54 protein-coding genes, 3 rRNA genes and 1 pseudogene (2 of these 58 only partly in view) are annotated in these 57,671 nt (G+C 61.9%); 21 read left to right on the top strand and 37 right to left on the bottom strand.

Going from position 1 to position 57,671, the window contains the following annotated elements:
• The 8 genes in view from ACP8ML_RS03130 to ACP8ML_RS03095 are tightly spaced (at most 5 nt apart) and all read right to left on the bottom strand, a layout consistent with a single transcriptional unit that may run on beyond the window.
• On the bottom strand, positions 1-704 hold the beginning of the coding sequence (locus ACP8ML_RS03130) for a beta-ketoacyl [acyl carrier protein] synthase domain-containing protein (protein ID WP_117188441.1). 2,173 nt of this gene lie to the left of the window's left edge; the window shows 704 of its 2,877 coding nt (coding positions 1-704); its start codon is at positions 702-704; the stop codon falls past the left edge of the window.
• On the bottom strand, positions 701-1,558 hold the full coding sequence (locus ACP8ML_RS03125) for an ABC transporter permease (RefSeq protein ID WP_117188443.1): 858 nt from the start codon (positions 1,556-1,558) through the stop codon (positions 701-703). Before ACP8ML_RS03125 ends, ACP8ML_RS03130 begins: the two co-directional genes overlap by 4 nt.
• Positions 1,555-2,460 carry an ABC transporter ATP-binding protein gene (locus ACP8ML_RS03120; RefSeq protein ID WP_171048526.1) on the bottom strand — a complete coding sequence of 302 codons (906 nt, stop codon included), beginning with the start codon at positions 2,458-2,460 and terminating at the stop codon, positions 1,555-1,557. Before ACP8ML_RS03120 ends, ACP8ML_RS03125 begins: the two co-directional genes overlap by 4 nt.
• Positions 2,453-3,223, bottom strand: a complete 771-nt coding sequence (locus tag ACP8ML_RS03115) for an enoyl-CoA hydratase/isomerase (protein WP_117188447.1) — start codon at positions 3,221-3,223, stop codon at positions 2,453-2,455. Before ACP8ML_RS03115 ends, ACP8ML_RS03120 begins: the two co-directional genes overlap by 8 nt.
• Before the next feature lies 1 nt (position 3,224).
• Complete coding sequence (gene fabD, locus ACP8ML_RS03110) at positions 3,225-5,432, bottom strand: ACP S-malonyltransferase (protein ID WP_117188449.1); 2,208 nt, start codon at positions 5,430-5,432, stop codon at positions 3,225-3,227.
• 3 nt (positions 5,433-5,435) lie between these two features.
• The gene (locus ACP8ML_RS03105) at positions 5,436-6,656 is read right to left on the bottom strand and encodes a beta-ketoacyl synthase N-terminal-like domain-containing protein (RefSeq protein WP_117188451.1); all 1,221 of its coding nucleotides are present in this window, start codon (positions 6,654-6,656) and stop codon (positions 5,436-5,438) included.
• On the bottom strand, positions 6,649-7,587 hold the full coding sequence (locus ACP8ML_RS03100; RefSeq protein ID WP_117188453.1) for an acyltransferase domain-containing protein: 939 nt from the start codon (positions 7,585-7,587) through the stop codon (positions 6,649-6,651). The genes ACP8ML_RS03105 and ACP8ML_RS03100 overlap by 8 nt, the downstream gene beginning before the upstream one ends.
• 5 nt (positions 7,588-7,592) lie before the next feature.
• The gene (locus ACP8ML_RS03095) at positions 7,593-8,288 is read right to left on the bottom strand and encodes an MBL fold metallo-hydrolase (protein WP_270237509.1); all 696 of its coding nucleotides are present in this window, start codon (positions 8,286-8,288) and stop codon (positions 7,593-7,595) included.
• Positions 8,289-8,938: 650 nt separating this feature from the next.
• On the opposite strand from ACP8ML_RS03095, the pseudogene ACP8ML_RS03090 reads away from it, so the two are divergent.
• The 3 genes and pseudogenes from ACP8ML_RS03090 (at position 8,939) to ACP8ML_RS03080 (ending at position 11,958) form a co-directional block, all read left to right on the top strand.
• A pseudogene (locus ACP8ML_RS03090) lies at positions 8,939-10,168 on the top strand (transposase).
• 44 nt (positions 10,169-10,212) lie between these two features.
• Positions 10,213-10,617, top strand: coding sequence for a DoxX family protein (locus tag ACP8ML_RS03085; protein WP_117188457.1), 405 nt, complete (start codon positions 10,213-10,215; stop codon positions 10,615-10,617).
• 321 nt (positions 10,618-10,938) lie between these two features.
• Positions 10,939-11,958 (top strand): Fic family protein, encoded by a 1,020-nt coding sequence (locus tag ACP8ML_RS03080; protein WP_249361169.1) that lies wholly within the window; start codon positions 10,939-10,941, stop codon positions 11,956-11,958.
• Positions 11,959-12,099: 141 nt separating this feature from the next.
• Here ACP8ML_RS03080 and ACP8ML_RS03075 read toward each other — a convergent pair whose 3' ends face one another.
• Positions 12,100-12,594: an HNH endonuclease gene (locus tag ACP8ML_RS03075; RefSeq protein ID WP_138774597.1), complete on the bottom strand. Its 495-nt coding sequence runs from the start codon at positions 12,592-12,594 to the stop codon at positions 12,100-12,102.
• Positions 12,595-13,110: 516 nt separating this feature from the next.
• On the bottom strand, positions 13,111-13,680 hold the full coding sequence (locus ACP8ML_RS03070) for a methyltransferase domain-containing protein (RefSeq protein ID WP_249361171.1): 570 nt from the start codon (positions 13,678-13,680) through the stop codon (positions 13,111-13,113).
• Positions 13,681-13,909: 229 nt separating this feature from the next.
• Between ACP8ML_RS03070 and ACP8ML_RS03065 the strand changes: the two genes are divergently transcribed.
• Both ACP8ML_RS03065 and ACP8ML_RS03060 read left to right on the top strand, forming a co-directional pair.
• On the top strand, positions 13,910-14,116 hold the full coding sequence (locus ACP8ML_RS03065) for a cold-shock protein (RefSeq protein WP_004811983.1): 207 nt from the start codon (positions 13,910-13,912) through the stop codon (positions 14,114-14,116).
• A gap of 296 nt (positions 14,117-14,412) precedes the next feature.
• Positions 14,413-14,739 carry a hypothetical protein gene (locus ACP8ML_RS03060; protein ID WP_253255524.1) on the top strand — a complete coding sequence of 109 codons (327 nt, stop codon included), beginning with the start codon at positions 14,413-14,415 and terminating at the stop codon, positions 14,737-14,739.
• Here the strand turns inward: ACP8ML_RS03060 and ACP8ML_RS03055 are convergent.
• From ACP8ML_RS03055 to ACP8ML_RS03005, 11 genes are all read right to left on the bottom strand, one after another.
• Positions 14,731-15,111: a type II toxin-antitoxin system death-on-curing family toxin gene (locus ACP8ML_RS03055; RefSeq protein WP_036975799.1), complete on the bottom strand. Its 381-nt coding sequence runs from the start codon at positions 15,109-15,111 to the stop codon at positions 14,731-14,733. The genes ACP8ML_RS03060 and ACP8ML_RS03055 overlap by 9 nt on opposite strands.
• On the bottom strand, positions 15,108-15,305 hold the full coding sequence (locus ACP8ML_RS03050; protein ID WP_249361190.1) for a CopG family transcriptional regulator: 198 nt from the start codon (positions 15,303-15,305) through the stop codon (positions 15,108-15,110). The genes ACP8ML_RS03055 and ACP8ML_RS03050 overlap by 4 nt, the downstream gene beginning before the upstream one ends.
• Before the next feature lie 251 nt (positions 15,306-15,556).
• Complete coding sequence (locus tag ACP8ML_RS03045) at positions 15,557-15,685, bottom strand: hypothetical protein (protein ID WP_256998436.1); 129 nt, start codon at positions 15,683-15,685, stop codon at positions 15,557-15,559.
• Between the two features lie 438 nt (positions 15,686-16,123).
• Entirely contained in the window at positions 16,124-16,603 is a 480-nt protein-coding gene (locus ACP8ML_RS03040) for a GNAT family N-acetyltransferase (RefSeq protein ID WP_023035070.1), read from the bottom strand.
• Positions 16,604-16,824: 221 nt separating this feature from the next.
• A complete protein-coding gene (locus ACP8ML_RS03035) occupies positions 16,825-17,001 on the bottom strand; it encodes a HigA family addiction module antitoxin (protein ID WP_249361172.1) in 177 nt (58 codons plus the stop codon).
• Between the two features lie 50 nt (positions 17,002-17,051).
• Complete coding sequence (locus ACP8ML_RS03030; protein WP_249361191.1) at positions 17,052-17,147, bottom strand: type II toxin-antitoxin system RelE/ParE family toxin; 96 nt, start codon at positions 17,145-17,147, stop codon at positions 17,052-17,054.
• A gap of 301 nt (positions 17,148-17,448) precedes the next feature.
• Entirely contained in the window at positions 17,449-18,789 is a 1,341-nt protein-coding gene (locus tag ACP8ML_RS03025) for an ISL3 family transposase (protein WP_117188463.1), read from the bottom strand.
• Between the two features lie 1,005 nt (positions 18,790-19,794).
• Positions 19,795-20,586, bottom strand: coding sequence for a hypothetical protein (locus tag ACP8ML_RS03020; RefSeq protein WP_065673709.1), 792 nt, complete (start codon positions 20,584-20,586; stop codon positions 19,795-19,797).
• Between the two features lie 22 nt (positions 20,587-20,608).
• The gene (locus ACP8ML_RS03015) at positions 20,609-20,905 is read right to left on the bottom strand and encodes a DUF4143 domain-containing protein (protein WP_375792553.1); all 297 of its coding nucleotides are present in this window, start codon (positions 20,903-20,905) and stop codon (positions 20,609-20,611) included.
• 44 nt (positions 20,906-20,949) lie between these two features.
• Positions 20,950-22,023, bottom strand: a complete 1,074-nt coding sequence (gene ychF / locus ACP8ML_RS03010; RefSeq protein ID WP_117188465.1) for a redox-regulated ATPase YchF — start codon at positions 22,021-22,023, stop codon at positions 20,950-20,952.
• A gap of 54 nt (positions 22,024-22,077) precedes the next feature.
• Positions 22,078-23,358 carry a M18 family aminopeptidase gene (locus tag ACP8ML_RS03005; RefSeq protein ID WP_117188467.1) on the bottom strand — a complete coding sequence of 427 codons (1,281 nt, stop codon included), beginning with the start codon at positions 23,356-23,358 and terminating at the stop codon, positions 22,078-22,080.
• A 78-nt stretch (positions 23,359-23,436) separates the two neighbouring features.
• Between ACP8ML_RS03005 and ACP8ML_RS03000 the strand changes: the two genes are divergently transcribed.
• On the top strand, positions 23,437-24,723 hold the full coding sequence (locus ACP8ML_RS03000) for a DNA recombination protein RmuC (protein WP_117188469.1): 1,287 nt from the start codon (positions 23,437-23,439) through the stop codon (positions 24,721-24,723).
• Here ACP8ML_RS03000 and ACP8ML_RS02995 read toward each other — a convergent pair.
• Positions 24,667-25,638, bottom strand: coding sequence for a 4-hydroxy-3-methylbut-2-enyl diphosphate reductase (locus ACP8ML_RS02995; RefSeq protein WP_117188470.1), 972 nt, complete (start codon positions 25,636-25,638; stop codon positions 24,667-24,669). The two genes, ACP8ML_RS03000 and ACP8ML_RS02995, sit on opposite strands and share 57 nt — an antisense overlap.
• A gap of 148 nt (positions 25,639-25,786) precedes the next feature.
• Here ACP8ML_RS02995 and ACP8ML_RS02990 point away from each other — a divergent pair, with 148 nt between their 5' ends.
• From ACP8ML_RS02990 to ACP8ML_RS02980, 3 genes are all read left to right on the top strand, one after another.
• The gene (locus ACP8ML_RS02990) at positions 25,787-28,591 is read left to right on the top strand and encodes a bifunctional YncE/alkaline phosphatase family protein (RefSeq protein WP_117188471.1); all 2,805 of its coding nucleotides are present in this window, start codon (positions 25,787-25,789) and stop codon (positions 28,589-28,591) included.
• A 236-nt stretch (positions 28,592-28,827) separates the two neighbouring features.
• The gene (gene xseA, locus ACP8ML_RS02985; protein WP_117188472.1) at positions 28,828-30,075 is read left to right on the top strand and encodes an exodeoxyribonuclease VII large subunit; all 1,248 of its coding nucleotides are present in this window, start codon (positions 28,828-28,830) and stop codon (positions 30,073-30,075) included.
• Positions 30,072-30,323, top strand: coding sequence for an exodeoxyribonuclease VII small subunit (locus ACP8ML_RS02980; RefSeq protein ID WP_117188473.1), 252 nt, complete (start codon positions 30,072-30,074; stop codon positions 30,321-30,323). Before xseA ends, ACP8ML_RS02980 begins: the two co-directional genes overlap by 4 nt.
• 6 nt (positions 30,324-30,329) lie before the next feature.
• On the opposite strand, the gene ACP8ML_RS02975 is transcribed toward ACP8ML_RS02980, so the two are convergent.
• The 3 genes from ACP8ML_RS02975 to trhA all read right to left on the bottom strand — a co-directional run bounded on the left by ACP8ML_RS02975 (position 30,330) and on the right by trhA (position 33,088).
• Positions 30,330-30,845, bottom strand: a complete 516-nt coding sequence (locus tag ACP8ML_RS02975; protein ID WP_065673712.1) for a DUF4245 domain-containing protein — start codon at positions 30,843-30,845, stop codon at positions 30,330-30,332.
• Between the two features lie 78 nt (positions 30,846-30,923).
• A complete protein-coding gene (gene phoH2 / locus ACP8ML_RS02970; RefSeq protein WP_021108787.1) occupies positions 30,924-32,303 on the bottom strand; it encodes an RNA 5'-3' helicase PhoH2 in 1,380 nt (459 codons plus the stop codon).
• A 116-nt stretch (positions 32,304-32,419) separates the two neighbouring features.
• Complete coding sequence (gene trhA / locus ACP8ML_RS02965; RefSeq protein ID WP_063279717.1) at positions 32,420-33,088, bottom strand: PAQR family membrane homeostasis protein TrhA; 669 nt, start codon at positions 33,086-33,088, stop codon at positions 32,420-32,422.
• Between the two features lie 149 nt (positions 33,089-33,237).
• On the opposite strand from trhA, the gene uppS reads away from it, so the two are divergent.
• Positions 33,238-34,059 carry a polyprenyl diphosphate synthase gene (gene uppS / locus ACP8ML_RS02960; RefSeq protein ID WP_016667142.1) on the top strand — a complete coding sequence of 274 codons (822 nt, stop codon included), beginning with the start codon at positions 33,238-33,240 and terminating at the stop codon, positions 34,057-34,059.
• Between the two features lie 18 nt (positions 34,060-34,077).
• Here the strand turns inward: uppS and ACP8ML_RS02955 are convergent, their stop codons facing one another.
• Together ACP8ML_RS02955 and ACP8ML_RS02950 are read right to left on the bottom strand one after the other, a co-directional pair.
• A complete protein-coding gene (locus ACP8ML_RS02955) occupies positions 34,078-36,093 on the bottom strand; it encodes a thioredoxin domain-containing protein (RefSeq protein ID WP_065673702.1) in 2,016 nt (671 codons plus the stop codon).
• Between the two features lie 57 nt (positions 36,094-36,150).
• The gene (locus tag ACP8ML_RS02950; protein WP_016667140.1) at positions 36,151-36,360 is read right to left on the bottom strand and encodes a hypothetical protein; all 210 of its coding nucleotides are present in this window, start codon (positions 36,358-36,360) and stop codon (positions 36,151-36,153) included.
• Between the two features lie 26 nt (positions 36,361-36,386).
• Between ACP8ML_RS02950 and ACP8ML_RS02945 the strand changes: the two genes are divergently transcribed.
• Both ACP8ML_RS02945 and greA read left to right on the top strand, forming a co-directional pair.
• The gene (locus ACP8ML_RS02945; protein ID WP_065673701.1) at positions 36,387-36,824 is read left to right on the top strand and encodes a DUF4307 domain-containing protein; all 438 of its coding nucleotides are present in this window, start codon (positions 36,387-36,389) and stop codon (positions 36,822-36,824) included.
• A 20-nt stretch (positions 36,825-36,844) separates the two neighbouring features.
• Entirely contained in the window at positions 36,845-37,351 is a 507-nt protein-coding gene (gene greA, locus ACP8ML_RS02940; RefSeq protein ID WP_004812019.1) for a transcription elongation factor GreA, read from the top strand.
• Positions 37,352-37,420: 69 nt separating this feature from the next.
• Here the strand turns inward: greA and ACP8ML_RS02935 are convergent, their stop codons facing one another.
• Positions 37,421-38,407, bottom strand: coding sequence for a hypothetical protein (locus tag ACP8ML_RS02935; RefSeq protein WP_065673700.1), 987 nt, complete (start codon positions 38,405-38,407; stop codon positions 37,421-37,423).
• 27 nt (positions 38,408-38,434) lie between these two features.
• The gene (locus tag ACP8ML_RS02930) at positions 38,435-39,667 is read right to left on the bottom strand and encodes an AI-2E family transporter (protein WP_171048528.1); all 1,233 of its coding nucleotides are present in this window, start codon (positions 39,665-39,667) and stop codon (positions 38,435-38,437) included.
• 101 nt (positions 39,668-39,768) lie between these two features.
• Here ACP8ML_RS02930 and ACP8ML_RS02925 point away from each other — a divergent pair, with 101 nt between their 5' ends.
• Entirely contained in the window at positions 39,769-40,452 is a 684-nt protein-coding gene (locus tag ACP8ML_RS02925; protein ID WP_069101750.1) for a uracil-DNA glycosylase, read from the top strand.
• Between the two features lie 29 nt (positions 40,453-40,481).
• Here ACP8ML_RS02925 and ACP8ML_RS02920 read toward each other — a convergent pair whose 3' ends face one another.
• Together ACP8ML_RS02920 and ACP8ML_RS02915 are read right to left on the bottom strand one after the other, a co-directional pair.
• Positions 40,482-40,586, bottom strand: a complete 105-nt coding sequence (locus ACP8ML_RS02920; RefSeq protein ID WP_081302696.1) for a methionine/alanine import family NSS transporter small subunit — start codon at positions 40,584-40,586, stop codon at positions 40,482-40,484.
• Positions 40,583-42,202, bottom strand: a complete 1,620-nt coding sequence (locus ACP8ML_RS02915; protein ID WP_016667129.1) for a sodium-dependent transporter — start codon at positions 42,200-42,202, stop codon at positions 40,583-40,585. Before ACP8ML_RS02915 ends, ACP8ML_RS02920 begins: the two co-directional genes overlap by 4 nt.
• Positions 42,203-42,349: 147 nt before the next feature.
• Between ACP8ML_RS02915 and msrA the strand changes: the two genes are divergently transcribed.
• From msrA to rarD, 4 genes are read left to right on the top strand one after another with little or no spacing between them, the layout of a single operon-like run.
• Positions 42,350-42,982, top strand: coding sequence for a peptide-methionine (S)-S-oxide reductase MsrA (msrA, locus tag ACP8ML_RS02910; RefSeq protein ID WP_016667128.1), 633 nt, complete (start codon positions 42,350-42,352; stop codon positions 42,980-42,982).
• Positions 42,983-43,016: 34 nt separating this feature from the next.
• On the top strand, positions 43,017-43,880 hold the full coding sequence (locus ACP8ML_RS02905) for an aldo/keto reductase (RefSeq protein ID WP_117188474.1): 864 nt from the start codon (positions 43,017-43,019) through the stop codon (positions 43,878-43,880).
• A gap of 56 nt (positions 43,881-43,936) precedes the next feature.
• Positions 43,937-44,119, top strand: a complete 183-nt coding sequence (locus ACP8ML_RS02900) for a hypothetical protein (protein ID WP_249361176.1) — start codon at positions 43,937-43,939, stop codon at positions 44,117-44,119.
• 36 nt (positions 44,120-44,155) lie between these two features.
• A complete protein-coding gene (rarD, locus tag ACP8ML_RS02895) occupies positions 44,156-44,827 on the top strand; it encodes an EamA family transporter RarD (RefSeq protein ID WP_283240437.1) in 672 nt (223 codons plus the stop codon).
• A 63-nt stretch (positions 44,828-44,890) separates the two neighbouring features.
• On the opposite strand, the gene ACP8ML_RS02890 is transcribed toward rarD, so the two are convergent.
• On the bottom strand, positions 44,891-46,819 hold the full coding sequence (locus tag ACP8ML_RS02890; protein ID WP_171048545.1) for an OPT family oligopeptide transporter: 1,929 nt from the start codon (positions 46,817-46,819) through the stop codon (positions 44,891-44,893).
• Between the two features lie 184 nt (positions 46,820-47,003).
• On the opposite strand from ACP8ML_RS02890, the gene ACP8ML_RS02885 reads away from it, so the two are divergent.
• Positions 47,004-48,077: an IS630 family transposase gene (locus tag ACP8ML_RS02885; RefSeq protein ID WP_081314554.1), complete on the top strand. Its 1,074-nt coding sequence runs from the start codon at positions 47,004-47,006 to the stop codon at positions 48,075-48,077.
• Here ACP8ML_RS02885 and ACP8ML_RS02880 read toward each other — a convergent pair whose 3' ends face one another.
• Complete coding sequence (locus ACP8ML_RS02880) at positions 48,078-48,509, bottom strand: GtrA family protein (protein WP_065673904.1); 432 nt, start codon at positions 48,507-48,509, stop codon at positions 48,078-48,080.
• 135 nt (positions 48,510-48,644) lie between these two features.
• Here ACP8ML_RS02880 and ACP8ML_RS02875 point away from each other — a divergent pair, with 135 nt between their 5' ends.
• Positions 48,645-49,148, top strand: a complete 504-nt coding sequence (locus tag ACP8ML_RS02875) for a GNAT family N-acetyltransferase (protein WP_065673905.1) — start codon at positions 48,645-48,647, stop codon at positions 49,146-49,148.
• Between the two features lie 123 nt (positions 49,149-49,271).
• On the opposite strand, the gene rrf is transcribed toward ACP8ML_RS02875, so the two are convergent.
• The 3 genes from rrf to ACP8ML_RS02860 form a co-directional block, all read right to left on the bottom strand.
• Positions 49,272-49,388, bottom strand: a 5S ribosomal RNA gene (gene rrf / locus ACP8ML_RS02870).
• A gap of 103 nt (positions 49,389-49,491) precedes the next feature.
• Positions 49,492-52,574 (bottom strand): 23S ribosomal RNA (locus tag ACP8ML_RS02865).
• A gap of 275 nt (positions 52,575-52,849) precedes the next feature.
• Positions 52,850-54,371 (bottom strand): 16S ribosomal RNA (locus ACP8ML_RS02860).
• The 16S, 23S and 5S rRNA genes sit together here, the layout of an rRNA operon.
• 843 nt (positions 54,372-55,214) lie before the next feature.
• Between ACP8ML_RS02860 and ACP8ML_RS02855 the strand changes: the two genes are divergently transcribed.
• Complete coding sequence (locus ACP8ML_RS02855) at positions 55,215-56,024, top strand: hypothetical protein (protein ID WP_065673646.1); 810 nt, start codon at positions 55,215-55,217, stop codon at positions 56,022-56,024.
• Positions 56,025-56,168: 144 nt separating this feature from the next.
• Complete coding sequence (locus ACP8ML_RS02850; protein ID WP_171023518.1) at positions 56,169-56,798, top strand: NUDIX hydrolase; 630 nt, start codon at positions 56,169-56,171, stop codon at positions 56,796-56,798.
• A gap of 51 nt (positions 56,799-56,849) precedes the next feature.
• Here the strand turns inward: ACP8ML_RS02850 and ACP8ML_RS02845 are convergent, their stop codons facing one another.
• Positions 56,850-57,671 carry the 3' portion of a Bax inhibitor-1/YccA family protein gene (locus ACP8ML_RS02845; protein WP_065673629.1) on the bottom strand. The gene runs 15 nt beyond the window's last position, so only the last 822 of its 837 coding nucleotides appear in the window; the start codon falls outside the window, past its right edge; it ends in the stop codon at positions 56,850-56,852.

The raw sequence follows: 57,671 nt of genomic DNA, 5'->3' as shown, positions 1-57,671 counted from the left end.
TCGGTAATACGCGAGATATCTCGATAATCGATGATCTGAGCTCCCACATAGACGCCAGTACGCGTAGCGCGCAGTGACGAGGGCCGCTCACCGGCGTCTTCAAGCGCGTGCCACGTCACCTCGAGGAGGCGACGCTGCTGCGGGTCCATCGATTGCGCCTCAAGTGGAGAGATATTGAAGAATGCAGCATCAAACTCGTCCATCCCCTCGACAATGCCGGCATACCGCGGCAGGGCCGACGTGTCATCATGATCGCGAAGGTGCTGCTCCACAAGCCATGGACGAGATTCCTCAAGGACAGAAATGCAGTCACGCTGGGTGACCAGCGCATCCCAGAACTGCTCAGGTGTCCGGATGTCGGGGGGAAGCTGGCAGGCCATCCCAACGATGGCGACATCCTCAATCAGCGGCGATGCAGACTCATTCTTGCCAGCGTCATCGTCCGCTTCGCCCACCTCACTCGACTCGATGCCAACGAGCGCAGCCAGGACCTCTTCCAGTTGCTCTGGTTGTGGGTTCATGAACAACTTACCCACGGGAACGTCCACATCTAGGAGATCGCTCAATCCGCGAGCCACTTGGATGTAATCCACGGAGCCAAGACCTAGTTCGGCGAGCGAGATATCAGAATCCCGCGAGATCCCCCAAGGCTCGAGCACCTCATTCAGGACAGCAATCACGTCGCCGCGCGTCAGCCCGGTCATCGGATGCCCTCTCCGAGGGCTGGGGTGTTTCCGTCCGGAACAGCCTTCTGCCGTCCCTCGTGGCGCCCGCCCCCGACGGCGCGTCGGGTGAGTCGGTTCAAAAAGATGGGCGTCAATACGAGTCCGACGAGCATCCACACGGACACATTGAGCGCAGCAATTTCGGGCTCAAACTTTCCGCCGATCTCCAACACTCCACCGGATGCTGGCAGCATCGCCTCACGGAAGAGCTGCCCAAGCCAGAATAGCGGCGAATACGAACCCACCGTTTGCATCCAAGCCGGGGTCATAATCATGGGCACTACCAGCCCCGAGAAGATAATCATCACAACAAAGGGGGTCATGGCGGCACTGATCGACGACGATCCGCTGCGCACAATTGATCCCAAAAGCAGACCCCACGTGGTGCATAATAGCAGGCCCGTAATCAAGGCAGCGATGAGAAGAAGAATGTTGACCTGGAAGCCTGAGGAAAAGAAAAACACCGGCAAGAGGAGCGCAGATCCCAGAAGCGTGCTCAATGTCTGATGGATGGTCTGCCCAACGGCATAGATCGCGAGTCCCTGGGGGAGCGTGCGCAACCGCTGCACGGTACCGTCGTAACGTTCTACTAACAGCGAGGTAAGGACACCGGAGAAACAGATCATCGTGACCTGCAAGGTGAGTAGTCCTGGAAGCACCGCGACGGGAACGGGGACGCCCATCAGTTGGCTATCGCGATACACCCATAACGCCACGCACATGATGGCTGGCGGCAGGATCATGGTGATGATGTCTTGGGGCCGGACGAGTACCAACCGCAGCGAGCTCAGGCCACGAGCGACGCCGACTCGGAGAATCAGACCCAGATTCATGAAACCCGCTCCTCTTGTTCTGCTGCCTGCGCTGCCATGATCCGCAAATAGCTGTCTTCAAGACTTCCGTGTCGGATCTCGAGATGATCGATGTCACGATTCTTCGGGTCCGCCAACAGTTGCCGTGCCAGTGCGAGATAGCCAGCACCGGCTTGCTCCACGTGCTTTTCGCCCGACTCGACCCACGTGACGGTTACCTCTCCCCCAGAGCGCCGCTTGATTTCTTCCAGCGTTCCTTGAGCCACGACCTGACCTCGAGAGATGGTCAAGAGTCGGTCCGCGATCTGCTCGACTTCATCGAGATCATGAGTGGTCACCAAAATGGCGATTCCACGCTCGCGCGCCAGGAATGAAACAAGTTCATGAAACTCGTGCCTGGCGCGGGGATCGAGGCCAGCGGTCGGTTCGTCCATAAAAATGATCTCAGGCGATCCCAACATCGCAAGCGCGACGTCGACGCGGCGTCGCTCACCACCGGACAGGCGACCCAACGGCCGATCGATAAACGCGTTGAGGCTGAGGAATTCCGTCACCTCAGCAACCAATCCATGATTGATCTGACCGCACCCATCCACCGGGTAATAGCGGGAGCAATGTTCCAAGATGCGTCGCGTCGTCCACCGTGGGTGGTCCTGCCACGACTGAAGAACGATGCCCATCTTGGAGCGCCAGCGCTCGTCGCCGTCCCAGGGTTCGATACCGAACACCTTGACGTCACCCGATGACGGAATGCGGAAGCCTTCCAGAATCTCCATGGTCGTGGTCTTGCCACTGCCATTGGGACCGAGAATGGCGACCACCTCGCCCTGGTGTACGTCAAAACTAATGCCGTTGACGGCAGTCTTGGACCCATAGCGCATTACCAAGTCGGTAACGGATACGACAACCCTCTTGTCACTCATCCCGGCCCCCCTCATCGTTCAATTCCCAGGGCATAAGATTGTCGTTGGCGTACGCGGCCATACGCTTCCTCACCAGCGGATCGGCAAAGCGACTCAAGTTCGCTTCAATCGCATGGGGACGGGCTGCTTTTGTGGAGCAGATGACGTCAGCCGAAAACCGCTTCAGGGGAGCGACACCATCGCGTGGAATCCGACACAGCCGGTTGAGCAGCCGCGCAAGCAGAACGTCGCTGCGCTCACCCATCTCGTCCACGAGCCCCCACGACAAGGCCGTGCTCGCGTCGATCGTGCGCGTTGAAATCGCCAATGTATGCGCACGTCGCGCGCCGATTCGATGAGCGAGGAAAGGAAGCACCATGGCGGGCATCAGACCAAAGAGCATCTCAGGAAGGGCAAACGTCGCCAATTGGTCCGACACGACAAAGTCGGACGCGGCGACAAAGCCCACACCGCCAGCCGCCGTCTTGCCGCGCACGTGCGTGACAACGATGACATCTCCCGAGATCATCCTGGTCCAGAGGTCGAACAGATAATCCGGCTGATGGGCGCCGGCGGCCTCGCTCGAGACTGCTACGAGATCCGCACCTGTACAGAACACATCCGGCAGCCCCGACATGATTAGAACCCCCGACCGTCGAGATGCCTCATCGAGGCCGCGCTCAACGGTCTCCAGCATCTCCCCGTCCAACGCATTGGCAGCGTCGGGACGGTGAAATCGAACGGTTGTCACACGTTCGGTGCTCTCCAGCGAGGCCGATGACATGTCAGGCCCCCTTCGCTAAGAGTTCCTGGGCAGCCTCGTACAAACTCCGGTTGATGATGCCCACGTGGCGCTGACGCCAATCAGCGAAGTCTGTCCCGGCTGCCCAAGAGTTGAACGCACCCATCGCGGGGCCAGTTGGAACGAGGTAGTCCACTTGATGCTCAGGATCGCCCGCCAGGGCAGCCTCCGCACAGTGATCGAGGTAGCTCCGAATCACACCCACAAAGACGGCTCGAGGATCGGCTTCGTCTGGGGGCAGAAGGTGCGCATGCACTGCACGCTGTCGTGCGGAGTCGAACGTCTCGCCCAGCACGCGACGCTCGATTTGGTCCTGGGTGAGCTCGTCGACCTCGTCCCAGGAGCTGAAGCGCTCAAAGACGTCTCGCAAGCGCTTGGCACGTGCGCTCACCAAGGTTCCTCGCCGCATCACCTGCATGGGCGTCAGGAGTTCAAAGGCAGCAGCTGCTGGCGCGGTCGTCGTATCTTGAATCTCGCAAGCGGCCAACAGATCCTTGACGTGATCGCTCGTCGCAGCCTCAGGAGTGCACTGATTGATGGACCCCGTCATGAGGAATTCGGCGCCCATCACGAGCGCAGCCGCGAAGGCCTCCGGTGAGCCGAGACCCCCTGCCAAGCCCACCGGAATGGGGTGCGAGAGCACGGTCGTCGCTTGATCCCGCAACCGCAGGAACGTGGGAAGAACGGCTGTGGCCGGAGCATGATCGGTGAGCCAACCGCCCTGCGAATCCGCACACAAGGAGCTAGCTGCGGCGATCGAGGACGCTACCTCGGCCTCGGCCGCAGTCACACGGGCTTCGCTGACTAGACGCTGCACGAGCGAAGCCGACAGCGGCGCGCAGAACTGACGGGCCACCTCCGGACGCGACGTCTTACACATCACCTGGTGAGGTGCGTACACCTGCTCATCTCGGCGGTAAGCACCCTTGAGCCGGAAACGGGCTAGTACCGGGGAAACACTGACATAGCCGGACGCCTCGAGACGCGTCACACCATGGCGTAAAGCGATGTCAATGAGAGCGGCCTCTCGGTCCGGCTCATACCAAGAAGGCGAGACCGCCAACGCCCAAGGCCGGGCGCCCAGCAGCGACGTGGTCTCACGGACCAGGCGCTCTACCTCGTCGAGGGGAAGTCCCTCCGTCCCCAGAGCTGCGACGAGACCGGACTCAGCCGCGGCAGCGACAAAGCGGGGACCGCTAATGCCACGGAACATAGCGCCGCACACCACGGGAAGCACATCGAGGTCTTCGACGCCGACCCTCTCGGGCTGGTCGTCTCCCCCTGCGGGTTCGGCGAGCGAGCTCGACACCTCGGCAGCAGCCTCGCTCTCGGGCACATAGATCGGTTTTGCCGAGCGCTTGATCTGCCTCGCGAGGCCAGACAAGACTGCACCAGGACCCACTTCCACAAAGTCAGTGACTCCGTACCCCATCAATACCTGGATGGACTCGCACCACCTGACCGGGCTTGAAATCTGCCGGACCAGCGTCTTGGCCACTGCATCCGCTTGATACGGGCGGGCTGTCACGTTCGCGATCACGGGAATCGTCGGGGCATTCAACGCCATGCCGTCGACGAAGGAGGCAAATTCGACGCTAGAGGGCTGCATATGCCGTGAGTGGAAAGCCCCGCTGACATTAAGCGTCACGTAGCGAGCACCACGCTTCTCGAAAGCTTCGCGGGCGGCCTCAATATCTGTGGCGGCACCAGCCACCACCACCTGCTTCGGCGAGTTGATGTTCGCGAGATCGAGGTGGTGGAGCGATTCTTCATTGATGACGTCAAGCACGCCCTGCTCATCCAGACCCACAACCGCTGCCATTCCCCCGCCACGCACCTGGGACATCAAAGCGCCACGCCGCTGCACAAGCCGTAGACCTTGTTCAAAGTCCACTACGCCCGCAGCAAAGAGTGCGTCGTACTCACCAAGACTGTGACCTGCGACAAAGTCAGGCTGTGCCTCTCCGTCATCAATGCGGGCCAAGTAGGAGAGCGCGTTCACGATAAACAACGCCGGCTGCGTGAACTGTGTCTGAGACAACTCCGAGCGGGGATCCTCCAAACACAGTGTCTTGATGGAGTAACCAAGGACCTCGTCGGCCTGCTCCACCAGCTGGGGGTAGCGCTTAAACAACTCGGCACCCATGCCGACGTGCTGAGAACCTTGGCCAGGAAATAGATGAACGATCATGTGCTACGTCTCCTCAAAGTGACGCGCGGTCAGTGGGCGGGACAAGATGAGCGAACTATTGACGCCTCCGAACCCAAAGGCGTTACTCATGACGTGGTGAACTGGACGCTGCTGGCCACGGAGATCCAGATCAGCCCTTACCGGGTGTGGCACCGGAGTGGGATGGATGAACTCCCCGGCAATCTGCAGGCAACATGCCACTGCCTCGACCAAGGAGGCAGCGCCCAGGGCATGGCCAACGAGCGCCTTGGTTGCCTGCAAGACAGGACCGTGTTCAAACACGCCGGACACCGCCTCCAATTCAACGGCGTCGCCAAGCGCTGTTCCGGTGGCGTGAAGATTGATGAGGTCGATTGCGTCAGATGCCAATCCAGCTTGCTCTAGGGCTAGACGGAAAGTGCTCTGTTCCCTTTCCAGGTTCGGCCGTGTACCGCGGCTTCCGCCGCCGCGAACTACTCCGCTGCTAAAGACAGCCATACTTTCGCCGCCCCGGGCCGCTGCATGGTTTTGTGATTCCAGGAGCACGGCCGCGCCAGCTTCTGTCAGAACCAGCCCGTGCTGCTCGGCATCCAGCGGGATGCCCGTAACCCCCGGAGCTCCTGCTGCACCGACATTGACGAATGCTTGGACGGTGGCAGGGTCAAGATGATCACTGCTGCTGACCACGAGTGCCGCATCACACGCACCCGATTGGATGGCTCGGGCAGCTGCGACAAGTCCACAGCTTCCCGCGGCCGACGCACCACCAACCACCATCGTTTCCCCTGTGGAGCCGACCAGTTCTGCAAGGCTGGCCGCCACGTCCGTTGCCCAGACTGACTGCACGTCGCTTGGGCGCACAGCGGCAGGTTGCCTGGCGAAGGTTTGGTGGAGTCCCCACTGGACGTCGCTGGTCTGTCCTTCTCCCGCAACGTAGACCGCCCAGCGGTCAGGGGCAACCGCACCTCGGCCCCCCGCTTTCTGGACTGCCTCTGATGCGGCGAGGAGAGCCAGTCCCAACTGCCGGGAACACCGGCGTGGAAGCACCGTGCCAGGCAGCAGTCCTTCAATCTCGGACATGGCCTGAAGCCTCTCAGCCGCAGTCTGCGGGGCGCGGATGACACAGCTACCGTCGGAAGGGTTTTCGCGCATGCGCCCCTCGCGTAGGAGGCGGCCGAAATCAGCAGCCCCCAGCGCTCGCGGCAGTTGGATCCCCACACCCGAGATGACCACTTTGTCAGCCATGGTGAACCTGCTCAGCTATCCTCTCAGCGGCCTCGCGTTCCTGATGAAACGGCGTCATCACAGAAAACACGTGCTTTCCTTCACGGGCTAGGCGAAGAATGGCCGCCTGTCCGCCTCCCGGTGCTAGGTCCACGATCACGCGGTGCTGGCCACCGATTAGACCACGAACACTCTCAAGAAGGTGCATTGGCCCGCGCAGGGTGCAGTAGGCGTCATCCAGAAGGTCGCCATTCACTGTTAATCCCGTGGAACACCTCACCACGTCAGTTCCCTGGAAGGGGGTGAGATCCAGCGTCGGCACCTCTGGAGCAAGCGGGGCAACGGCTGCAGTGTGGAAGGCAAAATTGACCGGCAGGCGGGACACTGTCAACCCGGATTCTCTGGCGATCCGGTCCGTCTCTGCCCACGCAGAGTTGACGCCTGCGACGACAGCATGACGGTCACCGTTGCGGGCGATAACCGTTGCATCCATCTCATCCAGCACCTGACCCAAGTCCGAATCACCAGAATCGATCAAGGCCACCATCCATCCTGCGGACATCCGATGCTCCGCTGCCGTGGTGAAACCTGCGATGTAAGCCACCGCGTCCTCTAGCGGAAGCCGAGCAGCGATCACTAACGCGATAAACTCGCCCAAGGAATTCCCAACCAGAGTGGACGGGCGCACGTCATAACTCGCGAGCACCTCGGCTAGCCCCACTTGCACGGCCACAAGGGCGATCGATGAGAGCGTGAGGTCATCGCAGGGATCAGCGAGCTGGCGTCTCTCGTCATAGAGATACGGCATGAAGCGCCGGCCGGTGCAGACGTGCAACGCGTCGTCCGCCCGATGCATGGTCGAGGCAAATTCAGGGGCAGATTCAAGCAACTTTCTGCCCATGCCGAAGTACTGGCCGCCTTGACCACCAACTAAGAATGTCACCTGTGCCACGCTGACTACTTAAAATTAAACAGGCCGACTTGACCAGCACGCATGCGAAAGCGTCTGAATTGATTAATATCTTGCAGGGAGAAGTAGATATTTTTCTCCACTACTTCTGCCATAGACAGGCCAAGTTCAGAACGGTAGCGATGCCCCGGCCACACACGGATATCCCCTGGCACCATGCGGTGCAGTTTTTGAATGCTTCTATACATGTCATCCACATCTCCACAGGGGTCGGCAATAATCCCACACCCTTCAATAAAGAGGGTGTCACCACTAAAGAGTGCATGCTCCTGTAAATAACACACGCTACCTGATGTATGACCTGGAGTAAGAAGAACCGTCAGCGAGACGGAATCGACGACGATCTCATGACCGTCCCATACCGGCCTTAGCCCCGGACAACGAAAATGAGAGACAGCGATTTCACCAGCTGACATATAGACTGGGCACTTGTGCCGCATAGCCAACTGTGGGGCAGCATTAACATGGTCATCATGACTATGAGTCAGGACCACCGCACCGAGTTCGGCACCGAGATTTGCCAGCGCCAATTCGATGGCCGCCGAATCCCAGGCGGGGTCCACGATGACGGCACGCTTGGTCACTTCATCCTGCAGAATGTAGCAGTAATTGATCGCAGCCCCAGACCTAACCCGAAGTGGATAGACGGCAACTGGCACCTTCCGCGACGAACATATCGCCATGTCTTGACCGAACATACCCACCCCCAGCATTCATGTCTCGAGACCCGACCACGCAACGGGCGATCAGTGGCGTGCACACCTCACGTTAGAGGCCTCAAATGAACTGCAGGTAATCGCAGGATGATGATTAGTAGTACTGTGATTGAGGACTTATCGGCTCTTCATGACAGATCTGCGCCTTCAACCTGGTCAACGAGGCATCCGTAGGCGCTGCGGCATTCAAGATCACCGAAGTCATTGTTTCGCGGCTTCTGACCAAACTGGGGTTGGTGCCCAACGTTCCCGGACCTTTCCACCCCGGCCAGCCCTACGATCAATCCCGACGAGATTGCCACCACAAGACAAACGCCCAGCCCACCCACCTCGGCCGATGCATCAAGATCACCGCTCGAGCCCCTCGGCTGCGGGGCTCCCCTGGAGGTCGCCACGTTTGCCCGAGCACCCTATCGGGGGCAGCCACCAACATTGACGCGGCAGCACCACACTCAGGAACTGCCAACATGGGAGAACTACACATGCTCATCTGTCACCGCTTTTACGGGCTTTTCACAGTCGATGGTGTGGTGGTGGGTTGATCTTGGTCTGTGGGTGAGGGCCGAGGCCTTTCGAAGATGGAAATTTTCACATTCACCAATCTGTACGACCTCGAGGTGTCCAGCGCTACTTTCGTTCGTTCTGATCTGGCCACGTTCACAGGCCTTGATGAACTCGGCTTGGAAGTCGTAGGCCAACACCTTGAGCCCGAGCGCGCGGTCCTGGCTTGCCGGGTCATCGACGATGACCGGTGGTGTCGACGGCTTGCGCACGAACCGTTCGGCTGGCGGCCGACGACCTTGCTGGTCCGGGTGCGTCGGTATCGTTGTGTCGAGTGCCGACACGTGTGGTGCCAGGACATGGGCAAGGCTGCCGAACCGCGAGCGAAACTGCCACGACCTGCGCTGGGTTAGGCGCTGGAAGACCTCGTCGTGGCCCACCTCACGGTGGCCCGGATCGCTGAGGGACTGGGCGTGTCGTGGAACAGCGCCAACAACGACGTCCTAGCCGAAGGCGAACGGGTCTTGATCGAGACCGAGGGGCTGCTTCGATGGGGCCACGACTATCGGGGTTGGCCAGCATGTCTAGCCTGGCACCAAGAAGGGTGACAAGTACGTGCCGATGGCCATCGGCCTCACCCTGTCTGTTCAGGAATGGCACCAACCCCGCCCGGCTGCCAGGCATGGCCGAAGGCCGCTCCAAGCAGGCGTTTAAGACATGGCTGGGCGACCGTGAGCAACACTGGCGCGACCGCATCGAGGTCATCGCGATGGACGGGTTCACCGGCTTCAAGACCGCCACGAATGAGGACCTGCCTGACGCCACTGCGGTGATCGATCCCCTCGGCGTGGTTCGTCTGGCTGGGGAGGCGCTCGACGGGTGCCGACGGCAAGTCCAACACGAACTCCACGACCGGCTCACTGCCGTGCTAATGATGACCACCTCGAAAGAGAGGCCACGTGGGGCATCGACCAACCCATGATCGCTGCCTACCAAGACCCCGACCACCAACATGGCCGCACGCTGGTGTCCACGCTCATCACCGCCCTGACCACACGCGTCCCCAAGCCGCTGACCGAGTTGATCACCCTGGGAGGCGCCCTGGACAAGCAAGCTGCCGACATGCTGGCCTACTTCGAGCGCCCCGCACCAGCAACGGCCCCACCGAAACGGTTAACAGCCCCCTCGAGCACCTCCGAGACAGCGCCCTCGGCTTGCGCAACCTCCCCCACGACACCGCCCGCCCACTACTCAAAGCAAGCGGATTCAAACCCCAACGACACCCACGATTGAGAAGCGCCGCATTGGCCAGTTCGTGTACAAGGACGCCAGCTGACGGATACTGACGCGGTAGATGGCGGCATCTTAAGCGTTGACGTAGCCTTGAAGAATGTTCTGCAAGTGCGCACACAAATCCTCTAACAAGGCCACACACGCTCATCGCACCGCTCGCCTCCTGACGGCGCTGTGTGCTGGAGCGGGAACCTTGCACTTCCTCAAGCCGGAACCCTTCGACAGCATCATTCCGCCTGAAATCCCGGGTGAGCCGCGCAACTGGACGTATGGGTCCGGCGCTGCCGAACTGACGACGGCGGCCCTGCTGGCATGTCCGCGGACCCGCCGCCTGGGCGGACGGGCTGCTGCAGCCCTGTTCGTCGCAGTGTTCCCCGGAAATCTGGAGATGGCGCGCCAATGGCGTGACCGCGAGCCCAAGTGGCAAGTGATCTCCTTGGGTCGGCTGCCGCTGCAGGCCTTGTTGGTCAAGCAGGCCCGGGAAGTGGCGAAGAACTGCTGAGTTCGCATTCTTGCCATTGATCTCGGGGTCCGGAACATCGATGTTCCGGACCCCGAGATCGTTCGGCAAGCCGCCTACTCACAAACCTGAACTCGCCCCACGTTCCGAGGCCGATTGGCATGATGCAGCAGCCTCGTGATGCCCCACCTGAGCGCAAAAGTGTCCATCTGATCGACACATCGATGGAACGTGTCGAAATTCTTCACTTTCTTCGACACGTTTATTGGATCTGGTTACGCTGTGACCATGTGGAACCACCCTGATCGCCCGTATCAGGATTTGCCTGCGCTCCCACCATCGGGCGTTGTAGAGACGCCGGCGGTGCTCAAGGCAACGATCACGGCCAGTCGCGCGCTGGCACGTCTCGACGGCGCCTACAAGCGTCTCCCTGACCCGACGATGCTGATCAACCTGATCCCGCTCATGGAGGCACAGGCGTCCAGTGAGATCGAGAACATCGTCACGACCAACGATGAACTGTTCAAGGCGGCCAATGGGGCGCTTCCCGACGTCACTCCTCAGGTCAAGGAGGCCCTCCGCTACCGAGAGGCACTCCGCGCAGGCCACGAATCCCTCGCCACTCGCCCCATCACCACCAAGACCGCAATCGAGGTCTGCTCCCACATCCACGCGCGAACGGCCATCATCCGCGACCAGCCCGGCACCTACATCGGCAATCCCACGACGGGGAACCGGATGTACACCCCGCCCGAGGGCAGGGACGTCATCCTCGACCACCTGTCAGCCTGGGAGCGCTTCCTGCACAGCAACCACGGACTGGACCCGCTCGTCGTGATGGCGCTGTCCCACTACCAGTTCGAGGCAATCCACCCCTTCTTCGACGGCAACGGACGCACCGGACGAGTGCTCAACTTGCTCATCCTCATCGAGACCGGCCTACTGCAGCTACCCATTCTGTACTTGTCCGGACACGTCATGCGCCACAAGGACACCTATTACGAACGACTGGACGCCGTGACCCGCGAGGATGCCTGGGAACCGTGGATCCTGTTCATGCTGGACGGCGTGGAGTCGACAGCACGCTGGACCCTGGACCTGGTCGAGACCACCGACACGATGCGCGGCACGATGGAGACCGAGATCCGTGCGCTGAATTCGAAGGTTCCGGCTGCCTCGCTCACCCGGCTCTTGTTCTCGCAGCCCTACCTCAGGATCAACAACGTCGTGGAGGCTGGCCTCGCCAAGCGCCAGACTGCTGCCCGGTGGCTCACCGAGATCTCTGACACGGGGCTGGTCGTCAAGGAGAAGGTCGGCCGAAACGTCGTGTTCATCAACACACGCCTGCTCCAGACGCTGTTCCAGACGCCCCTGCCCGACTGAAGCCCCACCGCACCACGGTGGGGCACCCCGAGTCCCTAGGCCCGGACCAGAGGGAGGCACACCGCCCCGTCCGATCATCACATCCAGCACAGTCAGACGTTGAGGCGGAACTCCGCCACCACGTTCCGCAGCCGATTGGCATCATCCGTGACTTGAAGGTCCGAGCCCGCCGAGATTTGGCTCTTCGCCCGCGCTGGCCCACTCGAACTCGTCCCCTGTCCATCGGTAGAGCCCTGCGTCGTAGGCCCGATGGTGGTTTGCACACAGGAGTCGACCGTTCTCCCGACTTGCCCTGCCCCCTCGCGCATGGGGCACAAGGTGAGCGGCCTCCAACAGTTCCGGCAGGTCCAGGCCACAGATGGCGCACTCCGCAGGACCGGATTCAAGAAGGCGTCGCCTGAAATCACTCTGGCTATTACGCTGGTAAGCGAGAACTACAGAATCACTGCGGGAGACATCCCAGTCATCGACTGAACAACCTGACCGCGGACTTGCCACGCAGGCATCGAGAAACGCCCACAGCCAAGAGTTGTGCCAGTCCAGTCGACGCAATCGCCGACGTCGGTCGCGAATTGCGGAGATCCGACGTGAAACAAGCTGCGCCACCTTGTCATCCGATAGGAGTTTGAGCGCCATCGCCCCAGGCAGCCTCAGAGCTATCCCGCCTCCATCCAGTCTGGACGACTGGATGGAGACACCAGCTAACTCCGCGGCCCAAGTGATGTCCTCGTTTGGCTCGCCCCACACGGACACCTGCGCGAGTCCACCATGAGACCGGTCCAACTCAACCACCAGCACCTCGACCCAGCCCACTGAAACTACCGAGGCCCGACACTTCCCTTTGGGAGCTCGCCCATTGCCAGGCAGACAGGACACCGCGAAGTCATCCCGTTCCCTCAGGCCAGATTGACTCGCGAACAGCTCAAGCACCGCGAGCACGTCAGGAGCTCCTGTCAGGGCAGCAAAGACCTCGAAAGCCTCACGACTTGCAGCCCGTGGCCGGCCAGTCCCACTAGAAGATGGCGGAAGCGAGTCGACGCTGTATCCCGCGGACAGAAGCGCTCCCGGTACACAGCGACGAGGCCATCAGCGTCAATGCCATGACCCGCCGAACGAACCGCCACAGGAAAATGTTAGCATCCCACCACGAGGCTACCGTGCACCGCTGCTGAGCATGTTGACGGCAGCGCCGTGGCCGCGCTCCAGCGACCTTCCGAGGGCCAAATCGGGACGAAAAGCAGAACTCCGCCACGACAAGGAATGACTTCTCCTGTCGCAGTAGGCCAAGATCCTCAGTAGAACATCGCGCACGGCGACCGGGATAAGGCGCATCGACTTACAGCCGGCGACGCCGGGGCTGCCTAAGAAGACCGTCATCATGTGCGCCGACAACTCGGTGAGACGCTCTCGAATCTCACCCGTGCGGTCGAGTTCGCGCATGCGCCCCATCGTCTGCAGCAGCGACACGACCATGTCCACCTGCTCGGGTACCGGATCGACGAAGACGACATCGAGACCGCGCGCCGCCAACCAACTGGCATGAACACCCGTGGCGCCGCCGATGTCCAAGACTCGGGCCTCGGGCGGAATGAAGCTCAGGTAGCGTCGCGTCGCCTCCAATTCCAGCAGCCCGGCGGTGTGGCGACCCCGCAGCCAGCCCGCCTCGGAGCAGTTCGCGTAGAAGGCGCGAGGTTTGGCGTCAAAGTCTTCTTCCTGAGCCATACAGCCATCTTCATAGACCTGAGAACCAAATACACAGCCAATTTCTTGGCCCCGTGGTCAGCGGGCGGCCCCAGAGCATGTAGACTGAAGCCATTGTTCGACAGTAGGGTTGGTTTGCATTACGCAAGACGGGTTCTCACGGATCCGAGCAGTTCCTTCTGGCAAGTGTGAAGAGCAACATCCGGAAGCGGCCGAAAAGCGGTCGCTCCACAAATCGAAGGATTGCAACATGGCAACCGGCACCGTTAAGTGGTTCAACGCCGACAAGGGCTACGGCTTCATCCAGCCCGACGACGGCTCCGCCGACGTCTTCGCTCACTTCTCCGCTATCAACTCCTCGGGCTACCGCTCGCTGGACGAGGGCGACCAGGTTGAGTACGACGTGGAGCAGGGCCCCAAGGGCCCACAGGCGTCCAACATCACCTTGAACCGCTAATATCACGTGATCTTAGGCGAGGCCGCTGCCCTTCGGGGGCAGCGGCCTCGTGCTTTTCCTTCGGCAAGCAGATCACCAACCGCCGGGACCTCGCGCCCGACCAGCGGCCGATGCACTCCCTGTGACCAGCGAGCTCGACGAGCGCGCCCGCACCCAGGACGACAAGCCAGGTCGACGCGGGGAGGCCACCGTGGTCATCATGGGCGGGTGACCCCCTCAGCCATCCACGAAGTCCTGGAGATCGTGGCCGGCGCTGGGTTCGCCCCGGCCCCGCGTACGACCTGGTGATCACCCGCATGACGATGCACCACGTCGCCGACCTCGAGCACCTCATGACCAGCGTGCGCACAATGCTCCGCTCGGGCGGCGCCTACCTCGCCATCGATCTGACGGACCGCAGCGCCGACTTCCACGACCACCCGACGCCTCCGGTCCCAATCTCATATTCACAGGGCAAGGGCGGACAGGTTCAGTTGGCGTCAGGATCAGCCACCACCGTTGACATACTCACTACAAGCAGGTCAGAGGTCCCAAGCCCAGCTCAGACCCCATCTAAACGTGAAACGAAACTCAATTACACGATGAAGCGGAATTCCACCGGCTTCCGGGCAGAACTAACGTGATTTGGGATCAACGCACCACGACCGAAGCGACGCAGCAGCCTCATCCAGATCAGCCCTACCACTCGCCACGGCGACGACGAGGTTGTATGCATCGTCGTCCGGAGCTTCCACCCACCAGCCATTGAGGTCCAAGAACACCACCGTCGCCAACCATCCCAACCGCTTGTTGCCGTCCACCAGCGCATGATTGTTCACCAGAGAGTCCAGGAGAGCCGCAGCCTTGGACCCCAGTGTTGGATAGGCATCACCGCCCCACAGCGAGGTGCGTGGACGCGCCGCCGCAGACTCAAGCAAACCAACATCACGTACCGGACCAACCCCCAAGTCTTCAACCAAGGCCATAAGGTCCTCAACCGTGAGAAAAACGGTCATCGACCCAGCCGATCAAGGACATCGGCATACCGAGCCCGCGCCCTCGCCGAGGCGTCAGCCACATCCTTCGTGTGCCCCCTGCGCGCCGCCACCTCATGGATCGCGCGAATCGTCGCCTCCTGGCGACTGATCCCGTCATCCTCGGCAAGACGCGTGAGAACCCGCTCGTCCTCTGCTGTCAACCGCAACGTCATGGCCACGAGACGATGATACCAGAGTGGTATCACCATCGGGCTGGAAGACCGCCGCACCAAAGCTCCGCCAAGTTACGAAACCAGCGAGAGTCGGCTCACCACGACCACGCAACCCTAGTCCCAACCGACGACCGAGATCATTGGTCGCGTTCGAGCAGGGAATCCCGACGCTGCGGCCGAGATCTGGCACCTCGTCCGCAGTCTCCGGATCAGTACGACGAAGTCAGTTCAGCACGTCCCGCAGGTGAGCTTTAGACGTCGGCAACATAGATGGCCTCCGGCTGAGCTAGCGCCGAGTCACGAAAGTACTGGTTGCGGATCGATCGCTTCACGACAAGGTCAACGTCACGATCGACAATCCCGCGCAGCTCGTCGCGCAAACCACAGAAATCCTCAAAAGGATCCGACTGGCTAGGAACGAAGCCGACCAAGAAATCGACGTCACTGTCAGCGTCGAGCCCTCCCTACACCACAGGACCAAACACGGCCAGTTCCGCGACGCTGTGCCGTTTCGCGGCGCGACTGATCGCGTCTCAGTCGATGCTCACGGCGATAGCCATATCCCCCAATGTCGCACCGGGTGAGTAGTTACCGGTCGATGTGCATGTCAGGTTCGACACCGGATCGCTTGCCAGGCACAAGAGGGGTGGCCGAGATCCTGGTCGCGACGGATGCTCATCGAGGCCCACGACCATGCAGCTGCCCCGCGAGCCCGCCTGCTGACGAGCCTCAACTGATATTCGCGATCACCGATCGAACCCAGCGTGCCAGCAAGCCCACATTCCGGACCCCACGCCCAGATTCAGTCACCATTCCGCTTATGCCACGCGGTATTCCATCTCGATGCCAGTAAAGGGTTTTCCATCAATAGTGGTCGTAGCGCCAACGCGAGTTTGGCAAAAGCCCAGAGACTCGTAGAGGTTGATGGCATTCGTATTGTGCTGGTATACGCCGAGTTCGACGACGCTTGCATCAACGGCTTTCGTTGCCGTTTCTATCAGTCCAACGACCGTCGCCCGTCCCAGACCTCGCCCACGACAGGCCGGGGCCACGATAATGCGCCCGATTCGAACCCGACCACTAGCCAAGAGCTTGTAGGAACCAGACGCCACCAGCATGTCGTTGACCTTCATCGCCAAGACCACCCAGCCATCGTCAGACGTAGCAAGCAGATCCCTCCCGGTCAACGGGAAAGGCAGACGCGCCCCTCCGAACAACATGACATCTGCGCGACTATGAAGCCACCCGGCGACACAATCTGCCATGCGCTCGTCAAGCACATCGATTCGCACGTTCATCCTTCCTCCCTCCGCCATGGCCATCGTCTCACAGCCCGATGTGCAAACGAATAACCGCTTGCGTTTGAGGCGCCGCTGGAGCCCACGCCAGCAACATACATCAGTCACGCCACGTGCAGCGGCATGATCTGCTCAGCTGCCGCGTCTTCCGCACGGTCGAGCTCGTAGTGGCTCTGCACATTGGTCCAGAATGTCGCCGAGGTTCCGAAGTACTTCGCAAGTCACAATGCGGTGTCCACTGAGATCCCTCGCTTGCCGTGCACGATCTCGTTGATCCGCCGCGGCGGCACACCTATCGACACAGCGAGATTGTGCTGCGTGACCCCGAACCCCTCGATGAAATCCTCCATGAGAACTTCTCCCGGGTGGATCGACTCGATCTCGTCAGTAGTAGTCAAACGATCTCCGCCTCCTCTGGTCCGGCGTCTGTCCATCTGAAACAGATCCGTCACTGGTCATTGATTCTGATGCTGTGCTGACCAGCTCGGTCGCCCTTGAGCGCCTCGAGTCGGTTACCGGGTGGAACGCGGAGGTCTTCGAGCATCTCCGCAGATCCCACCTGACGAAGCTTGCGCAATGCCACCCGGAGGATTCGGGGATCATGGCGGGCACACGCTGACGATGCCACACCCGCTCGGTGTCCGTGCTCCCGAACGATCTGATCACGCGCCCCGCATATAACGGGGTCCGTCATTACCGCTAGCCGTCAAGCCGGAACGCCGCAGACATCGGGCTCGTCGGCATCAGGCATGCCATTGCCTTCACTCTCCAGCTGAGCCCCTGACGGCTCGCGAGACCAGCGAGTTCACCATCGCGAGCGAAGGCCAGTCAGGGCGAAAAATGGCTCATCCGAATCCAGGGTGTAGTTGGGGTCTGAACCCGCCGGTCTCGAGCAGGGATCTGGCGATGTAGTTGGTCAGGTTGCGGAACCCCAGCGCCGAGCCGCACAGGTGCTCGAGCCTGCCGTTGATCGCCTCGGTGGGCCCGTTGGAGGTGCTGGGCCGGTCGAAGTAGGCCAGGACGTCGGCGGCGCGCTTCTTCAGCGTCCTGCCGAGCTTGGTGATCTCGACCAAGGCCTTGGGGACGCCGGTGCTGATCGAGTCGATGAGCCGGGCCATCAGCTCCCGGCCGTGGCGCCGGTTCTCGTGGCAGTAGGCGGCGATCATGCGCTGGTAGACGCTCCAGGTGACCTCGACCTCGACGTGGGCGTCGTCGGCGAACAGGGTGTCCAGTCGGTCCTTCTGCGTGTCGTTGAGCAGGTCAGCGCCGGTCGACAGGGTCCGGCGGGCGGCATAGAGCGGGTCGCCCTTGCGGCCGCGGTACCCACAGATGGCCTGCTGAACTCGCCGTCGGCACTCATCGAGCGCCTCGCCAGCCAGGCGCGTGACGTGGAAGGGATCTAGCACGGTCACCACGTCGGGCAGTTCCTCGACGGCGGCGGCCTTGAACCCGGTGAAGCCGTCCATCGCAACCACCTCCACGCCGTCGCGCCACTCCTGCGGGCAGTCGGCCAGCCAGGTCTTGAACGCCTGCTTGGAGCGTCCTTCGACCATGCCCAGCAGCCGTGCCGGGCCGGTGCCATCTCGCACTGGGGTGAGGTCGATGATCACGGTGACGTACCTGTCGCCGCGACGGGTGTGCCTCCACACGTGCTCATCGACCTCATCGACCCCGACGACCTTCACCCCCTCGAAGCGGTGCTCCTGGTCGATCAGCACCCGCTTGCCCTCGGCCAGAACGGCGTCGTTGGCGGTGTCCCAGGCCACCGCGAGCCCCTCGGCGACCCGAGCCACGCTCAGGTGCTGGACCACGATCCCTTCCAGCGCCCACCGCAGAGCGCGCCGAGACAACGTGGCCCGGGGCTCGGCCGCGGCGGTGGTGTCCTGGCGCCACACATACCCGCAACCGCTGCAGCGGTAACGGCGCACAACGACCTCCAGCGTCGTGGGCCGCCAGCCCAGTGGTTCGTGGGCAAGCCGTCGGACCACGGTGTCACGTGGTCTCCCCTCGCAGCCGCAGCGCCGGCACCACTGGTCGGGCTGGACCACCTGGCAGGCCAATACGGCACGATCCGGCTCGAGTCGCTGCCCGGTGACAACGAGGCCGAGTTCGTCGAGGCGGCAGAAGACAGTCAGGTCGGGGCTGGCCAACGCATCAGCGCGCCCGCCGACGGTAGCGTCGTGCACGTCGAGGTCTTTCGGGCTGAGTGTGTAGGAGCTCTCATCCTCAGGAGACCTCGACCTCTATCCGGCCACCGACGCGCCGGCCCGCCGCGCGACGTGCGCTACACCCTCATCTGGGAAGAGCCTGATTACCCACAAGAATCAATGACGACGTGCTACGCAGCAGACCCAATGTGGTGCAGATCGTTCCACTGACACGAACCACCAGACCGAGCGGGCAGAGATTTATATGGAGCCCGACCTCTGCAGCTACTTCATCGTGGGCCTCGGACTTGTTGAGCGCCCCGCGCCATACTTCGTGATCGAACATATCTTCGATGACAAAAGATGTAGCGCGTAGGATCATAGAAGTAGACCTTGGGTACCAGATCGGGAACCAAGGCCCCATGTGTCTGGAGAGATTCGACCTCATGGCGTGCCCGGTCGGGAGTCATAGGCCGCCCCTCGCCCGTCATCCGGACGTATGGCAGCGCTAGCTTGATGTAAAGACCCCACCCGTCTTCATATTTTAACAGGAAGACGAGGTTGAGATTGCCGTCGCCGATTTCCCGAACTGATGCCACGCGCCCCAGGTGCCCGACCGCAAATGTCGCTGACGAACAGACTGACGCCGACCAAGAGAGCTGTTACGCCAACGATCCATCCAATGGCTGTGGTCGAGATGAGAAGTCCGCCGACGCATTGGTCCATCGCCGTGATAACCCATGCCTTCGCGTCAATACTTCCCGAAGCGATATCCGTCGGTGCGGCGCTGGTGCAGAATGTCTGGCTGACCCCAGATCGCAGAGCGGCGGCGTCAATAACTGGTCGCAGGAGCCCACGGGGGCCGCCCAAAAATGGCTCAATCCGACGAGAACCACGACGAACAGTCCTGGACATAGGACGCGCCGAAGCCAACTGTTCGTGGAATTTGGAAACAAGGACGCTATCGCGACGATAAGACCGAACGCATAGCCTGCGACAGCCCCGGCGGCAGGATAATCCAGCATCGAGCGTGGCGTGATCGTGTTAAGTACTGCGGCGCTCTTTTGCCGGCTGTGTGAGGATCGGCATTACAAGCCCCGCGAGAGGCACGAGCGAGGCCATAACGGCACCGACTGCTCCACCGTATCCAGTCCATGTGGCGATGCGACGCACACACGAGCCGACTCCCAAACGCAACTGCAGGAATTTGATCCGCCGGAGGAGGGATAAGAGCGCGATGCAGATGAATGCTGAGACGGTGAGAAGACAGCTGATCGCCAACATGTTGTAGCTGATTGCAGCAGAGAGCACCGCCGATACGATGCCATCATTCGCACCAGTGATACTCACAAAAATCCCGACTAATACGACAACAACGATTGCGATGTATATCACCCCTACGATCCAGATCATTGTGGGAATAGAGACAACATTGTCGAAGCTGTCGGCCGTGATATGAACTTCCCGCCACCCGCAAGGCGCGGCAAGTGTGAAGAACCGTTTGGCCTTGGACTTTGTCTCTTGCCATGTCATATCGCAGCGATATCGCACGTACGCGCGCACTGTTGTGGAGCCCTGGCGCTCGGCTCCCTGGAGGAGTCTGCACGTTACATATGCCGTGCTCATAGCAATGAGCGCCACGGGATAGACCGCCAACACAGACCTCGGAGCGATAACCATGGTCGCTACGGCGAGTGCCGCAGACACAATGCTGATCTCTTTCGTGGCCGCGAGGCTTCGAAGGTGGTCACGAGCGAACGCAGCTTTCAACTTCGTCATCGCGATCCGGACAACTACACAGACAACCAAGAGGGCAACTAGCGTCCCAATATGCATGGAACAATCATTGTTCCATGCTCTAACATCCAGTCCATTCGTACGAACCACTCGTGCGCCAGTGCCCGAACGTGACAGGCTCCTCCAACCAGGAGGCCTGCTTGCGCAACTCCCCCACGACGAAGGTTTCGGGTAGATGCCCGAAGTCGGTGAGTGACGTCGGGTCAATGCCGATGGGGTGTCTCCGGGGGGAAGGGAGCCGGAGTAAACGAGCGGTCAACCCTGATTTAACAACGTGAACCTCTGGCTTCGCGCTCACACGCGAGCGAAGGTTCTTTCCCCCGGAGGGACGACGCACGACCAGAAAACGGGCCCCCAAAAGGCGAAAATGATTCTAGGCAGTGGGCCGACTGAGGCCCGCTATCAGACGTTGAATCTAAACTCGACCACGTCACCGTCCTGCATGACGTAGTCCTTGCCTTCCAGACGCAACTTTCCAGCGGCCTGGGCCTCCTTCTCTCCACCGAACTCGACGAGGTCGTCGAAGGACACCACCTGGGCCTTGATGAACCCCTTCTGAAAGTCGGTGTGGATGACGCCGGCAGCCTCGGGAGCAGTGTCGCCCTTGCGGATCGTCCAAGCTCGGGACTCCTTGTCCCCAGCAGTCAGGAAGGTCTGCAGACCGAGGGTGTCGAAACCGACACGGGCGAGCTTGTCCAGGCCGGGCTCCTCGATACCGGCGTCGGCGAGGAACTCGGCGGCATCCTCGGGCTCCATCTCGGCCAGCTCGGCCTCGAACTCGGCGTCCAGGAAGATCGCCTCAGCGGGAGCAACCAGCTCCTCCATCTTGGCCTGGAAATCGGCGTCACCCAGCTGATCCTGATCGCAGTTGAAGACGTAGATGAAGGGCTTTGTCGTCAACAGGAACAGATCGTGCAGCGGCTCGGGATCAAGCCCAGCCGAGAAGATCGTCCTGCCTTCCTCGAGCACCTTCTTGGCCTGCTCCCACGCCTCGGCCTTGGGGCGCGACTCCTTCTTGATCGCGGCTTCTTTCTGCAGCTTGGGCAGCTGCTTCTCCATCGTCTGCAGGTCGGCAAGCACCAGCTCGGTGGTGATGGTCTCGATGTCGTCGGAAGGATCCACGTGACCATTGACGTGGGTGACGTCGTCGTCGTCGAAACACCTCGTCACCTGGCAGATGGCGTCGGCCTCACGAATGTTGGAGAGGAACTCGTTACCCATCCCCTCGCCCTTGCTGGCGCCCTTGACGATTCCAGCGATGTCGACGAAGGACACCGTCGCCGGAATGGTCTTGGCGGAGTGGAACATCTCCGTCAGCACATCCAGACGCTTGTCCGGAACCCCGACCACGCCGACATTCGGCTCAATGGTCGCAAAGGGATAGTTCGCCGCCAGGACGTCATTCTTGGTCAGCGCGTTGAACAGGGTCGACTTGCCGGCGTTGGGAAGACCGACGATTCCAATCGTAAGTGCCACGTCGAGCCATGGTAGTCGCCGCCTCCGACAAGGGCGACGGCGACACCGCTGGCCTCAGGCTCCCTGCCAGTATGCCGCCAGGGCAGCCGTGATGTACTCCAGGTCCTTGACACCGGCGAGCTCGCGGGTGGAGTGCATCGACATCAGCGGAACGCCGACGTCAACCGTCAGCATGCCGAGCCTCGTCGCCGTCAGCGGCCCAATCGTCGAGCCACACGGCACCGAATTGTTCGACACGAACTCCTGGGTCGGCACCCCGGCCGTCGCACAAGCACGCTTCCACAGCGCCCCGCCGACACCATCAGTGGCGTACCGCTGGTTGGCATTGATCTTGAGCAGCGGACCCTCGTTGAGCAGCGGATGGTTGGCCGGATCGAACTTCTCGACGTAATTGGGATGCACGCCGTGGCCGGCATCCGAGGACACGCACGACGACCTCGCGATCATCGCCCGGTAAGCCGCGCCCGTCATGCCAAGACCATCAGCAATCCGCACCAGGACGTCCTCGAGGAAGGGTCCGCAGGCGCCGGATCGAGTCGACGAGCCGACCTCCTCATGATCGAAACACGCCATGAGCGCCACGTCGTAAGCGGGCGTGACGTCGACGAAGGCGGCCACCGAGGAGTGCACCGAGGACAGGTTGTCCATGCGCTGGCTGGCCAGAAACTCCCCGTAAGGCCCGATGACGGCCGGGGACTGGGTCAGGTGGGCGAAGACGTCGTGGAAGGCGAGGTCGGAACGCTTAATGCCAGCCTCCTCACACAGCAGGTCCTCGACATCGAGGTCGGGGCGACCCACCGACAGGATCGGCATGAGGTGACGCTGACGATCCAACGTGAGGTCATCGCTGACGGTGCTATCCAGGTGCGGGGCCAACTGGCTGATGCGCAGGATCGGGCCGGTGCGCACGAGACGCACCTGGCCGTCCTTGGTGACGAGACGGCCGGACAGGCCGAGGTCGCGGTCGAGCCAGGAGTTCAGCAGACCACCGCCGTAGACCTCCATGCCGACCTGCTGCCAGCCCTGATTGGTGACGGTGGCATTCGGCTTGAGCTTGAAGGACGGGGAGTCGGTGTGGGAGCCGACGATCCTGACGCCAACCTTGTCAGTGACCTTCTCCGGGGTGACCCAGGCAATGACCGCTCCGTCACGGACCACGTAGCAACGTCCCTCGACCGACGACCACGACTCGGTCTCCTCAAGCTTCTGGAACCCGGCCCCGTCAAGCCGTCGCGCCAGCTCGGCGGCCGCATGATACGACGTGGGAGACGCCTCCACGAAGGAGATGATGTCGCGGATGTGATCCGAAGTCGCGGTGTCAACCATGGCGACCATTCAACCATCATCCGTTGTTCTCCACGGTGGAACACGACCGTCGTCAACCATGTCGGAGGCGGCTGCGACCCTCGTGCCATGACGAACATCGTTGTCGGGCTCATTGGTCTGGTCATCGGTCTGGCCATCGGAGTGGGTATCGGTTGGCTCATCGCCCAGTTGAGGGCCTCCCAGCGGGTCGCCGAAGCCACCACGACGGCGCAGGTTGCCACCGAGCGTCTGGAGGCTGCCGAGAAGGTCACCGCCGACCGTGCCGCCCTGGCCACACAGTTCCGGGCGCTGTCCGCCCAATCCATGGCCGATCAGGACGAACGCTCCACTCGGGCGGCGCAACGGACGATGAGTGACGCCCAACGCCTGCTCGCCCCCGTCTCCCTTGCCTTGGAACGGCTGGACCGGCGGCTGGCCGAGGTGGAACAAGAACGCACAGCCATGACGGCGAGTCTCCGCGAGCAGGTCGCCGGGGTGAGCAACGCCGGGGAGAACCTGCGCAAGGAGACCGCCAGCCTCGTCACCGCCCTACGCAAACCGCAGGTGCGCGGCGCCTGGGGCGAGATGCAGTTGCAGCGCACCGCCGAGGTGGCCGGAATGCTGGAACACTGCGATTTTCAGACCCAACAGACAACGACCGCCCAGGGCACTCCTCAGCGTCCCGACATGACGGTGAGGCTCTCGGGTGATCGGTGCATCCACATCGACGCCAAGACTCCATTGGCGGCCTTCCTCGACGCCGCCGAGTGCGAGGATCCCGAGGAGTACGACGCCCAGATGGCGCGGTTCGCCCGCCACGTGCGAACCCACATCGACCAGCTATCAGCCAAGGGGTACTGGCGCACGGACCTGGACTCCCCGGAGTTCGTGGTGTGCTTCCTGCCCTCCGATGCCTTCCTCCAGGCCGCCCTGCAGGAAATGCCTGATCTGCACGAGTACGCCAACCGTCGTGGAATCGTGCTAGCCAGCCCGTCAGTTCTCATCCCGATGCTGAGAACGGTCGCCCTGGCATGGCGTCAGGAAGCCGTCGCACGGTCCGCGGCGGAGGTCGCCGCACTGGGACGCGACCTGCACAAGAGACTCGGAACCCTGGCCGGAAATCTCGACAAGATGGGACGATCCCTCAACTCGACGGTGCGCGCATACAACACCTTGTTGGGTGGCATGGAGACAAGGGTTCTCGTCCAGGCCCGGCGGTTCGAGGATCTCGGGGTCACCGACGAGGACATTTCCTCACCTGCGCCGATCGAGGAGACAGTACGCCCCCTCACAGCGCCGGAACTGACGGAGCATCAGGGCGAGGACGACTCCCCTACCTCAGTTGTCGGCCGTGCGACGCTTGCGCAGCTGCGGAGGCAGGGCGAAGGACAGTGACTCCTCGATGAGGGTCTCCTCCTCGGCCTGCGGCCAACCCTTCGAGGTGAGCAGGTCAAGCACCCCCTGGACGAGGGTCTCCGGCACCGACGCACCCGAGGTGACACCGACGCTGTCGACCCCGTCGAGCCAGGATTCCTCGATCTCACCGGCATTGTCGACGCGGTAGGACGCCTTGGCCCCCGACTCGAGGGCGACCTCGACCAGGCGGCCGGTGTTCGACGAGTTCTTCGACCCCACCACGATGACGAGGTCGCACTTGGGAGCCATCTGCTTGACGGCATGCTGACGGTTCTGGGTGGCGTAGCAGATGTCGTCGGACGGCGGATTGATGAGCTGTGGGTGCAGCTGACGGATCCGGTCGACGGTCTCCACCGTCTCGTCAACGCTCAGGGTCGTCTGGGACAGCCACGCCACCGGACGATCAGGGTCCAGCTGCAGACCATCGACGTCCTCGGGGGTCTGCACAAGAGTGATGTTCTCGGGAGCCTCACCCGTCGTCCCCTCGACCTCCTCGTGGCCGGCGTGGCCGATGAGCAGGATCTGGGTGTCGTCGTTGGCGAACCTCTTGGCCTCGTGATGCACCTTCGTCACCAGCGGGCAGGTGGCATCAATGGTCCGCAGACCACGATTGGCCGCTTCGTTCTTGACTTGGGGAGAGACGCCGTGGGCCGAGAAGACCACCAAGGCGTCATCGGGCACCTCGTCGAGCTCGTCGACGAAGATGGCACCGCGCTCCTCCAGGGTCTCCACGACGTGACGGTTGTGCACGATCTGCTTGCGCACGTACACCGGCGCACCGTAGGCCTCCAACGCCTTCTCGACGGTCACGACCGCACGATCAACGCCCGCGCAGTAACCGCGCGGTGCGGCGAGAAACAGCCTCTTGTCAGTGTCAGCCCCCGAAACAGCCATGGCTCCGAGTCTACGGGTACGCCATCATCTGGCGAATCTCCTCGAGTTCGCCCATCGAGGACTCACCGTAGCCACGTTCACCCAAAGTTCTTCGAAGGTGCACATTCACGGCCGTCATCTGCCACTTCGAATTCCTAAGTTCTGAACCATGAGTGATGCCGCATCCACAAGACTGCGTCGTGGCCTCGCCTCGGCGTGCGTCCTCCTCACCGCAATCGCAACAACCGTCACCTTCGCCCCGGCCAACGCAGCCCCGAGCGACGAGAAGGCCGGCCCCACCTCGGGATCCACCGGCCGCACCACTGTCGGTCAGCTTCTGACCCCAGCCGGTCAGCTCACCACCCTCGGTGACCTCCCCCTCAACGAGGTCCTCTCCCCCGATGGCAAGTACCTCGTCATCAGCAACAACGGCCAGGGAACCCAGTCCTTGCAGGTCGTTGAAACTGCTTCTGGCAAGGTCGTACAGACCATCCCCTACAAGTCTCCCGAGAGCCTGTACATGGGCCTGGCCTTCAGCCCTGACGGCAAGCACCTGTTCGCCAGTGCCGCCGGCAACCACAAGATCCGCACGTACCACTTCGACTGCGGCAAGCTCGTGGAGACCACGGCCATCCAGATGCCGGTCATCAGCCCGAAGCGCAAGAAGGTCAACCTCTACCCAGCCGGCCTGGCCGTCACGAAGGACAGCAAGCGCCTCGTCGTGGCAGACCAGCTTGCCGATGCGGTCTCGGTCATCGACCTGGCCACCAACAAGGTGCAGACCACCCACATCGGCCACCGTCCGGTCTGGGTCACCCTCTCCAAGGATTCCACCAAGGCCTTCGTCTCCTCCCAGGGCGGGTCGGACGTCGCCGAGGTCGACATCACGAAGTCCCAGCCCTTGGCCACCCACAAGATCGATGTGGGATTCCACCCCAACAAGTCAGTACTGACACCTGACGGCAAGACCCTCTACGTCGCCAACGGAGATGCCGACACCATCTCGGTCGTCGACGTGGCCTCCCATCACCAGACGGCCACCATTCCCGTCAACCGCAACGGCTCCAAACTCGTCGGCGCCAATCCCACCGGCCTGACCCTCTCCAAGGATGGCAAGCGTCTCTACGTCACCAATTCCGGTCACAATGAGGTCGCCGTCATCAACACCGTGACTCACAAAGTCGCCGGAGACATCCCGACCGGCTGGTACCCGACCCAGATCGTCAACCATGACGGCAAACTAAGCATCATCTCGGCCAAGGGGCTGGGCGCCGGCCCGAACAACGGCCCCGGCCACCCGAACCCAACCGATCCCAACGGCACCTCGGAGGACCAGTACTCCGGGTCCATGATCAAGGGCCTTCTCTCAACCATCGCTGAACCTGACGCCGCCACCCTGGCCAAGCAAACGGCCACTGTCGAGAAGAACAACACCGCCAATGATGCGGCTCGTAGCAGCGTCGTCCCCAACCAGATCGGCACGAAGTCGAGCAAGATCAAGCACGTCATCTACGTCGTGCGCGAGAACCGCACCTTCGATCAGGAGCTGGGCTCCAACGGCCGCGGCAACGGCGATCCCACCCTCAACCTCTTCGGCGAGGAATCAGCCCCGAACACCCGAGCCCTGGCACGTCAGTTCGTCACCTTCGACAACTTCTACGCTGACGCCGAGGTCTCGGCCAACGGCTGGAACTGGGTCTCCCAGGCCAACTCGAACCCTTGGTCGGAGGAGATGTGGCCGTCCAACTACTCCGGACGCGGCGCACCGTACCCCAGCGAACACAATGACCCGGAGGCTCGCGCCAAGGAGCATGACGCCTACTTCTGGGAGCACCTGTCGAAGAACAACATCAGCTTCCGCAACTACGGCTTCTACACCCAGCGTGACAAGAACGGAAAGGCTCACGCGGCCGACAAGGAGGTGCTCGACCCGAACACCGACCACGACTACATCGGCTGGTCCCTTGCCTGCCCTGACTCGGCAAACTCCTTCAAGCCGATGGCCAAGAACTGCGGTCCGAAGTCCCGCGTCGACGAATGGAAGTCCGACTTCGACAAGCAGGTGGAAAACGGCACCGTTCCGACGGTCCAATTCATCCGGCTGGGCAATGACCACACCCAGGCCACCAAGGTTGGCGCCCCGACCCCGCAGGCCTATGTCGCCGACAACGACCAGGCCGTCGGTCAGCTCGTCGAGGCCGTCTCCAAGTCCCCCATCTGGAAGGACACCGCGATCTTCCTCACCGAGGATGACGCCCAGAACGGCCCCGACCATGTCGACGCACACCGCACCATCGGTGAGGTCATCAGCCCGTACACTCGTACCGGCGGGGTCGATTCCACCTTCTACTCGACGGTGTCGATGCTGCGCACCATGGAGGGGATCCTCGGCATTGGGCCGCTGACCCAGTTCGACGCCTTCTCCACCCCGATGTCGGGTGCCTTCACCGACAAGCCCAACTTCAAGCCTTACACGGCTGTTCGTCCCTCCTACGACATGACGAAGGTCAACGGACCTGATGCCCCGTTGGCTAAGGAATCCGGTGAGCAGAGCACCGAGAAGGAGGACACCATCGACGAGCAGGTCTTCAACAAGGCCATTTGGAAGGCCGTCAAGGGTGCTGACTCCACGATGCCCGAGCCCAAGCACTCCGTCATCCAGTCCGGCCCTCCGATCTATGACGACGATGACGACGACGAGGGTGAGGAGGTCAAGCCCGGAGACGTCGACCTCGACGAGGTGGGCAGCTACTCGAAGGACTCCCGGGGATTCCCGGTGTGGACCCCGGACGGTGACGACGAGAGGTTCGACCCTGCCAAGGGCATCGACCCCTGCGCTCCGAAGCCTTCGCCGAAGCCGACGCCTACCCCGACTCCCAAGCCTGGTGCCCCTGTCCCGACCACAGCCGCTCCTTCTGCCAGCAGCGGTGGGAACAACGGCGGAGGCCACGCTCTGCCGCGCACCGGAGCCTGATCAGATGAGTTGATCCCATCTACGCACGTAGTCCGGGCCGTCTGCCACCATGGGAGACGGCTCGGACTTTGTGACGGGTGGATCACCATGTCATCAGCCCCAGAAGCCCTCAAGACACGACGCCGTATGCGATTCCCGTCATACCTGTGTCGCCTCTTCGCCGCGGGGTCGAGAGGACACCTCGCGCCCGGTCCACTCCCTGCAGACCGTCGCTGTCCTCGGATAGCGTGTCGCCCATGGCAGAGCCGAACACCGCTGACAACCCTCGCTCCCTGGCGTGGGTCGTCAACGCCGTCAAGGGGTGGGTGGAACGCTGCGGGGCCATTTGGGTCCAGGCCCAGGTCATCGAGGTCACCCGTCGTTCCGGTCCCACTCAGTTCCTCACCCTGCGCGATCCCACCGAGGAGATCTCTGCCACCGCGACCTGTCATCGACGAGTCCTCGACGCCGCTGGGCCCATCGAGTCGGGCATGACGGTCACCGCCCTCATCCGCCCGACGGTCTGGTCACGCAGCGGCCGACTCTCCTTCGAGGTCTCCGAGATCACTCCCACCGGCGAGGGCCAGCTGCTCGCTCAGCTGGAGAGACGCAAACGCCTGCTGGAGGCCGAGGGGCTCTTCGACGTCACCCTTCACAAGCCCATCCCTGTCCTGCCACGCAGTATTGGCCTCATCACGGGAGCCGGCTCGGACGCCGAACGAGATGTTCAACGACATGCCACCCTTCGCTGGCCTGCCGCCCGTTTCGTGGTGCGCAACACCTTGGTCCAAGGCCCCACGGCAGCCCAGCAGGTCATCGCGGCCCTGGCCAAGCTCGACGCCGACCCCGCCGTCGACGTCATCGTCATCGCCCGCGGCGGCGGTTCCCTGGAGGACCTCCTCCCCTTCAGCGACGAGGCCCTGGTACGAGCGGTCTACGCCACCAAGACTCCGGTCGTCTCGGCCATCGGCCACGAGCGCGACAACCCCATCCTCGACCTCGTCGCCGACCTACGAGCCTCCACACCGACAGATGCCGGCAAACTCATTGTCCCGGACGCCGCGGAGGAGTCCCAGGCCATCGAGATGGCCAGAACCCGACTTCGCCAAGCCGTCACGAGGTTTGTCGACGTCGAGACGGCCCATCTCACCCAGGTGCGGTCCCGACCGGTGATGGTTAATCCCACGGCCACCCTCGACATCACCGCCGAGAAACTCGACTCGGCCCTGCAGCGTCTTCGCCTCGCGACCAATCGAGCCCTGGACGCCGAGAGCCGCGACGTCGATCACATGCTCGAGAGAGTGCGCGCCATGTCTCCCAAGGCCACTTTGGATCGCGGCTACGCCATCCTTGCCGACTCCGAGGGCGACTCCATCACCTCCGTCGATGACACCGATCCGGGAGCGAATCTGTCGGTCTACCTGTCCGACGGCACCCTCGTCGTCACCGTCGATTCCCTCGACCGACGTACCCCCAACCAACCACCGTCCCAGGAGGATTCATGAGCGAGAAGAAGTCCGAGTCGGCACCCGAGAAGCCCACCTCCGAGGAGCCCGAGATCCCATACGAAGCTGCCCGCGACGAACTGATTGGCATCGTCACCCGACTGGAGTCCGGCGGCATCTCCCTGGCCGAGACCATGAAGCTGTGGGAACGTGGCGAGAAGCTCGCCGACATCTGCCAGACCTGGCTCGACGGGGCTCGCGCCCGTATCGGAGCGGCACGCTCTGAGGCCGAGGACTCCCGGGCCTGACGGGGGTCAGAGCGTCTTCAGCATCCCCGCGTAGTCAGTGAGAACCTGATAGTCAGCATCCGCGACGATGACAGCCGCCGAGGAACCGACCTTCGTCACCAGGGCACGGGTACGGCCATCCGGGCTGACCATCTTCGTCCAGGTGTACTGACCCGCCTTGACCTTCCCATCCTCGGTGGCTGATCTCGTCACCGAGGCGATGTAAGCCTTGGCAGGCTCGTCGGACTGGTTCACGGCCAGGTAGATGTTCTCGCTGGTGAGGAATCCCAGTTCCCACCTGTTCCCCGCGGAGATGGTGTTTCCCACCCATCGATCCCCTTTGTTGGCATACCTCGCCTTGGTGGGCCGCCAGTCCTCGGGCACCTCCTTGGGAGCCAGCACCGGGTACCCGGCATGGGTGCGCGCCGACGTCGCCACGGGCTTCCAGTCAATCTTCTGGATGTTCGGCTCGTCAGGGGTCCTGGTGAAGAACCACACGATGAGCAACACGGGGACGAGGATGACAGCCAAGGACAGGAACATGTCCTTGATGCCGGCTCTGGGATTGGGTGCCACGCTCCAGATTGTTGCAGATGCGTCGCGCGGCGTCGCCTCAGCTGATCAACCGACCATGTCCTCCATCAGGCTAGTCACCAGCGCGGCGACGGGCGAACGCTCCGACCTGGTGAGGGTCACGTGGCCGAACAGATCGTGTCCTCGCAGCCTCTCGATGACGGCTGCCACACCGTCATAACGACCTACCCGGAGGTTGTCCCGCTGGGCGACGTCGTGGGTGAGCACCACCCGCGAGTTCTGCCCGATTCGCGAGAGCACCGTCAGCAGCACGTTACGTTCCAGGGACTGGGCCTCGTCGACGATGACGAAGGCGTCATGGAGGGAACGGCCGCGGATGTGCGTCAGCGGCAGGATCTCCAACATGCCACGCGACATGACCTCCTCGATGACGTAATTGTTCGTCACGCTGGTGAGGGTGTCCAGAACCGCCTGACCCCACGGGGCCATCTTCTCCCCCTCGTCACCGGGCAGGTAGCCCAGATCCTGGCCACCGACGGCATACAACGGCCGGAAGACCATGACCTTCTTGTGGAGTTGTCGCTCCAGCACCGCCTCAAGCCCTGCGCACAACGCCAACGCCGACTTTCCGGTACCGGCATGCCCTCCCATGGAGACGATGCCGACCTGAGGGTCCAGCAGCATGTCGAGGGCAACCCGCTGCTCAGCCGAGCGACCACGGATCCCGAACGCTTCCTGGTCATTGGGGATGAGCCGAGCCGAGGCGTCCGGCATCCGTCGGGCCAGAGCACTGCCGTTCGGGCCGTCCAGCACGAGTCCGGCGTGCACCGGGATCTCGTCGAAGATCGAGTCGACGACGTGTCCCTCCTCGTAGAGGGCCGAGATCATCTCGTCGGGGACCTCGAGATTGACCATGCCGGTCCATCCGCTGTCCGGGACGAGTTCGTGCCGGTATTCCTCTGCTTCCAGACCGATGGCCGAGGCCTTGACCCGCAACGGCAGGTCCTTCGTCACCAGGACGACGGAGTGCCCGGCCAGCCGGTAGTTCTGGGCAACCGCCAGGATCCGGGTGTCGTTGTCACCGAGACGGAAGCCGTCGGGCAAGCAATTCGGGTCGGAGTGGTTGAGCTCAACGAGCAGTTCGCCTCCCTCATCGTTGACCGGCACCGGCCCGACGAGGCCACCGTTGTCGAGTCGCAACTTGTCGAGGATGCGCAACGCTGCGCGGGCGAAATGTCCCAATTCCGGGTGGTGGCGTTTGCCCTCCAACTCGGTGATGACGACGATCGGCACCACCACGTGATGCTCGGCGAAGTTGAGCAGGGCACGAGGATCCGACAACAGCACCGATGTGTCGATGACGTAGGTCCGCCTCCCCTCAGGTGCCGCCGGAATCGGGCTGTGGGCTCGCTCGGAGCCTTCTGGACGGACGGACACGAAAACCTCCCGTGACATGAGAGGTCGCATCGAGGAAGGAAACGTCGTCGAGGCGTCGGAAGCGGCCCCTCTGACATCAAACCTAGAGCCCGACAGGTGGAACCGGAGTGTGCGATTCGGCCATTCATCCAGAGTTCACCAGCCGGTCAGATGACGGCAAGACCGATGGCAACCGCATGACAGATCGCGGCCACCGCAGTGCAGCTGTGGAAGACCTCGTGGAAGCCGAACCAGGTGGGTGACGGATTGGGCTTCTGACGGGCGTAAGCGACTGCTCCGACGGTGTAGAACACCCCTCCGACGAGGATCAGGATGACGACTGCTGGCCCTCCCACGCGCCAGAACTGCGGCAGCCACCACAAGGCTGTCCATCCCATGAAGACGTAGAGGATCGTCGAGGCCCACCTGGGCACGCCATTCCACACGAACCGGAAGGCCACTCCGAGCAGGGCGCAGGCCCAGATGATCGACAACAGGATTACCCTGGAGGCACCCGTCGTCAGCGAGACGGCCAGCGGGGTGTACGTGCCAGCGATGAACACCGCGATGTTGGCGTGGTCGATGCGTCGCAGGACGTCCTTGATCTTCTCACCCCACGGCACCCGGTGATAGATCGCCGAATTGCCAAAGAGCTCCAACCCGGTGAGCATCCAGATCGCGACGGCGAACCGGTTCCCCCACGTCGGCGTGACGACCATGAGGCCAACCCCGGCCAGCAAGATCAGCGGCGCCATGACGGTGTGAACCCATCCGCGCAACCTCGGTTTGGGGAGCACCGTGCCACGATTCTCGCCGCTGTTGCCTTGACGCGACATAGCCTGCGGTCCTCCTCCTCGACAAAACCTACGGTTCGGTAGGTTCTGCCGCCACCCTACCCTGCCAACGAGGCCTGCCCACGACTCGATCTCGGCCTCACCGCGTGAATTGCGGACCGTTTGTACCGAGCACTGACTAATCTGGACCCATGAGCAGCCTGGACAACCGTCTGTCGAAGGTCAGTGAGACCCTCGACCGCATGCACCCGTCCGGACTGCTGTACACCACCTACGAAGCGCGACTGCTCGACCAGCTCGATCGCAGTCGTCTGCCCCAGCACGTCGCCGTACTGGCTGACGGCAACCGTCGTTGGGCTCGTCTCAACGCACCTGGACAGCCCTTGGTGGCCGGTTACGAGGCGGGCGCGGATCGCCTCCGAGAGTTCTGCGCCTGGTGCGACGCCGTCGGTATCCCGATCATCACACTGTGGGTGCTGTCGACCGACAACCTGCAACGCGCGGAAACCGGCGAACTTGGACCCCTCCTCAAGGTCATCGAGTCCCTCGTCGGCTCCCTGGCAGAGAATCCACGCTGGCGGGTCCAGGCCGTCGGAGACCTCGATCTGCTACCCGCCGAGATGGCCGAGTCCCTCTGCCGCGCCGGTCGCAACTCGGCCGACCACGTCGGCATGCACATCAACGTCGCGGTGGCTTATGGCGGTCGTCACGAGCTGCGCGACGCCGTCCGCTCACTACTTGCCGAGGAGGCCGAGAAGGGCACCAGCCTGGCCGATCTAGCGGAGACCCTCGAGATCGACCAGATCGAGGACCACCTCTACACCCGCGGCCAACCCGATCCAGATCTCATCATCCGCACCTCGGGCGAGCAGCGACTGTCGGGCTTCCTCATGTGGCAGAGTGCCCACTCCGAGTTCTACTTCTGCGAGGCATTGTGGCCCGACTTCCGCAAGGTCGACTTCCTGCGGGCCCTCCGCTCCTTCACCCAGCGGGAGCGACGCTACGGCCGCTGACCTACCGGGTGCACGATCTCAAGCTCGCCGCCAGAGCGGGTCCTTGAGCTCCAGGTATTCGGTCACCGGCTCGAAGCACACCGTGCCACGGCACACCCAACACATCGGCTGACCGTCGCGCGGGGCGCGATCCTCGAACCATGTACCGAACCCGGATCCCTCACCAACTCGACGCATGATGGCCGACCCGGCCGGAGCCATGCGCCACGCTGCTGCGGCCAGATCCGTGGGCTCCTCCTGAGTGTCAGCGATGACGACACCAGCCGGCTTGAGACCCCGACGGGCCTCATCGGCGATGAGGAAGTCGGCCAGTGCCCACCCCGCGAAGCGCGGAGTAGACGCCACCACCGGCAGCAAGGCGGCGGAAGCCTCGTCCGCACGGCTGACGAAGTCGTCACGCTCAGCCATGAGCCCCACCCGACGCAGGGCCATCACCATGGAGGCCGTTGCGCTGGGACAGGCATCGTCGGTCAGGGTGTGGGCCGTCACCGTCAGCAGGTCCGACTCTTCAGCGTCCAGGAAGCTCCCATCGGGAGCACCAAACCGCGTCACCGCCTGGTCAAGCACGTCGACAGCACGGTCACACCACACCGACTCCCCCGTAGCACCGGCCAGACCGGCGAAGGACAGGCCAACCCACGCGTAGTCCTCGCAGACCGCCGGGGCTCCCGGACGATCGTGGAAGGAGGTGCGCAGCAGGTCACCGTCACTCCAATGGGCCGTCCACAGCGCCTGGGCCAGATCGCGAGCCTGCCTTACCCAGGACCACTCGCGCAGGATCATTCCGGCCTCGACGAGCCCGTCGATGAGCATGGCGTTCCACGCCGTGATGGCCTTCTCGTCGCGAGCAGGAGCGCTACGACGATCACGAGCCTCCAGCAGGGTGTCCATGTGGGCGTTGATGCGCTCCCACTCGACCCGTCCGCGCAGCTGGAGGGTACCCAGACCGTTCTCGTCGAAGGGCTCCAGATGCACCAGTGGACGCAGCCACTCGGTCTCCTCGGATCCCAGGGCGTCCGTGATGAGATCCTGGTTCCACAGGTAGTAGATCCCCTCCCGGGTGTGGCCGGCTGCGTCGTCGGAATCGGCATCAAGACCGGCGGCGTACAGGCCGTTCGGCAGCTGCATCTCCCGGTTGAGCCAGGACACGGTGCGACGGGCGGCATGGGAGTAGAGATCTCGACGATCCGGGTCGTGATCGGCGGTACGACGCCAGCACCGAGCCATCGTCCCCAACAGCAGGGCATTGTCGTAAAGCATCTTCTCGAAGTGGGGCACCACCCACTGGGAATCCGTGGAGTACCGGTGGAACCCGCCACCGACCTGGTCGAAGATGCCGCCGCGCACCAGGTGCTCACACGTGTTCTGCGCCATATCGAGGCTGGTCGGGTCTCCCTTGACCAACAGGGCGTCCAGCAGGGTGGCGTTCGGGAACTTCGTCGGTCCTCCGAAGCCGCCATGCACGATGTCGTAGTCCGCTCCCACGGCGTCAATGAGCTCACCGGCGACCGGACGCGGGGTGTCAGGGACCTTCTCGATGGGACGCAGATGCTCGACGATGGCCTCGGCCGAGGACACCACCTCATCGCGACGCTCTCGCCATGCACCGCCGAGGGCCTCGACCAGCTCCACGAAGGCGGGCTGACCACCCCGGCGCACCGACGGGAAATAGGTGCCGGCGAAGAAGGGCTTGCCGTCAGGAGTCAGGAAGACGGTGTTGGGCCAGCCACCCTGGCCAGTCATCGCCAAGGTCACCTGCATCAGCGCGGCGTCAACCTCTGGACGCTCCTCGCGATCGACCTTGACGGCCACGACATTGGCGTTGACGACCTCAGCCACTTCTGGATCGGAGAAGGACTCGAAGGCCATGACGTGGCACCAGTGGCAGCTCGAGTAGCCCACCGAGACCATGACCGGCACGTCGCGACGCCGTGCTTCGGCGAATGCTTCCTCTCCCCACGGGAACCAGTCGACGGGGTTCGCGGCGTGTTGGAGCAGATATGGGCTGGTGGACTCACCAAGGTGGTTGGGCATGGTGGTCAGCCTACGAGCACAACCCCGTACTGAGCCAAGTGGCCCCTGGGCGGAACGTCAGTGCTCCGTCGAATCCGTCGTGGACCCCTTGGCATCCTCCTGGTGGCTCTCCTTGAGGGCAGGACCGCAGGGCACCTCGTCGAAGTCGATGCCACGGATGTTGCGTCGGATGCTGATCCACGCGACGACACCGAAGACAGCAAGTGCTAGGCAGCACAGGAAGTTGGCGAGGCCGGTGCTCACAAGCTGGGCTGCAAGAACTGTCATGCTGACAGCCTACGCCCTAGGGCACAATGGGTCACGTGCCAACCCCGACCAGCAGCCAGGATCCCGTCCTCACTGATGCGGACCGCGAACGCATCGCGAAACGCTACCCCAAACAGTGTCGAACCCCGTGGGTGATCCTCATCCTGGTGCTGGCTGCCGTCCTCGTCGGATGGACGGTGTGGGCAGGACTCCATCATGCCGAGCAGCCGATCCGGGCGAGCTTGCACGGATACCAAGCGATATCCGACACCCGCGTCAACGTCACGATCAACCTGCATCGCCCCGACCCCTCCGTCGAGGGTTCCTGCATCCTGGTCGCCACCGGTGCTGACCACGTGCGCGTCGGGGAGACGACGGTGACGTTCCCGGCAAGCTCGTCAAAGGACGAGACGATCCACACCAGTGTCAAGACCTTCTCGCGTGCTGTCACCGCTGAGCTGGAGAAGTGCGGGCCCGTCGGGTGACAACGCGGTAGGATGAACAAATGCCTGAGTCCCAAGACACTGTGTGGCTGACCCAAGAGGCCTTCGACAAGCTCACTCAAGAGCTCGCGTACCTCAAGGGTGAGGGCCGCACCATCATTTCCAACAAGATTGCCGACGCTCGTTCCGAAGGCGACCTTTCCGAGAACGGCGGCTACCACGCTGCCCGGGAGGAGCAGGGGCAGGCCGAGGCCCGCATCCGTCAGTTGGAGCAGATGCTGCGTAACGCTGAGGTGGGCGAAGCCCCGTCCACTCCGGACGAGGTCGTGCCCGGTTCCAAGGTGACCGTCTGCTACTTCGACGACAAGTCCGACACTGACACCTTCCTGCTGGGATCGCGGCAGGTGATGGGGCTCGACGATTCCGTCGACATCTCCGTCTACTCCCCGCAGTCCCCCCTTGGTGGTGCCGTTCTGGGCCATTCCAAGGGAGAATCGACCGAGTACAAGGCTCCCAATGGCAAGACGATCAAGGTGACGATCCTTGACGTCGAGCCGTTCCAGGAGTGACACGCTTTCACAAATGTGATGAGGGCGGGGTGCCATGGCACCCCGCCCTCATCACATTTTGTCGCAGGCTCACATCGCGCGAACTGCGATCCTCCCGACCAAGCAGGTGAGGCCAAGACGGGCCGCCCCGTCACCCATGACGTACTCGTCGACATCTCCGCCTTCGGGCCAGGAGATCATGCCGGTCTGGGCCTTGCCACGAACCGAGACGTTAGATCCTTTGGCCAGCTTGACCAGCAGATTGCCCGACTCGACGCGGATCTGGGAGCGACCGCTGTCGATGCATCCGGTGATGGTGCCATTTCCGGCCTGGAAGAGACCGTCCTCCAGCTGGTGGACGCCTTCGATCTCAGTGACGCCAGCGGTGACACGCACCCTCCCGAGGTGCTCCACGCCAGTGGCACGCAACGAGCCACCCGACAGCTCGATGTCAACGGGCAGATCGGGATGCACACGAACCGTCACTTCCCGACCCAGACCAAGATCCTTGACCCCGTCCATGTCGGCCGGGAGTCGAAACCTCTTGAGGACCCCCAGATCAGGGGCGAGGTGACCGTCAATACCGACCTCAACGACTCCTCCGACGCGCCTGCGGGTGTGCTTGCCCTCGATCTGCAGGCCGGAGACCGAGCGGTCCCCGATGAGACGGATGCGACGTCCAGTGCAGTTCAGACGGACGCGATCCAGATCGCTCGCGACGTCGACGTGCTTCTGCGGTTCGCTCTCGCCGCTGGCGCGACGCGGTCCGGGCGACATCGTCGAGGCGACTGTCTCACCGACACTCTCTGCCACCCCGGACACCACGCGCCAGGCCGAGCGGAGCCCCTCCTTGGCTTCTGGAGGGATGGCGAAGCCGGCCAGAGGGCCCTTGTCGCCCCCGGAAGTCTCGTCCCCGGATGCCCCGCGGCGGGGGCCGGCCCCTTCGGCGGGGCCGCTCTGGCTCCCGGGTGCGGGCTGCTCCTGCCCCCGTGCATCAGCGATACGGCGGTTGGCCTCGGCGGTGTCGATCCTCCCGGCAGCAAGGTCCTCGAGGATGGCGGTGATATCAGCGCTCATAACATCAACTTTACGGGTGAACCCAACTCACGCGTGTTCGGCAGCGAGGTCGTCCTGACTTGGAGGAACCTCCTCTGTCGGGGTCTCGGGGCTCAGGGCCTTGATGAAGGCGACGCCGAAAGCGACGATCGGGATGGCGAACAGGGCGCCCACGATACCGGAGATGATGGCGCCGACAGCGATACCGACCAGCACGATGAGCGGGTGGATCGAGACTGCCTTACCTAGCAGGAAGGGTTGCAGGACGTGTCCTTCGATCTGCATGACGGCGACGAAGACGATCAGCATGATGACGGCCTTGAAGAAGCCCAGGGTCACCAGCACCACACCAACCGCGACGACGCCGGACGTCAGCGCGCCGACGATCGGCACGAATGCGAGGATGAAGGTCAGGGCACCGATCGCGACCGACATGGATGAGCCAATGATGGCCGCGCCGATGCCGGCTCCCAGGCCGTCCACGAAGGCGACGATGACGGCGGCTCGCACATAGGCCACCAGGGCGACCCAGCCGCGCTTGGCAGCGTCAAGGATTTTGGCGCGATGCTCACGTGGGATGAGGACCGCCGACTTCTCAGCCAGCTTGTCTCCCTCGTACACGAAGAAGAAAGTGGCGAAGAGGGCCAGGACGAGCCCCGCTGCGAAACGACCGATCTGGGTTCCAGCGGCAGCTGCGGTCGAGGCAATGCGTCCCTGGGATCCGGCCATGGCAGCCTCGGCCTTGTGCATGAGGTCATTGAGTTGGGCCTTGTCGGTGTGCAAAGGACTGTTGGCCAGCCACGCCAGCGCCTGCTTGAAACTGGCAACCGCCTGGTTGCCCAGTTCCCGCCACTGCATCGCGATCTGGGCGCCGACGAGGGTGAATACGCCGCCGACCAGGATGATGAGCAGCAGCAGGCAGATTCCCGAGGCGATGCCACGGTGGATGTGATGGCGCGACAACCAGTTAGCCAGCGGCCACATGGCTGCCGTCAGCATGAGGGCCACCGCGACGGGCACTGACACCTCGGACGCAGCGTGAAGCACCTGGTAGAGCCCGTAGATGAAGGCTGCGATGACGATGAGCCGCCAGCACCATCCAGCCGCAGTACGGACACCGCTGGGAACGTCTTCGGCGGGGGCGACCGTCGCCGTGATGGGCTGGGGAGTTGATGCGACCACCTGGTCAGGAGCGGTGTCGATCGCCTCACCGTCGGCGTCGGCACGCGAGGGAACCGGTGTCGAATCTGTGGTCTTCGTGCCCGAGCCGAATAGCTTCATGGCTTCCTTCCGGAATTGTGGGGCGGGGCCGAGGCCCCGGAACGCGTGTTCACAGGGTAGCGTCTAGCACGTCATCCGTATGTATCCATTTGGAGGTCACCGTGGTAGCTCGTCCTCTTGCCGAACTGACCGCCCCCGACTGGGCAGAGGCGTTGGCGGAGGTGGAGCCACGCATCCATGAGATGGGGGACTTCCTGCGAGCCGAGACAGCTGCCGGACGAGGGTTCCTGCCTCACGGGGATCGCATTCTGCGCGCTTTTTCCCGTCCCATGGCGGATGTTCGAGTGCTCATCGTCGGTCAGGACCCCTACCCCACCCCAGGCCACCCCGTGGGCCTGAGTTTCTCGGTGGAGCGCGACGTGCGTCCGTTGCCCCGGTCCTTGCAGAACATCTACGCCGAATTGCAGTCCGACCTGGGAATTTCCCCTTGTGAACATGGCGATCTCACCGGCTGGTTCGAGCAGGGGGTGTTGCTCCTCAACAGGTGCCTCACCGTCCAGCCTGGTCGACCCGCCTCACATCGCGGCAAGGGATGGGAGGAGGTCACCCAGACCGCCATCGAAGCCCTCGTGGCACGTGGCGGCCCGCTGGTGGCCATTCTGTGGGGCCGCGACGCGCAATCCCTGGAGCCCATGCTGGGCGGGGTTCCGATCGTCAAGTCCTCGCACCCCTCACCCATGTCAGCCCGATACGGCTTCTTCGGGTCCCGACCCTTCAGCCGCACCAACGACTTGCTGGTAGAGCAGGGGGCCGACCCGATCGACTGGGACCTGTCCTCCCACTGATCGGGCCGGCCCCTCATGCCGGCTGTATGTCAGTCCTGCTCGGGATGACGGAACAGGGAGAAGGCCGATGCGGCCAATCCGCCCCACACCGTGACCATGGCGATGATCATCATGACGATGGCGGATCCACTCATGACAGCGCTCCTTCCTGGGATGCCTGGGCATTCGCCCGGGCGAGCTCTTCCTCGTGAGTGAGCTCGTGGTGAATGGCCGAGCGGTTCGGCCACGGGATGAGGGACAGCACGATTGCCAGCACGACGACGAGGATCGACATTCCCCATCCGAAGATTCCGACGAAATTGCCGGGCATTCCGCCGTAGCCCTTGCTGGAGACGGTGGCGATCTCGGTGATCCACAGGCCTAGCAGGACCAGCGGGGCAACGACGCCGACCAGGGCCATCCACACCTTGTTGACCTTGAACGAGGAGTACTCGTTGAGGTGGTCGCGCAGCACCGGGAGCTTGCGCAGTGCCCAGGTGATGACGAGGCAGGCCAGCAGGGCAACGCCAACGATGCCGATGTTGTTGATGAAGTGGTCGGTAACGTCGAGCAGGTTGAGGCCAGTCGTCGTCGGGAAGAGGATGATCGACGCCACGGCCGTCACTCCACCGACGACCCAGGTTGCGGCAACTCGGTGCATGCCGGTCTTCTCGCGGAAGGCTGCGATGACGACCTCCAGCAGGCTGATCATCGACGTGATTCCTGCGAAGACCAGGGAGACGAAGAAGAGCACGCCCATGATCGGTCCGACAGCACCCGCCTGGCTGATGATCTGCGGGAAGGCGATGAAGGCCAGGCCGATACCCGAGCCAGCGACCTCGCTCACCGGCTTGCCGGAAGCAGTTGCCATGAAGCCCAGGGCGGCGAAGACGCCGAGGCCGGCCAGGATCTCGAATGAGGAGTTGGCGAACCCGACGACCAGGCCGGAACCTGTCAGGTCAGACTTCGGCTTGAGGTAGGAGGCATAGGTCACCATGATGCCGAATCCCACTGACAGGGAGAAGAAGATCTGGCCGTAGGCGGCCATCCACACCTGGTAGTTCCCCAACGCATTCCACGCCGGGGTGAACAGGGCGTCAAGGCCAGTCGATGCGCCGTCCAGGGTGAGGGCGACGATGACCAGTGCGATGAACATCACCGCGAGCATCGGCATGAAGACCCACGAGGCGCGGGTGATGCCCTTCTCGACGCCGGTGGCCATGATGGCCAACACGACGAGCCACAGGATCAGCAACGGCCAGAAGACTCCGGGCACGAAGTGGAATTCGACGTCAACGTTGCTGGCCACGTGCAGGAAGCTGCCTGTGAGGAATCCCTCGGGGTCGTCCCCCCAAGCCTTCGTCACCGAGAATCCGACATAGCGAATGGCCCAGGCGATGATGGCGGCGTAGTAGATGACGATCACCCAACAGATGAGGGTCTGCCACCATCCGATAGCCTCCGTGTGCTTGTTGAGACGACGCAAGGCCATGGGCGGCGAGCCACGGAACTTGTGTCCGACGGCATAGTCGAGGAAGAGCAGCGGGATACCGGCGGTGAGCAGGGCGATCAGGTAGGGCACGATGAAGGCTCCGCCACCATTGCTGTAGGCGACGTAGGGGAACCTCCAGATATTTCCCAGCCCGACGGCGGAACCAATCGCAGCGATGAGGAAGGCTCCCCGACCGGTGAAACTCTCACGCCGCTGGGGCTTTCCAATGGTGTTTCCGTCACCTGCAACGGTCGCGCCAGGCTGCGCGGGGTCAGACATCTTGATCCTTTCCACCGGTGAACTTTGACCCCCAGTCTCACATGGTGATGAGGTGGGACCAGATCATGGACCACACATTGAGATAACAGGAATTGATCCGAGCCGATGTCCGTTACACCCGTGTCGACGTCGTGAGGAAAGGGACGCATGAACAAGAACGAGATGGTCTCACCCGACAACGCCTTGCCCGGAGGCCGAACCCCAGTATTGGAAATGCCGTTCTTCCACCGCGTAACTGGGGACCGGCTCGACCGCTCCTTCCCCGGCTCCGAGACGATTTACCTGGCCATGGGGTGTTTCTGGGGAGCCGAGAAGCTGTTCTGGAACTATGACGGGGTGCTGCAAACCGCCGTTGGTTACATGGGCGGTTTCACTCCCAACCCCACCTACCGGGAGGTGTGTACCGGACGCACTGGGCACGCCGAAACCGTCCGGGTCACCTACGACCCGACCAGAATCTCCACCGAGGAGATCCTCACCCTCTTCATGGAGAACCACGACCCCACCCAGGGGATGCGTCAGGGCAACGACGTCGGTACCCAGTACCGCTCGGCGATCTGGTGCACCACCACCGAGCAGTTCATGACGGCCACCACCCTCAGGGGGTCCTTCCAGGCCAACCTGCTCGATGCCGGGTACGGGGAGATCACGACGACGATCTCGATGGCCAACGGCGTGGAGTTCTTCCTGGCTGAGGCCGAGCATCAGCAGTACCTCGAGGACAATCCCTTCGGCTACTGCCCTGTCCACGCAACCGGGGTGTGCCTCGCGCGGGCATGATGGACATGACCACCCCCTGAGGAGGATTGAACACATGAAGTACCGCAAGATTGGACCCTTCCGAACCTCTGCCATCGCTTACGGATCGATGCCGTTGTCGATCGAAGGTCGCCCGGACCGCGAGACCGCGATCAAGGTCCTCCATGACGTCCTGGACGCCGGGTGCACCCACATCGACACCGCATGGGCCTACTACGAGTCCGGCGGCGAGGAGCAGTACGGCGAGAAGCTCGTCGCTGATGCCCTGGAATCCTGGAATGGTGACCGCTCGACGATCTCGGTGGCCACCAAGGTTGGCCACTTCCGCTGCTTCAATGACGCCGGTGAGGCCATCTGGGACGTCGACGGATCCCCGAAGCGGCTACGCCGTGACGCCAAGCTCTCGGCCGACGCCCTGCACACGGACCAGATCGACCTGCTCTACCTGCACCGTCCCGACCCGAAGGTCGAGTACGAGAAGATGGTGAGGACCCTGGCGGGCATCCTCGACGACGGTTTAGCCCGAACCGCTGGCATCTCGAACGCCAACCCCGACCAGATCCGGATGGCCCAGAACATTCTCGGCGATCGTCTGGTGGCCGTGCAGAACCAGTTCTCCCCCGGCTTCCTGTCCTCGCGGCCCGAGGTGGAGCTCTGCGGTGAGCTCGACCTGGCATTCGTCGCGTGGAGCCCGCTTGGCGGTTACCGTCGTCCCCTCGAGGAGGACGCCTTCGCCGCCTTCCAGCGCGTCGCTGATGCCCGTGGAGTCAGTCGGGCCCAAGTCATTCTGGCGTGGGAGCTGGCCCAGGGCGATCACGTCATCCCGATCCCGGGGTCCCACCGCTCGGAAACGATCCTTGACTCCTTCAAGGCCGTCGATCTTTCCCTAACCGACGAGGAGCTGGCTCAACTTCCCTGACGTCCGCCCTGCGGCAGATGTGCGCATGCACCCGGTGACCGTGACATGATCCCCGGGTGCATAACGACATCGAGGCAAGACGAGGACTGACGACCGGTATCGCCCTCTACCTCATGTGGGGATTCTTCCCCCTTTACTTCCGGTTGCTGGAGCGTTCAGGAGCCTTCGAGATCATCGCCCACCGCGTGGTGTGGTCCTTCGCCTTCTGCGCCATCCTGCTGACGATAGGGAAGGGTTAGCATCGGCTCGCCGCCCTAGCCCACGACCGCCGCAGTCTGTGGGGTCTCGTGCTGGCCGGCCACCTGGTCCTGATCAACTGGACCCTCTACGTCTGGTCCGTCAATGCCGGTCACACCCTTGACGCCGCGATGGGGTACTTTATCAACCCCCTCGTCTCGGCCTTGCTGGGTGTGCTGGTCCTGCGGGAACGACTCAGTCCGGCCCAATGGATGGCTTTCGGAATCGGCATCGTCGCCGTCGTCGTCCTCATGGTGGGGCATTCCTCCACACCCCTCATCTCGCTGGGGCTGGCGATGAGTTTCGGACTCTACGGCCTGGTCAAGAAAGTGCTCGGAGTGGCGGTGAAACCCGCTGTCGGGCTCATTGTCGAAACCCTGGCGACCACTCCTCTGGCCCTGGTGTACATCGGGTGGGGCGTTGCCCAGGGGAAATCCACCTTCACCGGCTCCTACAGCCTGCTGTTGGTGAGCGCCGGCATCCTGACCGCTGTTCCCCTGTTGATGTTCGCCTTCGCGGCCTCCCGCATCAGCCTGACGACGCTAGGAATCCTGCAGTACATCTCACCGCTCCTGCAGTTCTTGGTCGGGCTGTTCCTCTTCGGTGAGCAGATGCCTTGGCAGCGCTGGGTCGGGTTCTCCCTGGTCTGGGTGGCCGTCGTGATGTTCTCGGCAGAAGGACTCATCCGGTTGGTGCGACGCACACGATGACGCCGTCATGGAAAGGCACAGGGGCCACCGGACAATCCCGGTGACCCCAGACGTCTTTCCGGATCAGGCCTCGACACGCTCACGCGCCTCGCGCTTGGTCCACTGGTACAGAATCGCAATGGCAGCCACGAAAATGATCATGCCGACGATTCCAGCACCACTGTCCCACGACTCCGGAGCAATGGCGATGGCGTCCTCGGAGCCCGCGGCAGCGATGAGCGCCGCATAGATGACGCCGAAAATGGATTCACCGACGATGAGTCCGGTGGCCAACAGGATGCCGGTCCGCTTCTTGCCCTCGACGTCGCCATCGGTGCGGGCAGCCCATTTGTCGAACAGCCAACCGAGGCCAGCCCCGATCGGGATGGTCAGCGACAGGGTCATCGGCAGGTACATGCCCATGCCGACAGCCAGCGGGGGAAGTGAGAACTTCTTGGAGGTGTGGGTGAGAATCTCGTCGACGATGATGACGCCAATGCCGACCAGTGCGCCAATTCCCATCAGGCCCCAGTCCAGGGAGCCGCCGAAGACGCCGGTGGCCAAGAACGAGATGAGAGTGGCCTGCGGGGCCTGCAGAGCGTTCGGTCCGGCGCCCGGGGCACCCTGGAATCCGAAGGCGGTCTGCATGAGCTGCATGACGGGCGGGATGATCGCCGATCCGAAGACGACGCCAATGATGAGGGCGACCTGCTGTTTCCACGGTGTGGATCCGACCAGCTGGCCGGTCTTGAGGTCCTGGAGGTTGTCATTCGAGATCGTCGCGATACCGAAGACGATCGACGCCGTGAACAGGGTGTAGGCCACCAATTTGACGGTCTCGTCGCCACCAACGGCACCGTAGGTGAGCTTGATGAGCAGAGCGGCCACCAGGACGACGAGGATGCCGACACCGGAGATCGGGCTGTTCGACGCACCAATGAGGCCAGCCATGTAGCCACAGACGGACGCAACGGCCAGGCCGACGAGCAGGATGAAGACCAGACTGACGATGATGACGCCGGTCATGGACTTCGAGACCACCATGTCGCGGGCAAAACCCCACAGCATGAAACCGATCGGGACCATGGAGAGCAGTACGACGGTCAGGACGACCGACACCGGCAGGTCACGCTCGGTCAGCGGAACCTCGCCGCCCTTGTGACGGGTCTTGGAGGAGCGAACGGAGTCGCGGATGCCCTTGGTGATGGGGCCGATGACCTTGATGAGAGTCCAGATGGCCGCCACACCAATCGCGCCGGCGCCGACGAAGCGCACGTCACTGGTGAAGACCTCCTGGATGACGTCGAGGTTGCCGCCAACCTTGCCGGAGACTCTCCATGGCAGTATCGCTCCGTAGGAGATGATGATGCCGACGAGCATGGCTGCGGCGACGGCGATACCGACGAGATGACCAACGCCGATGAGGGCCATCGACATGCTGACGCCAACCATCGAGCCACTGCTGTTGCCTACCTTGAACAGCTTGGTGAGGGCTGACTTCACCAGCTTGAGGTCGGACAGCAGCGCATACCCGGCCGACACCAAGGAGCCGACGATGATGACGCGTAGGCCCACCTTGTTGGCGTCGGTTGTTCCGGCGGAGTCACCAACCTTGAGGACCTCAGCACCAGCGACGCCCTCCGGGTAAGGAAGATCGGATCCGGTGACAAGAGCTCGTCGCAGCGGGATGGAATACATGACGCCGAGGATGCCGCCCACCAAGCAGATCGCGAGGGTGGTCCAGTACGGGAATCCCGTCCACCAACCGACCATGATGAGGCCGGGTAGCACGAAGATGATTGCCGAAAGGGTTCCAGCAGCAGAGGCAATCGTCTGGACGATGTTGTTCTCTGCGACGGAGTGTCCCTTAAAGTGGCGCAACACGGCCATCGAGATGACAGCGGCCGGAATTGACGTGGCGAAGGTCAGGCCGACCTTGAGGCCGAGATATACGTTCGCCGCGGTGAAAACCAACGTCATGAGGCCGCCGAGGATGATGCCCCGGAGCGTCAATTCACGTACTGATGACCCTGACGGCTGGGCCGGCACTGATGCGCTCGATAAGTCAGACATACTCCACTTCTTCCGTAAGTTGACCCGCCCACTATGCCACCGTCAGAACCTCAAAGGATGCAGGACACGGCTAGTGCGGCGTGTCGTTAGTTCTTGAAATGGTTGTGGTTTGGGAGAATCGGTCATGGCCAATTCTCCTGCCCCGGCGTTGGGTCTTCGTGTGGGTGATCGTGAGCGTCTGGAGTCGTTGACGCGGTCGCGAACGGCGGAGGCGGGTGCGGTGCTGCGGGCCAGGATCGTGCTCGCTGCCGCGGACGGCGTTGCGAACGACCGGATCGCCGAGCAGCTACAGGTGTCGAAGAACACGGTGCTGGCCTGGCGGCGTCGTTATGGCGAGCGGGGCATGGCCGGGTTGGCCGATGCGCCCCGCTCGGGCAGGCCCCGGCAGCTGGACCACCGCCAGATCGTGGCCACGACATTGAAGCCCCCGCCGAAGAAGTACGGGGTGACGCACTGGTCGAGCCGGCTGCTCGCTGCTCATCTGGGGGTGGGGAATGCGACGATCGCCCGTGCATGGCGCGAATACGGGGTCCAGCCGTGGCGCAGCGGCACGTTCAAGTTCTCCACTGACCCTGAGTTGGTGGCCAAGGTCACCGACGTCGTCGGGCTCTATCTGGCGCCACCGGAGAATGCTGTGGTGTTGTGCGTGGACGAGAAGTCCCAGATCCAGGCCCTGGACCGCACCCAGAAGACCTTGCCGATGCAGCCCACCCAGATCGAGCGTCGCACCCATGACTACGTGCGCCACGGCACGACCACCTTGTTCGCGGCGTTGGACATCGCCACCGGGCACGTGACCGGTGCCTGCAAACCCCGCCACCGACACCAAGAGTTCCTGGCGTTCTTGAAGCAAGTCGCCCGTGCCTATCCCGACCAGCAGCTGCACTTGGTGATGGACAACTACGCCACCCACAAACGCGTCGAGGTCCGTGACTGGCTCGCCGCCAACCCGCGGATCCACGTCCACTTCACCCCCACCAGCGGCTCATGGCTGAACCTGGTCGAGGTCTGGTTCGGGATCATCGACAAGCAAGCCATCCGCCGCGGAGTGTTCCCGTCGGTCAAGGACCTCAACGCGAAGATCCGGGCCTTCGTCAACGGCTGGAACGACCGCTGCCACCCCTTCGTCTGGACCAAAACCGCCAACGAAATCCTCACCAAAGCCAACCGTCCAACAACTTCAAACACGGGGCACTAGTTACGCCAATTGCCGCCTACCAGACTTCGGGAACACCCAAAGGCTCAACATGAAATAGACGTAAAGCCCCTCAACACACGCAGCGGTGAAGCGAGCAAGTTCGAAATGGACCCCTATGTGCTCCAAAAGGGACGAGAATCCCAGGGTGAGACAGACGTAATTGGTCACCATCGTGATGACGTAACGACCGCTCTGACGACCCAGATCGCCATGAGACTGAAAATTCAGCCACCTATTGACGAAGAAGGAGTAGATGGCCGACAATCCGTATCCCAGCGATACCGAAATTGGGTACGGCAGTCCGACGCCGCGAAAGAAAACGGCTAACAGGCTCATGTCGATGAGGAACCCGAGCCCGTTGATGATGCAGTAGCCGATGAAGGTGACGGGGAGCCCTGACAGCGGGAACGGCAGAACGGAGTGGATCGTCAAACACGCTCTGGCAAAGACGCGAGGGGCAGAGCGTCGGGGAATCCTCCTACCTCGTATTCGCTTCGCACTCGTCACCACGAATCCATTTTTGCAGCTGGGTCAAGGACCGTCGTCACCGGTCGATACCCTGACACCATGGCCATAACACGACGCGCAACCACAGCCGACCTGCCGTTCATGGTCCATGTGCTGCGGCATGCGGTCGGCGGGGTATCGGAACCACTCGACATCAAGGAATGCCGAACCAATCCAGCCATCGCCCACTACATCGACGGCTGGACCCCAGACCAGATCGGGATGATCTGCCTCGTCGCTGGCTCCCCCATCGGGGCTGTCTGGTTGCGTGACCTGCCGGCCTCCGATCCCGGTTATGGTTTCGTCGCCCCGGGTATTCCAGAACTGACCATCGCCATTTCTCCTCAGCGACGTGGTCAGGGCCACGGCAGGTACCTCTTGGACAGCCTCCTCGACGAATGCCGGCGTCATAGCATCCATTCCGTGAGCCTCAGCGTCGACGCTGCGAATGAACCAGCCATGACGATTTATCGCAAGGCTGGATTCGTCGAAGTCTCCAGCGAGAACAACCACCTGACAATGCTCCATGTCGACGGCAACCCAGCAGTATCCCCACCACACTGAATCAACGTCCACCCAACGCATCACTGCCGGTACATGTCGACATGTACCAGTAGTGATGCGGGTATACAGAAAAAGCGTGTGGAGACAAGGATGATCCTTGTCTCCACACGCACACAAATAAGATTCCGGCGGCGTCCTACTCTCCCACACGATCCCTCGTGCAGTACCATCGGCGCTGGAAGGCTTAACTACCGGGTTCGGTATGGGACCGGGTGTTTCCCTTCCGCCAAGGCCACCGGAAAAACTATGGGGCCAGTCAGGCTTGGCGCAACCCCCCGCGTGGGGGCTGGGAGCCGTACAGTGGATGCGATCATCAAAATTCTTATTGGACGTGAAAGTGTGTGTTTGTAAGTCCTCGGTCTATTAGTACCAGTCAGCTCCACACCTTACGATGCGTCCACGCCTGGCCTATCAACCCGGTCGTCTACCGGAGACCTTACCAGATTCATCTGCAGGAACCCTCATCTTGAAGCGTGCTTCCCGCTTAGATGCTTTCAGCGGTTATCACAACCCGACGTAGCCAACCAGCCATGCTCTTGGCAGAACAACTGGCACACCAGAGGTCAGTCCGTCCCGGTCCTCTCGTACTAAGGACAGCCCTTCTCAAGATTCCTCCGCGCGCAGCGGATAGGGACCGAACTGTCTCACGACGTTCTGAACCCAGCTCGCGTGCCGCTTTAATGGGCGAACAGCCCAACCCTTGGGACCGACTCCAGCCCCAGGATGCGACGAGCCGACATCGAGGTGCCAAACCATGCCGTCGCTATGAGCGCTCGGGCAAGATCAGCCTGTTATCCCCGGGGTACCTTTTATCCGTTGAGTGACGGCGCGTCCACAAGCCACCGTCAGATCACTAGTCCCGACTTTCGTCCCTGCTCGACCTGTCAGTCTCACAGTCAAGCCCCCTTGTGCACTTACACTCAACACCTGATTACCAACCAGGATGAGGGAACCTTTGGGCGCCTCCGTTACCTTTTAGGAGGCGACCGCCCCAGTCAAACTACCCATCAGGCACTGTCCCTGAACCGGATCACGGCCCAAAGTTAGATAACCAGAACGACCAGAGTGGTATTTCAACAATGACTCCACAACCACTGGCGTGGCCGTTTCACAGTCTCCCACCTATCCTACACAAGTCGTCCCAATCACCAATACCAAACTATAGTAAAGGTCCCGGGGTCTTTCCGTCCTGCTGCGCGTAACGAGCATCTTTACTCGTAATGCAATTTCACCGAGTTCATGGTGGAGACAGTAGGGAAATCGTTACTCCATTCGTGCAGGTCGGAACTTACCCGACAAGGAATTTCGCTACCTTAGGATGGTTATAGTTACCACCGCCGTTTACTGGGGCTTAAGTTCACCGCTTCGCCAACGCTAACAGTTCCCCTTAACCTTCCAGCACCGGGCAGGAGTCAGTCCGTATACATCGTCTTACGACTTCGCACGGACCTGTGTTTTTGGTAAACAGTCGTTTCCCCCTGGTCTCTGCGCCCCTCACCGCTACCAACTGTAAAAGCCTTGACGGTTCAGGTCCCCCTTATCCCGAAGTTACGGGGGCATTTTGCCGAGTTCCTTCACCATGATGATCTCGATCGCCTCGGTATACTCTACCTATCCACCAGTGTCGGTTTAGGGTACGGGCGGACCAGCCACCTCGCTCACGAAGATTTTCTCGACAGTACAGGATCACTCACTCACCCACTTCCTGTGGGCTCGCCATCATGCCTCAACCACAACCCTGGCGGATTTACCTACCAGACGGTCCACACATTTAGCCCCGGACAACCATCGCCGGGGATGAGCTACCTCCCTGCGTCCCTCCGCAGCTTGCCTACTACATGATCGGTTCACACACTCACCACACCACCACCACATCAACGATGTCGCGGAGGCAGGCTCGCACGCTTAGCATCACACACCTCGACACGGACGGTGACAAGCCGGTACCAGAATATCAACTGGTTATCCATCGACTACGCCTGTCGGCCTCGCCTTAGGTCCCGACTCACCCAGGGCAGATTAACTTGACCCTGGAACCCTTGGATAATCGGCGGACGGGTTTTCCACCCGTCATTCGCTACTCATGCCTGCATTCTCACTCCCGCACAATCCACCACACGGTCACCCGGCAGCTTCACCTCGCACAGGACGCTCCCCTACCCAAACCCTCACGGGCTTGCCACAGCTTCGGCGGATAACTTAAGCCCCGCTACATTGTCGGCGCGGAATCACTTGACCAGTGAGCTATTACGCACTCTTTCAAGGATGGCTGCTTCCAAGCCAACCTCCTGGCTGTCTGCGCAACTCCACATCCTTTTCCACTGAGTTACCACTTAGGGGCCTTAGCTGATGATCTGGGCTGTTTCCCTCTCGACGACGAAGCTTATCCCCCGCCGTCTCACTGCTACGCTCCACTTGCCGGCATTCGGAGTTTGGCTGATTTCGGTAAGCTGATAGGCCCCCTAGACCATCCAGTGCTCTACCTCCGACAAGAACCACGCAACGCTGCACCTAAATGCATTTCGGGGAGAACCAGCTATCACGGTGTTTGATTGGCCTTTCACCCCTATCCACAGCTCATCCCCTCCATTTTCAACTGAAGTGGGTTCGGACCTCCACGACGTCTTACCGACGCTTCATCCTGGCCATGGATAGATCACACCGCTTCGGGTCTAGAACACGCGACTCACGCCCTTATCGGACTCGCTTTCGCTACGACTCCCCCACACAGGTTAACCTCGCCACGCATCACTAACTCGCAGGCTCATTCTTCAAAAGGCACGCCATCACCCCACAAGGCTCTGACGGCTTGTATGCGACCGGTTTCAGGTACTATTTCACTCCCCTCCCGGGGTACTTTTCACCATTCCCTCACGGTACTGATCCACTATCGGTCACCAAGGAGTATTTAGGCTTGACGGGTGGTCCCGCCAGATTCACGCGAAATTCCACGAGTTCCACGCTACTTGGGGTAACCCTCACCAGTGCCACGCTTACAGTTACGGGACTCTCACCCACTCCGGTACGCCTTCCCAGACGCTTCACCTTCACGCAACATTTATCACTGGCCAATCCTGCGGCAGCAGAACCCAAAGGCCCCCACAACCCCGCACATGCAACACCTGCCGGCTTGAACACACACACGGTTTAGCCTCATCCACTTTCGCTCGCCACTACTCACGGAATCACGGTTGTTTTCTCTTCCTACGGGTACTAAGATGTTTCACTTCCCCGCGTTACCTCCCACACCCCTATACATTCAGGGCAGGGTCACCGGACACTACTCCGGACATTCCAGGTTTCCCCATTCGGACACCCCCGGATCACAGCTCGTTTACCAACTCCCCAGGGCTTATCGCAGGTTACAACGTCCTTCATCGGCTCTTGGTGCCAAGGCATCCACCGATCGCACTTAACAACTTGCACAACAACACAAGACACAAAAAATTAAGATGCTCGCATCCACTATACAGTTCTCAACCACCACACGAATCAACACCACACCCACCACACAGCAGACGCAGCATCACCGCACCAGGCCACCACACACACGTGTGATACCCCAGAACCCCAACAGCATGCCTCAGACCGTCCACCACAAGATGAACACGCCAATGTTCCACAAGAAGCTAACCCATCCACCAACGACTCACGACGAGCCACACAGCAATGATGAGTCCTTACAATGAAGTGCTCCTTAGAAAGGAGGTGATCCAGCCGCACCTTCCGGTACGGCTACCTTGTTACGACTTAGTCCTAATTACCAGTCCCACCTTCGACGGCTCCCCCACACAGGTTAGGCCACCGGCTTCGGGTGTTACCGACTTTCATGACTTGACGGGCGGTGTGTACAAGCCCCGGGAACGTATTCACCGCAGCGTTGCTGATCTGCGATTACTAGCGACTCCGACTTCATAGGGTCGAGTTGCAGACCCCAATCCGAACTGAGACCGGCTTTCCGAGATTCGCTCACCCTCACAGGCTCGCAACTCTTTGTACCGGCCATTGTAGCATGCGTGAAGCCCTGGACATAAGGGGCATGATGACTTGACGTCATCCCCACCTTCCTCCGAGTTGACCCCGGCGGTCTCCACTGAGTCCCCACCATAACGTGCTGGCAACAGTGAACGAGGGTTGCGCTCGTTGCGGGACTTAACCCAACATCTCACGACACGAGCTGACGACAGCCATGCACCACCTGTGAACCAGCCCCACAAGGAGGCGTACCCATCTCTGAGCACTCCCAGTCCATGTCAAACCCAGGTAAGGTTCTTCGCGTTGCATCGAATTAATCCGCATGCTCCGCCGCTTGTGCGGGGCCCCGTCAATTCCTTTGAGTTTTAGCCTTGCGGCCGTACTCCCCAGGCGGGGTACTTAATGCGTTAGCTACGGCACGGAATCCGTGGAATGGACCCCACACCTAGTACCCACCGTTTACAGCGTGGACTACCAGGGTATCTAAGCCTGTTCGCTCCCCACGCTTTCGCTCCTCAGCGTCAGGAAAGGTCCAGAGAACCGCCTTCGCCACTGGTGTTCCTCCTGATATCTGCGCATTCCACCGCTCCACCAGGAATTCCATTCTCCCCTACCTTCCTCAAGTCAACCCGTATCGAAAGCACGCTCAGGGTTAAGCCCCAAGTTTTCACTTCCGACGCAATCAACCACCTACGAGCTCTTTACGCCCAATAAATCCGGACAACGCTCGCACCCTACGTATCACCGCGGCTGCTGGCACGTAGTTAGCCGGTGCTTCTTCTGCAGGTACCGTCACAAAAGCTTCGCCCCTGCTGAAAGCGGTTTACAACCCGAAGGCCGTCATCCCGCACGCGGCGTTGCTGCATCAGGCTTCCGCCCATTGTGCAATATTCCCCACTGCTGCCTCCCGTAGGAGTCTGGGCCGTATCTCAGTCCCAATGTGGCCGGTCGCCCTCTCAGGCCGGCTACCCGTCAAAGCCTTGGTAAGCCACTACCCCACCAACAAGCTGATAAGCCGCGAGTCCATCCAAAACCGCCGAAGCTTTCCAACCCCCACCATGCAGCAAGGATTCCTATCCGGTATTAGCCCCAGTTTCCTGAAGTTATCCCGAAGTCAAGGGCAGGTTACTCACGTGTTACTCACCCGTTCGCCACTCGAGTACCCCCAAAGGGGCCTTTCCGTTCGACTTGCATGTGTTAAGCACGCCGCCAGCGTTCGTCCTGAGCCAGGATCAAACTCTCCAATGAAAAAATATCACCCACCCACACACACAATGCAGGCAACGGTGTCACAAGAGAATCCAAAACACTAACCCCAAACACTGACCAAAAAAATCAGTCCATGTCCAGAATCACAAAGGAATTCATAAACAAATCCGACACATCGATAGATGCATCAAAAAATCATTGACTATCAAAGACACACTGTTGAGTTCTCAAGCATCACACCCACCAGAACAACCCCACCAACAAGCAGGACCACCCCGAGGCGACCCGACCGACCCTACCACACCAACCCCAACCCCGCAAAACCCGCGGTATCAAGATCAGCCAGCAAAACCAGCCAAACCGTGCCACCACCCCGAAAAGCAGCGACCCGACCAACTTTACCGGATCAACCCTGAATGTCAAATCCAGGAATTCACCAGGGAAATCACCATCAAGAAAACCATCCAGTCATTCCCAGCCCCCTCCAACAAGGGAACCCGCAGAAGCCTAAACACTCTTCAAACAATCGTCAAATCGTGTCACCAACAATCCCACAACAGGACCATCAGCACTTCCACCAGCCCACACCCACCGGGCGCCGGGCCGAGAGATAACACTGCCACAACCACACCCACCACGCAAATCAAGACAGGCCAACCCCCAGCTGCGTCGCCACGGAAGGTAGTCGTCAGTCCCCTATTCCCCTGCCCATAGACTCGACCCGTGACGTTTCGAGTCAAAGGGATCCGCCGAGTTGCCGGCGTGGTCGTCAGCGGGATTGCCCTATGTCTGTGCGCAGCATGTCACTCGTCGTCCCCCACCACCCCCTCGGACGAACCCAGCCGTACTGCTCTCGCCCCCTCCTCAAAGGTCACTCCGTCGATATCTCCCCTCGATGGCATCCACACCCGAACGATCATCGACGAGCTGGTAGCGGCCTCGGACAATGGCCCTGTCACCAAGGTGGACATCACCAAGACGGCCCTGAGCATCACTGTCCAGGCTGGCGGTTCTCCCACGGTGTGGACCTGGCAGAACGGGAAGATCGATTCTTCCGCGACCCACAGCACGCAGACGGCGTCGCGGCCCTTCCACCCTGACAACTTCGCCGTCGAGAAGATGCCGGAGATCCTCAGCAAGGCAGCTGAGATCTCCGGGTCTCACATGAACCAGAACTTGCAGATCGTCGAGTACAACGAGGGCACCGTCCTCATGACAGTGTCGACCAAGCCAGAGAGTCAGACGGTGTTCTTCCGACGGAACGGGTCGGTTATCAACCACATTGACTTCGCCACCACGACTGGCATGGCGGAGGCCTTGGCCGACGCCATCGCGGGCGCCAAGGAGGTCGGCCAGATCAGTTACCAGCCCGACAAGGGAGTCATGGCCGACACCCCCACCGCGACGTCTGGCATCGTCATGCGGCGTACCCGCTCCGCCGACATGCCGGCATGGGCCATCCAGCGCAAGGGAGATGCCACTGCGACCTTCTCCCCCGCCGTCCTGAAACCAGAAGTCCTCGTCGGCATCATGGAGCGGGCGGCCGCCGGAACCAGTGAAACGCCGTCAGACATGGCGTGGGCCATCTCCTTGGACAAGAAGCTCGAAGTCCCTGTCATCCGCACAAGCATCAACGGCGTCGCGACGGCCTTCGACACCAAGGGCGTCGACGTCACTGACAAGCTCAAATAGCCCGGAAAAGCCTCCTGCGTGATTCAGCTCATCACGGAGCCGGACCGCTTCCTAGGACCAAGGTGGTTGAATGAAAGTGTGCTCATTACTGCGGTCGGAACGCCAGGCAGTGGGCAGACCCATGCCTTCCGCGTCCGTCACGGTATGAATCCGCACGTTGAACTGTGGCGCCACGGCCTCGTCATCAAGGAGTACTTGTCCGCTGATCGGGTGGACGACGAGATCGTCGTGACGGCCCATGTCGGCCCCAGAACATCTACTTCCCAGCCGCCCCGCACCCGCGATGGCGTGCCGGATCTGTCTGACGACCGCCAGGCCGGCGAACCGGTTCGTCCCTATCAACGCATCGCCGCCTACGCCGTCGTGCGGTCGCGTCGAGGACTGCTGGGCACCGAGTGCTCTCCCCGTACCGCCGTACCGGGCCTGTGGGCCCTCCCCGGTGGTGGTCTGGAGCCTGGAGAGTCCCCAGCTCAAGCCGTCACCCGAGAGGTCATGGAGGAATCCGGGCAGCGGGTCCGGCTCAACCGCATCATCGACTTGCAGTCCGACCACTGGATTGGTCGGTCTCCCTCCGGGGTGTTGGAAGACTTCCACGCACTGCGGATCATCTACTCGGCAACGAGTGAGGACCCGACTGATCCCTATGTCATCGACGTCGGCGGCACCACCCAGTCGGCCCAATGGATTCCTCTGTGGCGATGGCGTCGACTGTCCTGGGGAGCAGCCACCCGGATGTGCCTCGAGACCCATCTGCGCGACGTCCCCAGTACCTGAGCATGACGAGGGGGCCCGGTCATCATGACCGGGCCCCTTCTGACGTTCACGTCACTCAGAACGGAAGTAGCTGAGGATCCGCAGAATCTCGGTATAGAGCCACACCATCGTCACGGCGATGCCGAAGGCAGCTCGCCAAGACTCGGAGACGGGAGCCTGGTTACGCACCCCCTGCTCGGCGTAGTCGAAATCCATCACGAGGTTCATGGCAGCCAGCACAACGCCCACGGCGGAGCACAGAATGCCGATGGGACCGAAGCTGGCCAGACCGAGATGGATCCCGAAGAGCATCAGCACGATATTGATGAGCATCGCGATGGCAAAGCCGAAGGTCGAGATGATGACGATCTGACGGAATCGCGGCGTCACCTGGATGTTGAAGAACTTGTAGGCGCCCAGGGTCACGCCAGCGGCGGCAAAGGTGCCCAGGACGGCCTGCACGACGATTCCCGGGTACATGGCCTCGAAAATGGCCGACATGGTACCCAGGACAAGGCCTTCGCACAGACAGTAGAAGATGACGCCCCCGACGGGGACCTTGCGGCGAGTACTCACGATCATGGCCGTGATGAATGCGGCGATTGAGCCCACCAACAGGGCAGCACCACTGGCCATGACGTTCGGCCCGATCAAGGTGAAGCTCACGGCGCCGATCGCAGCGATGATAAGCAGTACCAAGCCGGTGCGACCCAAGACGTCGTCAAAGGTCATCGCACGCTCAGCGCGCTGCTCGTGCATGTCGTCGTGTGACAGAGCCCCCCACTCGGCACCGGGCTGTCCAGACATGCCGTACTGCGGCCCGTAGCCCTGGCCAGCGTACGCTGGCTGACCATAGGGATTGCCGTGCGGCTGGAAAGCCTCAGCTCGGCTGAA

The sequence above is a fragment of the Cutibacterium sp. LaCa_255 genome (assembly GCF_057458005.1).
This window is presented reverse-complemented; position numbering and strand designations above follow the sequence as displayed.

Bases quoted from the DNA above. Each gene is read 5' to 3' on its own strand.
- ACP8ML_RS03125 (WP_117188443.1), bottom strand. From the start codon at position 1,558: ATGAATCTGGGTCTGATTCTCCGAGTCGGCGTCGCTCGTGGCCTGAGC.
- ACP8ML_RS03120 (WP_171048526.1), bottom strand. From the start codon at position 2,460: ATGAGTGACAAGAGGGTTGTCGTATCCGTTACCGACTTGGTAATGCGC.
- ACP8ML_RS03115 (WP_117188447.1), bottom strand. From the start codon at position 3,223: ATGTCATCGGCCTCGCTGGAGAGCACCGAACGTGTGACAACCGTTCGA.
- fabD (WP_117188449.1), bottom strand. From the start codon at position 5,432: ATGATCGTTCATCTATTTCCTGGCCAAGGTTCTCAGCACGTCGGCATG.
- ACP8ML_RS03105 (WP_117188451.1), bottom strand. From the start codon at position 6,656: ATGGCTGACAAAGTGGTCATCTCGGGTGTGGGGATCCAACTGCCGCGA.
- ACP8ML_RS03095 (WP_270237509.1), bottom strand. From the start codon at position 8,288: ATGGCGATATGTTCGTCGCGGAAGGTGCCAGTTGCCGTCTATCCACTT.
- ACP8ML_RS03085 (WP_117188457.1), top strand. From the start codon at position 10,213: ATGTTCTGCAAGTGCGCACACAAATCCTCTAACAAGGCCACACACGCT.
- ACP8ML_RS03075 (WP_138774597.1), bottom strand. From the start codon at position 12,594: ATGGCGCTCAAACTCCTATCGGATGACAAGGTGGCGCAGCTTGTTTCA.
- ACP8ML_RS03070 (WP_249361171.1), bottom strand. From the start codon at position 13,680: ATGGCTCAGGAAGAAGACTTTGACGCCAAACCTCGCGCCTTCTACGCG.
- ACP8ML_RS03065 (WP_004811983.1), top strand. From the start codon at position 13,910: ATGGCAACCGGCACCGTTAAGTGGTTCAACGCCGACAAGGGCTACGGC.
- ACP8ML_RS03060 (WP_253255524.1), top strand. From the start codon at position 14,413: ATGACGATGCACCACGTCGCCGACCTCGAGCACCTCATGACCAGCGTG.
- ACP8ML_RS03055 (WP_036975799.1), bottom strand. From the start codon at position 15,111: ATGACCGTTTTTCTCACGGTTGAGGACCTTATGGCCTTGGTTGAAGAC.
- ACP8ML_RS03050 (WP_249361190.1), bottom strand. From the start codon at position 15,305: ATGACGTTGCGGTTGACAGCAGAGGACGAGCGGGTTCTCACGCGTCTT.
- ACP8ML_RS03040 (WP_023035070.1), bottom strand. From the start codon at position 16,603: ATGAACGTGCGAATCGATGTGCTTGACGAGCGCATGGCAGATTGTGTC.
- ACP8ML_RS03030 (WP_249361191.1), bottom strand. From the start codon at position 17,147: ATGCTCGAAGACCTCCGCGTTCCACCCGGTAACCGACTCGAGGCGCTC.
- ACP8ML_RS03020 (WP_065673709.1), bottom strand. From the start codon at position 20,586: ATGCATATTGGGACGCTAGTTGCCCTCTTGGTTGTCTGTGTAGTTGTC.
- ACP8ML_RS03005 (WP_117188467.1), bottom strand. From the start codon at position 23,358: ATGGTCGCCATGGTTGACACCGCGACTTCGGATCACATCCGCGACATC.
- ACP8ML_RS03000 (WP_117188469.1), top strand. From the start codon at position 23,437: ATGACGAACATCGTTGTCGGGCTCATTGGTCTGGTCATCGGTCTGGCC.
- ACP8ML_RS02995 (WP_117188470.1), bottom strand. From the start codon at position 25,638: ATGGCTGTTTCGGGGGCTGACACTGACAAGAGGCTGTTTCTCGCCGCA.
- ACP8ML_RS02990 (WP_117188471.1), top strand. From the start codon at position 25,787: ATGAGTGATGCCGCATCCACAAGACTGCGTCGTGGCCTCGCCTCGGCG.
- xseA (WP_117188472.1), top strand. From the start codon at position 28,828: ATGGCAGAGCCGAACACCGCTGACAACCCTCGCTCCCTGGCGTGGGTC.
- ACP8ML_RS02980 (WP_117188473.1), top strand. From the start codon at position 30,072: ATGAGCGAGAAGAAGTCCGAGTCGGCACCCGAGAAGCCCACCTCCGAG.
- ACP8ML_RS02975 (WP_065673712.1), bottom strand. From the start codon at position 30,845: ATGTTCCTGTCCTTGGCTGTCATCCTCGTCCCCGTGTTGCTCATCGTG.
- phoH2 (WP_021108787.1), bottom strand. From the start codon at position 32,303: ATGCGACCTCTCATGTCACGGGAGGTTTTCGTGTCCGTCCGTCCAGAA.
- trhA (WP_063279717.1), bottom strand. From the start codon at position 33,088: ATGTCGCGTCAAGGCAACAGCGGCGAGAATCGTGGCACGGTGCTCCCC.
- uppS (WP_016667142.1), top strand. From the start codon at position 33,238: ATGAGCAGCCTGGACAACCGTCTGTCGAAGGTCAGTGAGACCCTCGAC.
- ACP8ML_RS02955 (WP_065673702.1), bottom strand. From the start codon at position 36,093: ATGCCCAACCACCTTGGTGAGTCCACCAGCCCATATCTGCTCCAACAC.
- ACP8ML_RS02950 (WP_016667140.1), bottom strand. From the start codon at position 36,360: ATGACAGTTCTTGCAGCCCAGCTTGTGAGCACCGGCCTCGCCAACTTC.
- ACP8ML_RS02945 (WP_065673701.1), top strand. From the start codon at position 36,387: ATGGGTCACGTGCCAACCCCGACCAGCAGCCAGGATCCCGTCCTCACT.
- greA (WP_004812019.1), top strand. From the start codon at position 36,845: ATGCCTGAGTCCCAAGACACTGTGTGGCTGACCCAAGAGGCCTTCGAC.
- ACP8ML_RS02935 (WP_065673700.1), bottom strand. From the start codon at position 38,407: ATGAGCGCTGATATCACCGCCATCCTCGAGGACCTTGCTGCCGGGAGG.
- ACP8ML_RS02930 (WP_171048528.1), bottom strand. From the start codon at position 39,667: ATGAAGCTATTCGGCTCGGGCACGAAGACCACAGATTCGACACCGGTT.
- ACP8ML_RS02920 (WP_081302696.1), bottom strand. From the start codon at position 40,586: ATGAGTGGATCCGCCATCGTCATGATGATCATCGCCATGGTCACGGTG.
- ACP8ML_RS02915 (WP_016667129.1), bottom strand. From the start codon at position 42,202: ATGTCTGACCCCGCGCAGCCTGGCGCGACCGTTGCAGGTGACGGAAAC.
- msrA (WP_016667128.1), top strand. From the start codon at position 42,350: ATGAACAAGAACGAGATGGTCTCACCCGACAACGCCTTGCCCGGAGGC.
- ACP8ML_RS02905 (WP_117188474.1), top strand. From the start codon at position 43,017: ATGAAGTACCGCAAGATTGGACCCTTCCGAACCTCTGCCATCGCTTAC.
- ACP8ML_RS02885 (WP_081314554.1), top strand. From the start codon at position 47,004: ATGGCCAATTCTCCTGCCCCGGCGTTGGGTCTTCGTGTGGGTGATCGT.
- ACP8ML_RS02875 (WP_065673905.1), top strand. From the start codon at position 48,645: ATGGCCATAACACGACGCGCAACCACAGCCGACCTGCCGTTCATGGTC.
- ACP8ML_RS02850 (WP_171023518.1), top strand. From the start codon at position 56,169: ATGAATCCGCACGTTGAACTGTGGCGCCACGGCCTCGTCATCAAGGAG.